Source organism: Pseudomonas sp. DW-iso17 (genome assembly GCF_058725345.1).
In genome coordinates this window covers 17748-69533 of sequence record NZ_JBZXEA010000041.1, presented here as the reverse complement: position 1 = coordinate 69533, position 51786 = coordinate 17748, and the positions used below count along the sequence as shown (strand labels likewise).

Annotated in this window: 52 protein-coding genes; 50 read left to right on the top strand and 2 right to left on the bottom strand. The window is 61.0% G+C overall.

Going from position 1 to position 51786, the window contains the following annotated elements:
* Window positions 1–307: 307 nt before the first annotated feature.
* The 34 genes from AC4PS6_RS21255 (at window position 308) to flhB (ending at window position 34385) form a co-directional block, all read left to right on the top strand.
* The gene (locus AC4PS6_RS21255) at window positions 308–1048 is read left to right on the top strand and encodes a flagellar basal body rod protein FlgF (RefSeq protein ID WP_003192988.1); all 741 of its coding nucleotides are present in this window, start codon (window positions 308–310) and stop codon (window positions 1046–1048) included.
* Window positions 1049–1110: 62 nt separating this feature from the next.
* Window positions 1111–1896 carry a flagellar basal-body rod protein FlgG gene (flgG, locus tag AC4PS6_RS21250; RefSeq protein WP_003192986.1) on the top strand — a complete coding sequence of 262 codons (786 nt, stop codon included), beginning with the start codon at window positions 1111–1113 and terminating at the stop codon, window positions 1894–1896.
* A 52-nt stretch (window positions 1897–1948) separates the two neighbouring features.
* Window positions 1949–2644, top strand: a complete 696-nt coding sequence (flgH, locus tag AC4PS6_RS21245) for a flagellar basal body L-ring protein FlgH (RefSeq protein WP_014719364.1) — start codon at window positions 1949–1951, stop codon at window positions 2642–2644.
* A gap of 6 nt (window positions 2645–2650) precedes the next feature.
* Complete coding sequence (locus AC4PS6_RS21240) at window positions 2651–3760, top strand: flagellar basal body P-ring protein FlgI (RefSeq protein WP_162236634.1); 1110 nt, start codon at window positions 2651–2653, stop codon at window positions 3758–3760.
* 4 nt (window positions 3761–3764) lie between these two features.
* Window positions 3765–5024: a flagellar assembly peptidoglycan hydrolase FlgJ gene (gene flgJ / locus AC4PS6_RS21235; protein WP_032902465.1), complete on the top strand. Its 1260-nt coding sequence runs from the start codon at window positions 3765–3767 to the stop codon at window positions 5022–5024.
* Between the two features lie 10 nt (window positions 5025–5034).
* On the top strand, window positions 5035–7080 hold the full coding sequence (gene flgK / locus AC4PS6_RS21230) for a flagellar hook-associated protein FlgK (protein ID WP_032904972.1): 2046 nt from the start codon (window positions 5035–5037) through the stop codon (window positions 7078–7080).
* 14 nt (window positions 7081–7094) lie between these two features.
* A complete protein-coding gene (locus AC4PS6_RS21225) occupies window positions 7095–8705 on the top strand; it encodes a flagellar hook-associated protein 3 (RefSeq protein ID WP_014719360.1) in 1611 nt (536 codons plus the stop codon).
* Window positions 8706–8981: 276 nt separating this feature from the next.
* Window positions 8982–9911, top strand: a complete 930-nt coding sequence (locus AC4PS6_RS21220) for a ketoacyl-ACP synthase III (protein WP_014719359.1) — start codon at window positions 8982–8984, stop codon at window positions 9909–9911.
* A gap of 264 nt (window positions 9912–10175) precedes the next feature.
* Window positions 10176–11879: a flagellin N-terminal helical domain-containing protein gene (locus AC4PS6_RS21215; protein WP_020302687.1), complete on the top strand. Its 1704-nt coding sequence runs from the start codon at window positions 10176–10178 to the stop codon at window positions 11877–11879.
* Window positions 11880–11955: 76 nt separating this feature from the next.
* Window positions 11956–12303, top strand: a complete 348-nt coding sequence (locus AC4PS6_RS21210) for a flagellar protein FlaG (RefSeq protein WP_014719357.1) — start codon at window positions 11956–11958, stop codon at window positions 12301–12303.
* Between the two features lie 82 nt (window positions 12304–12385).
* Window positions 12386–13753, top strand: coding sequence for a flagellar filament capping protein FliD (gene fliD / locus AC4PS6_RS21205; RefSeq protein WP_014719356.1), 1368 nt, complete (start codon window positions 12386–12388; stop codon window positions 13751–13753).
* A 128-nt stretch (window positions 13754–13881) separates the two neighbouring features.
* The gene (fliS, locus tag AC4PS6_RS21200; protein WP_020302689.1) at window positions 13882–14271 is read left to right on the top strand and encodes a flagellar export chaperone FliS; all 390 of its coding nucleotides are present in this window, start codon (window positions 13882–13884) and stop codon (window positions 14269–14271) included.
* A 25-nt stretch (window positions 14272–14296) separates the two neighbouring features.
* A complete protein-coding gene (fliT, locus tag AC4PS6_RS21195) occupies window positions 14297–14593 on the top strand; it encodes a flagellar protein FliT (protein ID WP_014719354.1) in 297 nt (98 codons plus the stop codon).
* A 169-nt stretch (window positions 14594–14762) separates the two neighbouring features.
* Window positions 14763–16235: a sigma-54 dependent transcriptional regulator gene (locus tag AC4PS6_RS21190; RefSeq protein ID WP_003192966.1), complete on the top strand. Its 1473-nt coding sequence runs from the start codon at window positions 14763–14765 to the stop codon at window positions 16233–16235.
* A 110-nt stretch (window positions 16236–16345) separates the two neighbouring features.
* A complete protein-coding gene (locus AC4PS6_RS21185; RefSeq protein WP_019818388.1) occupies window positions 16346–17557 on the top strand; it encodes a sensor histidine kinase in 1212 nt (403 codons plus the stop codon).
* Between the two features lie 7 nt (window positions 17558–17564).
* Window positions 17565–18941, top strand: coding sequence for a sigma-54-dependent response regulator transcription factor FleR (gene fleR, locus AC4PS6_RS21180; protein WP_282399266.1), 1377 nt, complete (start codon window positions 17565–17567; stop codon window positions 18939–18941).
* 131 nt (window positions 18942–19072) lie between these two features.
* Window positions 19073–19402: a flagellar hook-basal body complex protein FliE gene (gene fliE, locus AC4PS6_RS21175; protein WP_003192959.1), complete on the top strand. Its 330-nt coding sequence runs from the start codon at window positions 19073–19075 to the stop codon at window positions 19400–19402.
* 16 nt (window positions 19403–19418) lie between these two features.
* Window positions 19419–21194 (top strand): flagellar basal-body MS-ring/collar protein FliF, encoded by a 1776-nt coding sequence (gene fliF / locus AC4PS6_RS21170; protein ID WP_014719351.1) that lies wholly within the window; start codon window positions 19419–19421, stop codon window positions 21192–21194.
* The gene (fliG, locus tag AC4PS6_RS21165) at window positions 21187–22203 is read left to right on the top strand and encodes a flagellar motor switch protein FliG (RefSeq protein WP_003192957.1); all 1017 of its coding nucleotides are present in this window, start codon (window positions 21187–21189) and stop codon (window positions 22201–22203) included. The genes fliF and fliG overlap by 8 nt, the downstream gene beginning before the upstream one ends.
* Before the next feature lie 10 nt (window positions 22204–22213).
* Window positions 22214–22978, top strand: a complete 765-nt coding sequence (gene fliH / locus AC4PS6_RS21160) for a flagellar assembly protein FliH (RefSeq protein ID WP_014719350.1) — start codon at window positions 22214–22216, stop codon at window positions 22976–22978.
* Window positions 22968–24326 (top strand): flagellar protein export ATPase FliI, encoded by a 1359-nt coding sequence (gene fliI, locus AC4PS6_RS21155; protein ID WP_003192955.1) that lies wholly within the window; start codon window positions 22968–22970, stop codon window positions 24324–24326. Before fliH ends, fliI begins: the two co-directional genes overlap by 11 nt.
* Before the next feature lie 3 nt (window positions 24327–24329).
* Window positions 24330–24779: a flagellar export protein FliJ gene (fliJ, locus tag AC4PS6_RS21150; RefSeq protein ID WP_003192954.1), complete on the top strand. Its 450-nt coding sequence runs from the start codon at window positions 24330–24332 to the stop codon at window positions 24777–24779.
* Between the two features lie 183 nt (window positions 24780–24962).
* Window positions 24963–25268, top strand: coding sequence for an STAS domain-containing protein (locus tag AC4PS6_RS21145; protein WP_014719349.1), 306 nt, complete (start codon window positions 24963–24965; stop codon window positions 25266–25268).
* A complete protein-coding gene (locus tag AC4PS6_RS21140; protein ID WP_492180981.1) occupies window positions 25265–26983 on the top strand; it encodes a SpoIIE family protein phosphatase in 1719 nt (572 codons plus the stop codon). The genes AC4PS6_RS21145 and AC4PS6_RS21140 overlap by 4 nt, the downstream gene beginning before the upstream one ends.
* Window positions 26984–27013: 30 nt before the next feature.
* Window positions 27014–27361, top strand: coding sequence for an Hpt domain-containing protein (locus AC4PS6_RS21135; protein WP_014719347.1), 348 nt, complete (start codon window positions 27014–27016; stop codon window positions 27359–27361).
* Between the two features lie 84 nt (window positions 27362–27445).
* Window positions 27446–28750, top strand: a complete 1305-nt coding sequence (locus AC4PS6_RS21130; protein WP_492180980.1) for a flagellar hook-length control protein FliK — start codon at window positions 27446–27448, stop codon at window positions 28748–28750.
* Window positions 28751–29012: 262 nt separating this feature from the next.
* A complete protein-coding gene (gene fliL / locus AC4PS6_RS21125) occupies window positions 29013–29513 on the top strand; it encodes a flagellar basal body-associated protein FliL (RefSeq protein WP_019818373.1) in 501 nt (166 codons plus the stop codon).
* Between the two features lie 9 nt (window positions 29514–29522).
* Entirely contained in the window at window positions 29523–30491 is a 969-nt protein-coding gene (gene fliM / locus AC4PS6_RS21120; RefSeq protein ID WP_014719344.1) for a flagellar motor switch protein FliM, read from the top strand.
* Window positions 30492–30534: 43 nt separating this feature from the next.
* A complete protein-coding gene (fliN, locus tag AC4PS6_RS21115; protein ID WP_003192941.1) occupies window positions 30535–31002 on the top strand; it encodes a flagellar motor switch protein FliN in 468 nt (155 codons plus the stop codon).
* 1 nt (window position 31003) lies between these two features.
* Window positions 31004–31438, top strand: a complete 435-nt coding sequence (gene fliO / locus AC4PS6_RS21110; protein ID WP_019818369.1) for a flagellar biosynthetic protein FliO — start codon at window positions 31004–31006, stop codon at window positions 31436–31438.
* On the top strand, window positions 31438–32181 hold the full coding sequence (gene fliP, locus AC4PS6_RS21105; RefSeq protein WP_003192937.1) for a flagellar type III secretion system pore protein FliP: 744 nt from the start codon (window positions 31438–31440) through the stop codon (window positions 32179–32181). Before fliO ends, fliP begins: the two co-directional genes overlap by 1 nt.
* 4 nt (window positions 32182–32185) lie before the next feature.
* Entirely contained in the window at window positions 32186–32455 is a 270-nt protein-coding gene (gene fliQ, locus AC4PS6_RS21100; protein WP_003192936.1) for a flagellar biosynthesis protein FliQ, read from the top strand.
* Window positions 32456–32459: 4 nt separating this feature from the next.
* Window positions 32460–33245, top strand: coding sequence for a flagellar biosynthetic protein FliR (fliR, locus tag AC4PS6_RS21095; protein ID WP_005790062.1), 786 nt, complete (start codon window positions 32460–32462; stop codon window positions 33243–33245).
* Between the two features lie 3 nt (window positions 33246–33248).
* A complete protein-coding gene (flhB, locus tag AC4PS6_RS21090) occupies window positions 33249–34385 on the top strand; it encodes a flagellar biosynthesis protein FlhB (RefSeq protein WP_336826947.1) in 1137 nt (378 codons plus the stop codon).
* A gap of 33 nt (window positions 34386–34418) precedes the next feature.
* Here the strand turns inward: flhB and AC4PS6_RS21085 are convergent, their stop codons facing one another.
* Complete coding sequence (locus AC4PS6_RS21085; RefSeq protein ID WP_032902455.1) at window positions 34419–35531, bottom strand: hypothetical protein; 1113 nt, start codon at window positions 35529–35531, stop codon at window positions 34419–34421.
* Window positions 35532–35814: 283 nt separating this feature from the next.
* Between AC4PS6_RS21085 and AC4PS6_RS21080 the strand changes: the two genes are divergently transcribed.
* Window positions 35815–35991 (top strand): cold-shock protein, encoded by a 177-nt coding sequence (locus tag AC4PS6_RS21080; RefSeq protein WP_020302700.1) that lies wholly within the window; start codon window positions 35815–35817, stop codon window positions 35989–35991.
* Window positions 35992–36376: 385 nt separating this feature from the next.
* Window positions 36377–36580, top strand: coding sequence for a cold-shock protein (locus AC4PS6_RS21075; protein WP_020302702.1), 204 nt, complete (start codon window positions 36377–36379; stop codon window positions 36578–36580).
* A gap of 112 nt (window positions 36581–36692) precedes the next feature.
* Here the strand turns inward: AC4PS6_RS21075 and AC4PS6_RS21070 are convergent, their stop codons facing one another.
* Entirely contained in the window at window positions 36693–36947 is a 255-nt protein-coding gene (locus AC4PS6_RS21070; protein WP_020302703.1) for a DUF6124 family protein, read from the bottom strand.
* Window positions 36948–37348: 401 nt separating this feature from the next.
* Between AC4PS6_RS21070 and flhA the strand changes: the two genes are divergently transcribed.
* The 14 genes from flhA (at window position 37349) to AC4PS6_RS21000 (ending at window position 51630) form a co-directional block, all read left to right on the top strand.
* Window positions 37349–39463, top strand: a complete 2115-nt coding sequence (gene flhA / locus AC4PS6_RS21065; RefSeq protein WP_492181001.1) for a flagellar biosynthesis protein FlhA — start codon at window positions 37349–37351, stop codon at window positions 39461–39463.
* Between the two features lie 11 nt (window positions 39464–39474).
* Window positions 39475–40791, top strand: coding sequence for a flagellar biosynthesis GTPase FlhF (gene flhF, locus AC4PS6_RS21060; protein ID WP_019818351.1), 1317 nt, complete (start codon window positions 39475–39477; stop codon window positions 40789–40791).
* A 105-nt stretch (window positions 40792–40896) separates the two neighbouring features.
* Window positions 40897–41730, top strand: a complete 834-nt coding sequence (gene fleN, locus AC4PS6_RS21055) for a flagellar synthesis regulator FleN (RefSeq protein WP_003192912.1) — start codon at window positions 40897–40899, stop codon at window positions 41728–41730.
* Complete coding sequence (fliA, locus tag AC4PS6_RS21050) at window positions 41727–42467, top strand: RNA polymerase sigma factor FliA (RefSeq protein ID WP_003192909.1); 741 nt, start codon at window positions 41727–41729, stop codon at window positions 42465–42467. Before fleN ends, fliA begins: the two co-directional genes overlap by 4 nt.
* Window positions 42468–42634: 167 nt before the next feature.
* The gene (locus AC4PS6_RS21045; protein ID WP_003192908.1) at window positions 42635–43009 is read left to right on the top strand and encodes a chemotaxis response regulator CheY; all 375 of its coding nucleotides are present in this window, start codon (window positions 42635–42637) and stop codon (window positions 43007–43009) included.
* Between the two features lie 18 nt (window positions 43010–43027).
* Entirely contained in the window at window positions 43028–43816 is a 789-nt protein-coding gene (locus AC4PS6_RS21040) for a protein phosphatase CheZ (protein ID WP_003192906.1), read from the top strand.
* An 11-nt stretch (window positions 43817–43827) separates the two neighbouring features.
* A complete protein-coding gene (locus AC4PS6_RS21035) occupies window positions 43828–46032 on the top strand; it encodes a chemotaxis protein CheA (protein WP_014719334.1) in 2205 nt (734 codons plus the stop codon).
* Between the two features lie 48 nt (window positions 46033–46080).
* Window positions 46081–47211: a protein-glutamate methylesterase/protein-glutamine glutaminase gene (locus AC4PS6_RS21030; protein WP_003192904.1), complete on the top strand. Its 1131-nt coding sequence runs from the start codon at window positions 46081–46083 to the stop codon at window positions 47209–47211.
* Window positions 47211–47951, top strand: coding sequence for a flagellar motor protein (locus AC4PS6_RS21025; protein ID WP_003192902.1), 741 nt, complete (start codon window positions 47211–47213; stop codon window positions 47949–47951). Before AC4PS6_RS21030 ends, AC4PS6_RS21025 begins: the two co-directional genes overlap by 1 nt.
* A 205-nt stretch (window positions 47952–48156) precedes the next feature.
* A complete protein-coding gene (gene motD / locus AC4PS6_RS21020) occupies window positions 48157–49044 on the top strand; it encodes a flagellar motor protein MotD (RefSeq protein ID WP_014719333.1) in 888 nt (295 codons plus the stop codon).
* Between the two features lie 51 nt (window positions 49045–49095).
* On the top strand, window positions 49096–49884 hold the full coding sequence (locus AC4PS6_RS21015) for a ParA family protein (RefSeq protein ID WP_014719332.1): 789 nt from the start codon (window positions 49096–49098) through the stop codon (window positions 49882–49884).
* Window positions 49884–50675: a CheW domain-containing protein gene (locus AC4PS6_RS21010; protein ID WP_336826948.1), complete on the top strand. Its 792-nt coding sequence runs from the start codon at window positions 49884–49886 to the stop codon at window positions 50673–50675. The genes AC4PS6_RS21015 and AC4PS6_RS21010 overlap by 1 nt, the downstream gene beginning before the upstream one ends.
* A 79-nt stretch (window positions 50676–50754) precedes the next feature.
* Complete coding sequence (locus tag AC4PS6_RS21005; protein ID WP_003192896.1) at window positions 50755–51237, top strand: chemotaxis protein CheW; 483 nt, start codon at window positions 50755–50757, stop codon at window positions 51235–51237.
* Window positions 51238–51630 (top strand): DUF2802 domain-containing protein, encoded by a 393-nt coding sequence (locus tag AC4PS6_RS21000; RefSeq protein ID WP_014719330.1) that lies wholly within the window; start codon window positions 51238–51240, stop codon window positions 51628–51630. It begins immediately after the preceding gene.
* Window positions 51631–51786 lie beyond the last annotated feature (156 nt).

Sequence of the window (51786 nt, the reverse complement as noted above, 5' to 3'; positions counted from 1 at the left end):
TCCCCTGTGGGAGCGGGCTTGCCCGCGATGGCGGCGGGTCAGTCAATTAATCTGCAACTGAATCAGCACGATCGCAGGCAAGCCCGCTCCCCCTTTGATCTCTACCGGTTTGAAGGCCGGTGTTTGCCGCAGGCGGCAGTAGTCCGCCGTTTTTTCGACTGTTTCTCCCATCACCTCTTTCAGCTACCTCCACGAAACCCCCGCCCAGCCTGGACTTTCGCCTCTTTTGAAAAGTTGGTTCGCAAATTGCTTAAGCCTCCTCAGTACAGCGGTGGGCGGCAAGCGTCCGTCAGAAAGAGGATATAGCGTGGACAAGTACCTTTATGTGGCAATGACCGGCGCCAGCCAGAATGCACTGGCGCAGAAGGCCCATGCCAACAATCTGGCGAACATTTCCACCAACGGCTTTCAGCGCGACCTGGAACAGGCGCGTTCGATGCCGGTGTTCGGTGACAGCTTTCCGGCGCGGGCGTTTGCCATGACCGAACGTCCGGCTACCGACTTTTCACCGGGCGCGATGATCGAAACCGGCCGCGACCTCGACGTGGCCGTCAGCGGCGACGGCTGGATGGCGGTGCAAACCCCCGATGGCGGCGAAGCCTACGTGCGCAGCGCCAGCATGAACGTGGATGCCTTGGGCGTGCTGCGGGCCGGCAACGGTATGCCGATCATGGGCAACGGTGGCCCGATTGCCGTGCCGCCCCAGCAGAAAATCGAAGTGGGTTCGGACGGCACCATCAGCATCCGTGCCATGGGCGAAGGTCCGCGGGTGATGGCGGAAGTGGACCGTATCAAGATGGTCCAGCCTGACCTCAAGAACATGACCAAGGGCCTGGACGGCACCATCCACACCAAGGATGGCCAACCGGCCCAGGCCGACGCGAATGTGCGGCTGACCTCGGGTTTCCTGCAGGCGAGCAACGTCAATGCCGTGGAAGAAATGACCGCGGTGCTGGCGCTGGCCAAGCAGTTCGAGCTGCATATCAAGATGATGAACAGCGCTAAAGAAGACGACCAGGCCATGACGCGCGTCATGCAGATGAGCTGATCCAAGCCCATTAACTAATTTGCAACGCAGCGCCAACCATCCGGCGCACGAAGGAGAACAGCATGCTTCCGGCTCTATGGGTTGCCAAGACAGGCCTGTCCGCCCAGGACACCAACCTGACGACCATTTCCAACAACCTGGCAAACGTGTCGACCACGGGCTTCAAACGTGACCGCGCCGAGTTCCAGGACTTGCTCTATCAGATCAAGAAGCAACCGGGCGCCCAGTCGACCCAGGACAGCGAACTGCCGTCGGGCCTGCAACTGGGTACCGGTGTGCAGATCGTCGGCACCCAGAAAAACTTCAGCGCCGGTAACCTGCAGCAAACCGGCCAGCCCCTGGACATGGCGATCAATGGTCGCGGCTTTTTCCAGGTGCTGCAACCGGATGGCACCACTTCTTACACCCGTGACGGCACCTTCCACCTGGACTCTAACGGCCAGATCGTGACCGCCAACGGTTTCGCCCTGGAGCCTGCTGTCGTGGTGCCGCCCGACGCCAAGACCTTCACCGTCGGCAACGACGGCACCGTGTCCATCACCGTTGCTGGCAACCCGGCCTCCCAAGTGATCGGCAACCTGCAAACCGCCGACTTCATCAACCCGGCCGGCCTGCAGGCGATGGGCAACAACCTGTTCCTGGAAACCGCCTCCAGTGGCGCGCCGCAAATCGGCACCCCTGGCTTGAACGGCTTCGGTACCACGCTGCAAAGCACCCTGGAAACCTCCAACGTCAGTACCGTTGAGGAGATGGTCAACATGATCACCACCCAGCGCGCCTACGAGATGAACTCCAAGGTGATTTCCACCGCCGACCAGATGCTTTCGTTCGTTACGCAAAATCTGTAATCAGTCTATGGGGCGCCCTTGAGGGTGCCTGCAACACCGTGAGGTTAGGGTCATGAATCGCTATGTTTGTGTGTTGGCATTGAGTGGGATCGCCGTGCTTGCGGGCTGTGTCGCCCCCACGCCAAAGCCCAATGACCCGTACTACGCGCCGGTGTTGCCACGCACACCGCTGCCGGCGGCGGCCAACAATGGCTCGATCTACCAGGCTGGTTTCGAGCAGAACCTGTACAGCGACCGCAAGGCGTTCCGGGTCGGTGACATCATCACCATTACCCTGAATGAGAAGACCCAGGCCAGCAAGAACGCCAACTCGCAGATCGGCAAGAACAGCAAGACCAGCATCGGCCTGACCTCGCTGTTCGGCGGCGGCCTGAACACCAACAATCCGCTGGGCAGTGGTGACCTGAGCCTGGACGCCGGCTACAGCGGCGACCGTGCCACCAACGGCAAGAGCGCGGCAGGGCAGGGCAACAGCCTGACCGGTTCGATCACCGTGACCGTCGCCGACGTATTGCCCAACGGCATCATTGCCGTGCGTGGTGAAAAGTGGATGACCCTCAACACCGGCGACGAGTTGGTGCGCATCGCCGGCATGGTCCGCGCCGATGACATCTCCACCGACAACACCGTGCCGTCGACGCGCATTGCCGATGCACGCATTACCTACTCGGGCACCGGTTCGTTTGCCGATGCGAGCCAGCCGGGCTGGTTCGACCGCTTCTTCCTCAGCCCGCTGTTCCCTTTCTAGGTGGCCATTTTGAAGTTCAAACAGCTGATGGCGATGACGCTTTTGCTGGCCTTGAGCGCTGTGGCCCAGGCCGAGCGCCTGAAGGACATCGCCAGTATTTCCGGCGTGCGCTCCAACCAGTTGATCGGCTATGGCCTGGTCGTGGGGCTTAACGGCACGGGTGACCAGACCACCCAGACGCCGTTCACCCTGCAAACCTTCAACAACATGCTCTCGCAGTTCGGCATCAAAGTGCCGCCAGGCTCGGGCAACGTGCAGCTGAAGAACGTCGCAGCGGTGTCGATCAGCGCCGATCTGCCCGCGTTCGCCAAGCCGGGGCAGGTGGTGGATATCACCGTGTCGTCCATGGGTAACTCCAAGAGCCTGCGCGGCGGCACCTTGCTGATGACGCCGCTCAAAGGTATCGACGGCAACGTCTACGCCATTGCCCAGGGCAACCTGGTGGTCGGCGGTTTTGACGCCGAAGGCCGCGACGGCTCGAAGATCACCGTCAACGTGCCGTCGGCCGGGCGTATCCCCGGTGGCGCCACGGTTGAACGCACCGTGCCGAGTGGTTTCAACCAGGGCAACAGCCTGACCCTGAACCTCAACCGCTCCGACTTCACCACCGCCAAGCGCGTGGTCGACAAGATCAACGACATGCTCGGCCCTGGCGTGGCCCAGGCCATCGACGGCGGCTCGGTTCGCGTCACTGCGCCTCTGGACCCAAGCCAGCGTGTGGACTACCTGTCGATCCTGGAAAACCTTGAGGTGGACCCAGGCCAGGCCGTGGCTAAAGTCATCATCAACTCGCGCACCGGCACCATCGTGATCGGCCAGAACGTCAAGGTTTCGCCAGCGGCGGTGACCCACGGCAGCCTGACGGTGACCATCACCGAAGACCCGATCGTCAGCCAGCCTGGGCCGTTGTCCGGTGGCCAGACGGCCGTGGTCCCGCGCTCGCGCGTCAATGCCCAGCAAGAAGCCAAGCCGATGTTCAAGTTCGGCCCCGGCACCACCCTGGACGAGATTGTCCGTGCGGTGAACCAGGTGGGCGCTGCGCCCGGCGACTTGATGGCGATCCTCGAAGCTTTGAAGCAGGCCGGCGCGTTGCAAGCCGACCTGATCGTGATCTGAGGCCATGGCCATGGATATGCGCAAGAGCGGTATCAGCAGCACGGCGGACTCGGGGTCTTACTCCGACCTGAACCGGCTTAACCAGCTCAAGGTCGGTGCCGACAAAAACAGCGAAGGCAACCTGCGCAAAGTGGCGCAGGAATTCGAGTCGCTGTTTTTGAACGAGATGCTCAAGTCCATGCGTTCGGCCACCGAGGCCCTGGGCAAGGACAACCCGCTGAACACCCCGGCCGCCAAGCAGTACCAGGAAATGTACGACCAGCAATTGGCGGTGTCGATGTCCCGCGAAGGCGGTGGTATCGGCCTGGCCGATGTGCTGATGCGCCAGATGCAGAAGAACAAGCCGGTGGAGGCCCAGGCCGCCACCTTGCAAGGCCCGGCGGCGGATGCGCCGGTGAAGAAAGTCGATGTGCCGACCGAGATTGCCGCCGGTACCCAGGCCGAAGGCCCGTTGGGCCGCTCCAATGGCCAGCGGCCTTTGTGGGCGTATCGCGTGGCCGTGCCTGAGGGCGCCAGCACCCATGCCAACGACATGGAACTGATGAACCAGCGCCGTATCGCCTTGCCCAGCAAGCTGGCCGACCGCCTGCTGGCGGGTATCGTGCCGAACGCTCCGGTCGAAGCCAAAGCCGCGCCCCTGCGTAACAGCGCTGCCGACGACACGGTCATCAACAGCAGCGCGCGTAGCTTTGCCGTGCCGAGCGGGCGCATGCAGGTGTATGGCCGCGCCATTGCGCAGCCACCGCTGGCGCCGGCCAAGAAAGCCTTCAGCTCCCAGGATGAATTTGTCGCCACCATGTTGCCGATGGCCAAGGCCGCTGCCGCACGGATTGGTATCGACCCCAAGTACCTGGTGGCCCAGGCGGCACTGGAAACCGGTTGGGGCAAATCAGTCATGCGCGCCGAGGACGGCAGCAGCAGCCACAACCTGTTTGGCATCAAGGCCGGGCAGAGCTGGCAGGGCGGTCAGGCCCGGGCGATCACCAGCGAGTTTCGCGATGGGGCGATGGTCAAGGAAACGGCGCAATTCCGTTCCTACAGCTCCTACCAGGACAGCTTCCACGACCTCGTGACCCTGCTGCAAAGCCATGATCGCTATAAAGAAGTTGTGAAATCAGCCGACAACCCGGAACAGTTTGTACGCGAGTTGCAAAAAGCCGGTTATGCAACCGACCCGGATTACGCCAGCAAGATTTCGCAGATCGCAAAAAACATGAACAGTTACCAGAACTACGCTGCCGCTGGCGCAACCACACATTTATAAGGTCTGAACCATGAGTTTGCTCAGTATCGGGATGTCAGGGCTCAATGCCGCTCAAGGATCGTTGTCGGTCTTGAGTAATAACATCGCCAACGTGAATACCCCAGGGTACTCGCGTCAGCAGACCACGCAAAATACCAACGCATCAAACCCGTTCGGCGGCGTGTACATCGGCAGCGGCACCACCCTGGCCGATGTGCGCCGGGTGTACAACGAGTACCTGGACACCGCTTACCAGAACAGCACGGCGCTCAATAACGACGCCAAGGCGTACCTGGACCAGGTGGGGGCCGTCGACAAAGTGCTGTCGGACAAAACCACCGGTCTGTCCTCAGTGCTCAGTTCGTTCTTCGCCACCCTGCAAACCGCCGCGTCCAACCCCAGCGACCTGTCGGCCCGCCAATTGCTGGTGACCAACGCCCAGACCCTGAGCAGCCGTTTCAACTCGATCTCCACGCAGTTGACCCAGCAGAAAGAGACCATCAACAACCAACTGAGCAGCATGAGTGATCAGGTCAACCAATTGACCGCCTCGATTGCCTCGCTTAACCAGCAGATCTCCCAGGCCCAGGGCAGCTCCAATAGCGCCCCAGCCAACCTGCTGGACTCGCGTAACGAGGCAGTACGCTCGCTCAATGAGTTGATCGGTGTCACGGCCACCGAGAAAAACGGCCAGTTCAGCGTGACCACCGGCAGCGGCCAGTCCCTGGTAGAGGGCGGGATCTCCAACAAGATTTCCGCGGCACCAAGCAAAACCGATAACAGCCAGTACACCATCCAGTTGGACATGAACGGCACCAGCCTAGACCTGGGCTCGGTGATCAGCGGCGGCAGCATCGGTGGCCTGTTGCGCTATCGCAGCGATGCCTTGATGCCGGCCATCAATGAGCTGGGGCGTATCGCCATTGCCACCGCGGATACGCTCAACAGCCAGCTGGGCCAGGGCCTGGACCTCAATGGTGACTTTGGCGTTTCGCTGTTCAAAGACATCAACAGCGCGGCCGCCATTGCCTCGCGCAGCCAGGGTGCCTCGGGCAACAGCGCCGGCGCGGGCAACCTGAACGTGACGATCAAGGACAGCAGTCAGTTGTCCACGTTTGACTACACCGTGACCTTCAGCGACAAGACCGATCCTAACAAAATCACGGTGTTGCGCTCGGACGGCAAGGCCATGGGCACCTTTGACATGAGCGCTACACCGCCGCCGACCCTGGATGGTTTCACCCTGGCGCTGGACGGCAAGGGCACCATGGCGTTTGGCGACAGCTTCAAGGTCAGCCCCACCGCCACGGGCGCCAGCGGTATTGGCGTGGCGCTCACCGATGCGAACAAGCTGGCGTTTGCCGGCCCGTTGGCAGGTACCAGCAGCAAGACCAACAGTGGCACGGGCACCTTTACCCAGCCGGCTTTGACAGTGCCTTTGGATATCCATGGCGGCACTGACACTGCCCAGTTGCGCGCCGGTATTGAAAACTCGATGCCGGTGAAGATGGTGTTCGGCAAGCCTGCCGCCGACGGCACGCAGTCGTATACGATCAGCGACTCCAAGGGCAACCCGATTGGCACCGGCTCGATCATTCCGGGGCAGGGCAACAAGATCACCGTGGACGTGCCAATGCGCGACGCCAGCGGTGCCGCCATTCCCGGCAAGAGCTTCAAGTTCGACACCACTGTCAACGGCTCCCCGGCAGACGGCGACAGCACCACCTTTGCCTTCAACAGTGGTGGCAAGTCCGACGGCCGCAACGCCCAGGAACTGCTGAACCTGCAAACCAAGGCCACCGTCGGCATGGGCGAGGGCAACGCGGGCACCAGCCTGGTGGGTGCCAACAGCAAGCTGGTCTCGACCGTGGGTGCCAAGGCCAGCCAGGCCGGGGTCGACACCGCCGCCACCGGTGCGTTGCTCAGCGCCAACAAGGAAGCACGCAACTCGGTATCCGGGGTCAACCTGGATGATGAAGCGGGCGACATGATCAAGTTCCAGCAGTACTACACCGCGTCGTCGCAGATCATCAAGGCTGCGCAGGAAACCTTCACCACACTGATGAATGCTCTTTAAGGGAGGCTGGGACGATGCGTATTTCTACACAGCAGTATTTCGAGACCAGCTCTGCCAAGTACCAGAGCAACTATTCCAGCGTGGTCAAGGCCCAGGACCAGGCCAGCTCCGGCGTGCGCGTGCAAACCGCCGCAGATGATCCGGTGGCGGCGGCGCGGTTGTTGATGCTGCAGCAGCAGAAAGACATGCTGGCGCAGTTCAATGGCAACATCGACACCCTGAAAAACTCGCTGACCACCCAGGACGGCGTGCTGGAAAATATCAATATCGCGATTCAACGGGCCAGTGAGTTGGCGCTCAAGGCGGGTAACGTCGGCATCAGCGACGCTGACCGCAAGTCGACGGCCGCCGAGATTGGCGCCATTGAAGACCAGATCCTGGGCCTGCTCAATACCAAGGACGCCAGCGGCAATTACTTGTTCTCCGGCAGCAAGACCGATACGCCGCCCTACGCCCGCAACAATGACGGCACCTACAGTTACCAGGGCGATGACACGCCGTTGAGCCTGCAGATCGCAGAGAACCTGTCGGTTGCCATGGGCAATACCGCCAAGAGCATGCTTGAAAGCTCAGCGAATACGGGCCGTACGCAAACCGCGCCGATCCTCGTGCCGCCAGCGGTCGACGATGGCAAGGTCACCGTATCTGCCGGGCTGATCGCGGCCAACAGCAGCTATAACAGCAGCTTTTCCGATGGTCAGCCGTATAAGCTGACCTTCACCAGCAGCACCCAATACGTGGTCACGGACAATGCTGGCAAGGACATCACTTCGGAGATTCCAGGCAACGGCACTTTCGATGCCACCAAGGAAGGCGGCTCGACTATCAACCTGCGCGGGGTCAAGTTCGACATTGGCTTGAACCTGGGCAAAGACGCACTGGGCAAAGACATACTGCCAGGCGCGCCGTCGGACGCCATCGTCAAGGATCGCGAGTTCAGCCTGTCGGTCAAGCCGGACACCTTCAGCGTTTCGCGCACCCCGAGCAATCCGTCCACCGCGCAACTGAGCGGCGGCACGGTGAGCGATCCGGCGGCGTACGCCAGCACCTTTCCCAACTCGGGCGTGATCGTGAAGTTCGGTGCCGCCGGCGCCTATGACCTGTATGCCCAGCCGTATAGCGCAGACAGCAAGTCCATCGCCAGTGGCACCCTGGCGGCCGGCGCCACCACCATCACGGCGGCAGGGGTGACCTTTGATGTCACCACCGCACCGGCACCGGCAGCCGGCGACCAGTTTGCGATCAGTGCCACCAGCAACAAGAACGAGAACGTCCTCGACACCCTGAGCCATCTGCGCAAAATCCTGGAAACGCCGTCAGACGGCAACCCGGCGGCGCAGAAGGAGCTCAAGGATGTGGTGGCCAAGTCCATTGGCAACCTGACCAATGCCTACGGCCAGATCGACCAGGCGCGTGGCTCCCTGGGCGCGCGCCTCAATGGCCTGGACATTCAGTCCAAGGAAAACGTCAGCCTGGACCTGGCCAATACCACCACCATGAATGCCCTGGGCAATGTCGACTTCGCCGAAGCCGCCATCAACCTGAGCTTGCAACAAACCATGTTGCAGGCCTCGCAGTTGGCCTTCGTGAAAATCTCGCAGTTGAGCCTGTTCAACAAGATGTAAACGGCGTTCAGTCAAGCGGCCCGCTCTGGAAACAGGGCGGGCCGTTGTCGTTTCGGGGGCTTAATTGTTGAAACGTTTTGCATAAACCACGCAAAATTGAGTGACCTGTGAGTCATAAAGCGCATCTTCACTGTATCGTGTGAAAAGGATAAGTCGTCACAGGGCCTTCATCGGGCGGCTTTCAGCGGGATTTTTATGGGGTTATCCCCTTTATTGTCAGCACTTCCGGCATAGCCCGAGGGGTGTTCTCCAGCTATTTAGTATTGGGAAGCCACAATGATTGGCATAAAAAGCATCGCCAGTTACGTGCCGGCGGACGGGATCGATAACTACGCCCAGGGTGCCAAGTTCGCCAAGGATGAAGAGTTCATCATCGGCAAGATCGGCTCGGCGTTCCTGCCGCGCAAGGAAGCGGCACAGGAAACCTCGGATCTGTGTGTCGAGGCGGTCAACGCCTTGTTTGCCAACAACCCGCAATTGAAGCGCGAATCCATCGACGCGCTGATCGTCGTCACCCAGAACGGCGATGAAGAGGGCCTGCCTCACACCGCTGCTATCGTCCAGGACAAACTGGGCCTGCCCACTCACGTGGCCGCCTTCGACATCTCCCTGGGCTGCTCCGGCTACGTCTACGGTATCTACGCGATGAAGGGCTTCATGGAAGCCGCGGGCCTTAAAAACGGCCTGCTGATTACCGCAGACCCGTACTCCAAGATCGTCGACCCGGAAGACCGCAACACCACCATGCTGTTCGGTGATGCCGCCACCGCCACCTGGATGGGCGAAGACGCGCCGTGGTTGCTCGGCAAATCCAAGTTCGGCACCGACGGTTCCGGCGCGCCGCACCTGAAGGTCAGCGACGGCGTGTTCTTCATGAACGGCCGCCAGGTGTTCAACTTCGCTTTGCTCAAAGTGCCGGCGCACTTGCACGAGCTGCTCAAAGAGTCGGACCTTAAGGCCGATGACATCGATGCGTTCTGCATCCACCAGGGCAGCGCGGCCATCGTCGACGCCGTGGCGCGCCGTTTTGAAGAAGCGCCGGTGGACAAGTTCATCAAGGACATGGTCGAGACCGGCAACACCGTGTCGTCGAGCATCCCGCTGCTGCTGGAAAAGCACGTGATGGACGCCACCTGGAAGCGCGTGGCAATCAGCGGCTTTGGCGTGGGCCTGTCGTGGGGCTCGGCGATTCTCTATCGTCCGTGATGCATTAGCCGCTGCACAAAAAACGCCGATGATCGAATGATCATCGGCGTTTTTTTATTGGCGCCAGAAAAGCCAATGAAACCGGGCTTCTGCGCCTGCATAAGCCCTTGAAATACAAGGGCTGGCACAGGGCTACTAAAAAAAATCAAAAAAATCCTCAAGCAACCGGCTACCACGACGATAACTATTACGTAGGTTCTCTAGGCCACACCCGGCGGTCGCCAGGGCCGGAAGCCGCAGTATCCAAACCACGAGGATTTCGTCATGGCATTATCAGTAAACACCAACATCACCTCCCTGGGTGTCCAGAAGAACCTGAACAAAGCTTCCGACGCTCTGAGCCAGTCGATGAACCGTCTGTCCTCCGGCCTGAAAATCAACAGCGCCAAAGACGACGCTGCCGGCATGCAGATCGCTAACCGTCTGAACAACCAGGTCAAAGGTCTGAACGTTGCCATCGCCAACGCCAACAACGGCGTGTCGATTGCCCAGACCGCTGAAGGCGCGATGCAAGAATCCACCAACACCCTGCAGCGTCTGCGTGAACTCGCCCTGCAAGCGGCCAACGGTGATAAAAGCGACGCTGACCGTGTTTCCCTGCAGCAGGAATTCACCGCTAAAGTGGGCGAGCTGAACCGTATCGCCAGCACCACCACCTTCGGTGGTCGTAACCTGCTCGACGGCTCGTTCAGCAACGTAGCGTTCCAGATCGGCGCCAACGCCAACGAGACTATCTCGTTTGGTATGACCGATATCAGCTCGACTGCTCTGAAGGGTAACTACAAAGAAGCTGCGGTTAACGGTACTGCCATGACTGGTCTGGCTGCTACTGCTACTGGTTCGGTTGTGACTGACAAGGCTGTCACAACAGGTACTGCTGCTGCCACTGTACTGGCTGGCGAAGCCATCAACATCAACGGTACCGATATCACTCTCGGTTCTGGTGCTGCTGGTACCGCCGCTGCTACCTCTGCTGTAGCTGCCATCAACGCACAAACTGCAACTACTGGCGTAACCGCTAGTGCCGATGCCACCGGTAAAGTAAGCCTGGTTTCCGACAAGGCTATCGTTCTGGCAGCACCGACTGCTGGTACTGACGGCCTGGGCGCTCTTGGCCTGACGGCTGGTACCAAGGCAGTTTCGAGTGACATGACTGCAGCTGGTTCGATCTCTGTAAATGGTAACGCTGTAGCTTGGGCTGTTGGCGATACCAAGGCTTCCCTGCTGACCAAACTCGAAACCGCAGCTGGTGGCGCCGCCACTGGTGCATCCGCGACTTTCGGTACAGACGGTCGCTTCAAGGTGACTTCGGGTAACGGTGCCGACATCAAGCTGGCCAACACTTCCGCCGGTTCCCTGTCCCAACTGGGCCTGTCTGCTGGTACTACTCAAGCCAAATTGACTGCTGACACTTCGATCGACGTGAACGGCGTTGAAGTCAAGTTCAAGAAGGGCGACACCTCTGACGCGATCGTTGCTTCGATCAACAGCGCCAGCACCGGTGTTCAAGCCAGCAAAAACGCTGACGGTACCCTGAACCTGTTCGCCGACAAAGATATCACCATCAAGGACGGCAGCGCCGGTACTGGCTTGGCTGCATTGGGTCTGACCACTGTTGCTGCTGCCGGCACCAAAACCGCCGTCACCATGGAAACCAGCGTTTCCGACCTGAACATCCTGACTGCCGCTTCTTCGCAGCAGGCCATCCAGGCTCTGGACGACGCCATGCAGCAGATCGACAGCCAGCGTTCGCAGCTGGGTGCCGTACAAAACCGCTTCGCCAGCACCGTGGCCAACCTGCAGAGCATTTCGCAGAACTCCTCCGCTGCCAAAGGCCGCGTAGAAGACGCTGACTTCGCTTCTGAAGCCGCTGAGCTGACCAAGCAACAAACCCTGCAACAGGCTTCCACTGCGATCCTGTCCCAGGCCAACCAACTGCCATCGTCTGTTCTGAAGCTGCTTCAGTAATAGCGCTAGCGGTTAAATAACGGGAGGGTGCGTTTAACAACGTGCCCTTCCGTTTTTTCAGTTTGGAGGTGGTGACATGGACATGAGCATCAAGCTGACCTCGTCTTACCCCGCAGCCACGGCCCCGGCCAACCTTGGCGCAGTGGTGACCCAGGCCAAGCCTGTGGCCAGCAATGAGCCGATCAAAAGTGAAGAGCCGCAGCGCGTGGCGCTGGAAAAGGCTGTTACCGATATGCGTGAGTTTGTGCAGGCTTCACAGCGCAACCTGGATTTTTCCATCGATGACTCTACCGGCAAGGTAGTGGTCAAGGTGATCGCCACTGACAGTGGTGAAGTGATTCGACAGATTCCATCGGAGACCGCGCTGAAATTGGCGCAGAACCTGAGCGATGCCGGCAGCCTGTTGTTTGATAGCAAGGCTTGAGTTGGCACGAAACATGTTTCTGATTGCGGTCTAAGCGTTCAAGCGCCAAAAAACGGCCGCCGCAGGACAAGGAGAATGACAAATGGCTAGTTCAACGATTTCCGGGCCTGGTTCGGGCTACGACACCCAAGCAATCGTCAAGGCGCTGGTAGGTGCCGAGCAGGCGCCCAAGCAGGCTCAGATCACCAACGAGCAGAAGAAGGCCACCGTGCAGTTGTCTGCCGTGGGCTCGGTCAAGACGGCGTTGGAAGCCTACCAGGCGGCGATCACCAAGTTGAACAATGCCTCGGCCTTCAACGGGCTGGCGGCGACTTCTTCGGAAGAGAAAAACGCCAAGGTCACCCTGACCGACGGTGCGTCCAGCGGCAAATACCTGTTGAAGATCGCCAACCTTGCGACCGCCTCGAAAGTCACCACGGCGGTGAATGCGGACGGCGCGTCGGGCAAGGCCAACAGCACGGACGAAGACCAGACGCTGACCATCAACCAGTCGGGCAAAAGCTACGACGTGGTGATCCCAGGCGGCGCGACCTTGCAACAGGTGCGCGAGTCGATCAATACCCAGCTCTCGTCCCAAGGCATCAGTGCCAACGTACTGAGTGACTCTAATGGCGCGCGTCTGGTATTGACTTCGACCACCATGGGCGAGGGCACCGACATCACCCTCAGCGGTGATTCGCAGCTGGCTGTCGGCTACGACAAAGGCAAGGCGCCGACCAACGCCAAGTACTCCATTGATGGCATTGAAATGTCATCGAACAGCAACAAGATCACCTCGGCGATCAGCGGCGTGACCCTGGACCTGTTGGACACGGTAGACATCACCAAGCCGACCACCATCACCGTGGCCAGCAACACCGACACCTTGAAAACCTCGGTGCAGTCCTTCGTCAGCGCCTACAACACGCTGATGACGGCGATCAACACCCAAACCAAGGTCACTGCAACCGGTGATGCCTCCACCACCACCGCAGGTGCGTTGACCGGCGATGCGTCGATGCGTCAATTGGTGAACAGCCTGCGTTCCGAATTGGTCAACGGCTCCGGCGCGGGCACCATGACCAGCCTGGCGCAGATGGGCATCACCACCGACCAGAAAACCGGCCTGCTGAGCCTGGATGACAAAACCTGGGACAAGGCCGTGGTCAAGGGCGCTGGCGACATTGCCAAGCTGTTCACCGGCGACACGGGCTTGATCACCCGCATGAACAAGGCGACCAACAGCTACGTCGGCACTACCGGCACCCTGGCGACACGTGCCACCGATCTCAACAACAAGTTGACCGACTTGACCAAAGAGACCGACGACCTGACGCGGCGCATGGATGCCTTGCAGAAGTCCCTGACCGCCAAGTACACGGCGATGGACACCATGATCGCGCAGATCAACGCCAGCAGCTCCAGCATCCTGACCACCCTCAACTCGCTGAACAATCCTAAGTCGAACTGATGAGCGGTGCGCGCCAGGGCCCTGTCCAGGGGCCCTCGCGCAGGGTGCTGGATTAAAGTTTTTATCGCCGTGGTCGAAAAACTGGTTAAGCAAACCTATTCGATTGTCGCCAGTAACGAGGTAGCAACATGAACCCGATGAGAGCCCTTCGCCAGTACCAGAAGGTCAATGCCCACGCTCAGGTCTCCGAAGCCAGCCCGCACCGCCTGGTGCAGATGCTGATGGAAGGTGGCCTGGATCGCATGGCCCAGGCCAAGGGTGCGTTGAGCCGCGGGGACATCGCGCAAAAGGGCCTGATGCTGGGCAAGGCGATCGAAATCATTTCGGGCCTGCGCGATGGCCTGGAGCCTGAGAAAGCCGAAGATCCGGCCGCGATCCAGCGTCTGGATGCCCTGTACAACTACATGGGCAATCGCTTGGTCGAGGCCAATCGCGTCAACGACGCCGAGATGATCGACGAAGTCGCCCGCCTGCTGATCACCGTCAAGACCGGCTGGGATGCCATCGCTCCACAATAAGGCCGATTGCCTTGAGGTACACATCATGAGCCACGCACTGCAACGCATCGACGAAACCCGCGAAGCCCTTCTCGGCGCGCTGGCTGAGCGCAATTGGGAAGCCGTGGGCGAGTTGGACCTGGGTTGCCGCGCGGTGATTGATGAGGTGCTCAGTGAGGCACCGGTAGACGAGGGCGCATTGCGCGAGAAGCTGGAAAGTTTGTTGGTGGTGTACCAGCAGTTGCTGGAGGTGACGACCGGCGAACGCCAGGCGATTTTCGAAGAGATGTCGCAGATCAACCAAGCGAAAAATGCGTCAAAGGTTTACCATCTGTTCGGTTGAACGGGCGCAGTTAATCCGAACGGCGCGTCATATATTTGACTGTGCCAGCATTTTTGACTTAACTAGTGCTGTTTTCAGATTTCAGACGTCTAGAAGGTAAGAAATCTTACAGACGTCTAGATTGCCCTCATTCCGGGGCAGGAAGTTTTACTAGGGAAGTTGCTATTGCATGTGGCGTGAAACCAAAATTCTGCTGATCGATGACGATAGCGTCCGCCGCCGCGATTTAGCGGTGATTTTAAATTTTCTTGGTGAAGAAAATTTACCCTGCGGCAGCCACGATTGGCAGCAGGCGGTCAGCTCGTTGTCGTCGAGCCGTGAAGTCATTTGCGTATTGATCGGGACGGTAAACGCTCCTGGCGCAGTTCTGGGCCTGTTAAAGACACTGTCTACCTGGGATGAGTTCCTTCCGGTGTTGCTAATGGGCGATATTTCTTCCGTGGACCTGCCGGAAGACCAGCGCCGCCGTGTGTTGTCCAACCTGGAAATGCCGCCCAGCTACAGCAAATTGCTCGATTCCCTGCACCGCGCCCAGGTCTATCGCGAGATGTACGACCAGGCCCGCGAGCGCGGCCGTCACCGTGAGCCCAATCTGTTTCGCAGCCTCGTCGGCACCAGCCGTGCCATCCAGCACGTGCGCCAGATGATGCAGCAAGTGGCCGACACCGACGCCAGCGTGCTGATCCTCGGCGAGTCGGGCACCGGCAAGGAAGTGGTCGCGCGCAACCTGCACTATCACTCCAAGCGTCGCGACGGGCCCTTTGTGCCGGTCAACTGCGGGGCGATCCCGGCAGAGCTGCTGGAAAGCGAATTGTTCGGCCACGAGAAGGGCGCCTTTACCGGGGCGATCACTAGCCGTGCCGGGCGTTTTGAGCTGGCCAATGGCGGCACTCTGTTCCTCGACGAAATCGGCGACATGCCGTTGCCGATGCAGGTCAAGCTGCTGCGCGTATTGCAGGAGCGCACCTTCGAGCGCGTGGGCAGCAACAAGACCCAGAGCGTGGACGTGCGCATCATTGCCGCCACCCACAAGAACCTCGAAAGCATGATCGAGGTCGGCAGCTTCCGCGAAGACCTGTACTACCGCCTCAACGTATTCCCTATCGAGATGGCCCCGCTGCGCGAGCGCGTGGAAGACATCCCGCTGTTGATGAACGAACTGATCTCGCGCATGGAGCACGAAAAGCGCGGCTCCATTCGCTTCAACTCTGCGGCAATCATGTCCCTGTGCCGCCACGGCTGGCCGGGCAACGTGCGCGAGCTGGCCAACCTGGTGGAGCGCATGGCGATCATGCACCCGTACGGGGTGATCGGCGTGGTCGAACTGCCGAAGAAATTCCGCTACGTCGACGACGAAGACGAACAGATGGACAGCCTGCGCAGCGATATGGAAGAGCGCGTGGCGATCAACGGCCATACTCCGGACTTCGGCGCCACCGCGATGTTGCCGCCCGAAGGCCTGGACCTTAAGGACTACCTCGGCAATCTCGAACAAGGGTTGATCCAGCAGGCCCTGGACGATGCCCATGGCATCGTGGCCCGCGCCGCCGAGCGCCTGCGTATCCGTCGCACCACCCTGGTGGAGAAGATGCGCAAGTACGGTATGAGCCGCAAAGAAGGTGATGAACAGGCGGATGATTGACGCCTGTTTTTCAACTATTTGATTTATAGGTAGATTTTTTTCGGCACGGGTATTGCTACAGCCCTCGCAACGTTCCGTTTAACTGACGGTCAGCCAAGCGAGAGAGCATCATGCCCCACGCCGCCCAACTATCTTCGGCCCCTGCCATCCAGGGGCTGGTTTCGCCTGTAGAACCGCCGACCCGCCAGGGCCTGGAGCACGCGTTCTCGCAGTTCAATCAGATGTCGAGCCAGCTGACCGACTCCTACAGCCTGCTTGAGGCCCGGGTTTCCGAGCTTAAAGGCGAACTGGCGGTGGTCAGCGCCCAGCGCATGCAAGAGCTGGCCGAGAAAGAGCGCCTGGCCAACCGCCTGCAAAACCTGCTGGACCTGTTGCCCGGTGGCGTAATCGTCATCGATGACCAGGGCCGCGTGCGCGAAGCCAACCCGGCAGCCTGTGATCTGCTCGGCCTGCCGCTGGAAGGCGAGCTGTGGCGTGAAGTCATCACCCGCTGTTTCGCCCCCCGCGAAGACGACGGCCACGAAGTCTCCCTCAAGGACGGGCGTCGGCTGTCCATCGCGACCCGTTCCCTGGACGCCGAGCCGGGCCAGCTTGTGCTGCTCAATGACCTGACAGAAACCCGGCACCTGCAAGATCAACTGGCGCGCCATGAGCGGCTGTCGTCCCTGGGGCGAATGGTCGCTTCCTTGGCCCATCAGATTCGTACGCCGTTGTCGGCGGCATTGATCTACGCCAGCCATTTGACTGACGAGCAATTACCGGCGGCCACCCACCAACGCTTTGCCGGGCGCCTCAAGGAGCGCCTGCATGAGTTGGAGCACCAAGTGCGCGACATGCTGGTGTTTGCCCGTGGCGAACTGCCGCTGACCGATCGCGTTACACCTGCCGGCTTGATGCAGTCCCTGCAAGCGGCAGCGGCCATCCATGTGCAGGAGGCCAACCTGCGCTGGCAGTGCGACAGCCATCAGGGCGAATTGCTGTGCAACCGCGACACCCTGGTGGGCGCGCTGCTCAACCTGATCGAAAACGCCACCCAGGCCAGTGGCCCCGGGGCGCGCCTGAAAGTGCACCTGTACACCCGCGGGCAAACCCTGCGCCTGTGCGTCAGCGACAGCGGCAGCGGTATCGCCCCGCAGGTGCTGCAACGTCTGGGCGAGCCGTTTTTTACCACCAAGACCAACGGCACTGGCCTGGGCCTGACTGTGGTCAAGGCAGTGGCCCGCGCCCATCAGGGACAATTGCAGCTGCGTTCCCGCCTGGGGCGTGGCACCTGTGCATTGATGACCTTGCCGCTGTTTTCCAGCGCGGCAAGCGCGGAGTAAGAGGATGATGGCTATCAAGGTTTTATTGGTGGAAGACGATCGCGCCCTGCGTGAAGCATTGGCTGACACGCTGCTGCTGGCGGGCCATGACTACCGTGCGGTCGGCTCTGCCGAGGAAGCCTTGGAGGCGGTCGAACAGGAGGCCTTCAGTCTGGTGATCAGCGACGTCAACATGCCCGGCATGGACGGCCACCAGTTGCTCGGCCTGCTGCGCGTGCGCCAGCCGCAACTGCCGGTGCTGCTGATGACCGCCCATGGCGCGGTGGAGCGGGCGGTGGATGCTATGCGTCAGGGCGCGGCGGATTACCTGGTCAAACCGTTCGAGCCCAAGGCGCTGATCGAGCTGGTGGCCCGACATGCTCTGGGCGTAGCGTCGGCGGGCGAGGGCGATGGCCCGATTGCCTTTGAGCCGGCCAGCGCGCAATTGCTGGAACTGGCCGCGCGGGTGGCGCGCAGTGATTCCACTGTGTTGATTTCCGGTGAATCCGGTACCGGTAAAGAAGTGCTGGCGCGCTACATCCACCAGCAGTCCAGCCGCGCCCAGCAACCGTTCATTGCGATCAACTGCGCGGCGATCCCCGACAACATGCTCGAAGCGACCTTGTTTGGTCATGAAAAGGGCTCGTTCACCGGCGCCATCGCGGCCCAGGCCGGCAAGTTCGAACAGGCCGACGGCGGCACCATCCTGCTCGACGAAATTTCGGAAATGCCCCTTGGCCTGCAAGCCAAGTTGCTGCGCGTATTGCAGGAACGTGAGGTGGAGCGCGTGGGCGCGCGCAAGCCGATCCAGCTGGATATTCGCGTGGTTGCCACCACCAACCGCGACCTGGCGGGCGAAGTGGCGGCGGGGCGCTTCCGTGAGGACCTGTTCTACCGGTTGTCGGTGTTCCCGCTGGCCTGGCGCCCATTGCGTGAGCGCCCGGCGGATATCATCCCCTTGGCCGAGCGCCTGCTGAACAACCATGTCAAAAAAATGAAGCATGCCCAGGCGCGGTTGTCGCCCGAGGCCCAGGCGTGCCTGGTCAATTATCCATGGCCGGGCAACGTGCGCGAGTTGGATAATGCCATCCAGCGTGCGCTGATTTTGCAGCAGGGCGGCTTGATCCAGCCGCAGGATTTCTGCCTGGCCATGGGCACTGGCGCTGCGCCGTTGCCGAGCCTGGCTCCGGCTCCAGTGGTCGCCGAGGCGGAATCGGCAGGCGCCCTGGGTGATGACCTGCGCCGCCGTGAATTTCAGATGATCATCGACACCCTGCGCGCCGAGCGCGGCCGTCGCAAAGAAGCGGCCGAGCGCCTGGGCATCAGCCCGCGCACCTTGCGCTACAAGCTGGCGCAGATGCGCGACGCCGGTATGGATGTGGAGGCGTATCTTTTCGCCACATGACCGGTAACAAGTTTGACAAGCTTTGTCGCCTTTTCTTACGAGTTGTCACAGAGCTGGCACCCTTGTTGCTACCACCCCTAGTAACCGCTGCGTAGTGTCAAAAAATTGCGGGTCGTCGGAGAGAGAAGGTCATGAGCCAGGGTATTGAGTTCAATCGGTTGATGTTGGATATGCGCGCCATGCAAATGGACGCCATGGCTCAACCGAAATCCGTCGCGCCAGCGCCGGAATTGGGCCAAAGCAATTTTGCCGACATGCTCGGTCAGGCAATCAATAAAGTCAGTGATACCCAGCAGGCGTCCAGCCAGTTGGCGACGGCTTTCGAGATCGGTAAAAGCGGCGTGGACCTCACCGATGTGATGGTCGCCTCGCAAAAGGCCAGTGTGTCCTTCCAGGCCTTGACCCAAGTGCGTAACAAGCTGGTTCAGGCGTATCAAGACATCATGCAGATGCCGGTTTAAGGACGAGATTTAAGTCATGGCTGAAGCAGTCTCCGACAACCTCCCCGCCAAGGCCGACGGCAAACCGCCGTTGTTTGGCCTGTCGTTCCTGGAAAACCTCTCGGAAATGACCATGCTGCGTCAGGTGGGCCTGATGGTGGGCCTGGCAGCCAGCGTGGCGATTGGTTTTGCCGTGGTGCTGTGGTCGCAGCAACCCGATTACCGCCCCCTGTACGGCAGCCTGTCGGGCATGGATTCCAAGCAGATCATGGAAACCCTCGCCGCCGCCGACATCGCCTACACCGTGGAGCCCAACTCAGGTGCCTTGCTGGTCAAGGCTGACGACGTCGCCCGCGCACGCATGAAATTGGCCGCCGCTGGTGTGGCGCCGTCCGACAGCAACATCGGCTTCGAGATCCTCGACAAAGACCAGGGCCTGGGCACCAGCCAGTTCATGGAAGCCACCCGTTATCGCCGTGGCCTGGAAGGCGAACTGGCGCGCACCATTTCCAGCCTCAATAACGTCAAGGCCGCCCGTGTGCACCTGGCGATTCCGAAAAGCTCGGTGTTCGTGCGTGACGAACGCAAGCCCAGCGCCTCGGTCTTGGTCGAGCTGTTTGCTGGCCGCTCCCTGGAGCCTGGCCAGGTACTGGCGATCGTCAACCTGGTGGCAACCAGCGTTCCCGAATTGAGCAAGTCGCAAATCACCGTGGTGGACCAGAAGGGCAACCTGCTGTCCGACATGGCCGAAAACTCCGCGCTGACCCAGGCCGGCAAGCAGTTCGACTACAGTCGCCGCATGGAAAGCATGCTCACCCAGCGCGTGCACAACATCCTGCAACCGGTACTGGGCAACGACCGCTACAAGGCTGAAGTCTCCGCCGATGTGGATTTCAGCGCCGTCGAGTCCACCTCCGAGCAGTTCAACCCGGACCAGCCAGCGTTGCGCAGCGAGCAGTCCACCAGCGAACAACGCACCGCCAGCAATGGCCCCCAAGGTGTGCCGGGCGCCCTGAGCAACCAGCCACCCGCGCCGGCCTCGGCACCGCAGACCACCGGTGGCGCTGCTGCCACGGCGGGCGCGATCCAGCCTGGCCAGCCATTGCTGGACGCCAACGGCCAGCAGATCATGGACCCGGCCACCGGCCAGCCGATGCTTGCGCCATACCCTGCGGACAAGCGTAACCAGTCCACCAAGAACTTCGAACTGGACCGTTCCATCAGCCACACCAAGCAGCAACAGGGCAAGATCAATCGTCTGTCGGTGTCGGTGGTGGTCGATGACCAGGTCAAGGTCAACCCGGCAGACGGCGCGGTGACCCGTGCGCCGTGGACGGCTGACGAACTGGCCCGTTTCACCCGCCTGGTGCAGGACGCCGTTGGCTTCGACGCCAGCCGTGGCGACAGCGTCAGCGTGATCAACATGCCGTTCTCCGCCGAGCGCGGTGAAGTGATCGCTGACCCTGCGTTCTACACCCAGCCGTGGTTCTGGGACATCGTCAAGCAAGTGCTGGGCGTGTTGTTCATCCTGGTGCTGGTGTTTGGTGTACTGCGCCCGGTGCTCAACAACATCACCGGTGGCGGCAAGAAGCAACTGGCACTGGCCGGTGGCGACGTCGAGTTGGGTGGCATGGGCGGCCTGGACGGCGAACTGGCCAACGACCGCGTCAGCCTTGGCGGCCCGCAAAGCATCCTGTTGCCAAGCCCGAGCGAAGGCTATGACGCTCAGTTGAACGCAATCAAGAGTCTGGTGGCAGAAGACCCGGGCCGTGTGGCTCAGGTCGTGAAAGAGTGGATTAACGCTGATGAATGATCGAGCCGCTGTGGCCAAGCTGTCCCGGGTCGACAAAGCCGCTGTGTTGCTGCTGTCCCTGGGTGAAACCGACGCTGCCCAAGTGCTGCGCCACATGGGCCCCAAAGAGGTCCAGCGTGTCGGCGTGGCCATGGCGCAGATGCGCAATGTGCACCGCGAGCAAGTCGAGCAGGTGATGAGCGAGTTCGTCGAGATCGTCGGCGACCAGACCAGCCTGGGCGTCGGCTCCGACAGCTACATTCGCAAGATGCTCACCTCGGCCCTGGGCGAAGACAAGGCCAACGGCCTGATCGACCGCATCCTGCTGGGTGGCAACACCAGCGGCCTCGACAGCCTCAAGTGGATGGAACCGCGGGCAGTGGCCGACGTGATCCGCTATGAGCACCCGCAGATCCAGGCGATCGTGGTGGCCTATCTGGACCCGGACCAGGCCGGTGAAGTGCTCGGCCACTTCGACCATAAAGTGCGCCTGGACATCATCCTGCGTGTGTCATCGTTGAACACCGTGCAGCCGGCGGCGCTCAAAGAACTCAACACCATTCTGGAGAAGCAGTTCTCCGGCAATTCCAACGCCTCGCGCACCACCCTGGGTGGCATCAAGCGCGCAGCCGACATCATGAACTTCCTCGACAGCTCGGTCGAAGGCCAGTTGATGGACTCGATCCGCGAGATCGACGACACCCTGTCCGGCCAGATCGAAGACCTGATGTTCGTGTTCAACAACCTGGCCGATGTCGACGACCGTGGCATCCAGGCGCTGCTGCGCGAAGTTTCCTCGGACGTGCTGGTGCTGGCGCTCAAGGGCTCGGACGAAAACGTCAAAGAAAAGATCTTCAAGAACATGTCCAAGCGCGCCTCGGAGCTGTTGCGCGACGACCTGGAAGCCAAGGGCCCGGTGCGCGTCAGCGACGTGGAAACCGCCCAGAAGGAAATCCTCACCATTGCCCGCCGTATGGCCGAAGCCGGAGAAATCGTTCTCGGCGGGAAGGGCGGCGAAGAAATGATCTAAGGCGCCTTGCATGTCGAATAAAGATGAGGCGCCCAGCGATCTGATTCGCGCGCGGGATGTCGGTGGTTTCGACATCTGGTCGCTGCCCAGTTTCGACCCCCATGTGCCGGAGCCTGAGCCTGAACCGGTTGAAGAACCTCCGGCAGAGATGGAAGAAGTGCCACTGGATGAAGTCCAGCCACTGACCCTCGAAGAGCTGGAAACCATTCGTCAGGAGGCCTACAACGAAGGCTTCGCGGCGGGGGAAAAAGACGGTTTTCGCAGCACCACCCTCAAGGTTCGCCAGGAGGCCGAAGCGGCGCTGGCCACCAAGTTGGGTAGCCTGGAGCGCCTGATGGGCAACCTGTTCGACCCTATCGCCGAACAGGACTCGCAGCTGGAAAAATCCATGGTCGGCCTGGTGCAGCACATTGCGCGCCAGGTGATCCAGCGCGAACTGGTGCTCGATTCCAGCCAGATCGAAGGCGTGATGCGCGAAGCCCTCAAGCTGCTGCCCCTGGGCGTCGGCAATGTGCGGCTGTACATCAACCCCCAGGATTTCGAACAGGTCAAAGCCCTGCGCGAGCGCCATGAAGAAACCTGGCGCATCGTCGAAGACGCTTCGTTGCAGCCCGGTGGTTGCCGTGTCGAAACCGAGCACAGCCGCATCGATGCAACGGTGGAAACCCGCATCAGCCAGATCATGGCCAAGTTGTTCGATCAACTGCATGAACAAGCCCTGCACCCCGCGGAGCCGGACCTGAGCGTTGACCTGGACGCCACCGATGCGCCTTGATCGCACCAGCTTCGCCAAGCGCCTGGGCAGCTACGCCGAGGCCACCGAGTTGCCCGGCCAGCCGATCCTCGAAGGGCGCCTGTTGCGCATGGTCGGCCTGACCCTCGAAGCCGAGGGCCTGCGCGCCGCCATGGGCAGCCGCTGCCTGGTGATCAACGACGACAGCTACCACCCGGTGCAGGTCGAAGCCGAGGTGATGGGCTTTTCGGGCAGCAAGATTTTTCTGATGCCGGTCGGCAGCCTCGCCGGCATTGCCCCCGGCGCCCGCGTGGTGCCGCTGGCCGACACTGGCCGCCTGCCCATGGGCATGAGCATGCTGGGCCGCGTACTCGACGGGGCCGGCCGTGCGCTGGACGGCAAGGGCGGCATGAAGGCCGAAGACTGGGTGCCGATGGACGGCCCCACCATCAACCCGCTCAAGCGCAACCCCATCAGCGTGCCACTGGACGTGGGTATTCGCAGCATCAACGGTTTATTGACGGTCGGTCGCGGCCAGCGCCTGGGCCTGTTCGCCGGTACTGGCGTGGGTAAGTCGGTGTTGCTGGGCATGATGACGCGCTTTACCGAGGCCGACATCATCGTGGTGGGGCTGATCGGCGAGCGGGGCCGCGAAGTGAAGGAGTTCATCGAGCACAGCCTCGGTGAAGAAGGGCTCAAGCGTTCCGTTGTCGTCGCTTCTCCGGCAGACGATGCACCGCTGATGCGCCTGCGTGCGGCGATGTACTGCACGCGCATCGCCGAATATTTTCGCGACAAGGGCAAGAACGTCCTGTTGCTGATGGACTCGCTCACGCGTTTCGCCCAGGCCCAGCGCGAAATCGCCCTGGCCATCGGTGAACCGCCCGCGACCAAGGGTTACCCGCCATCGGTGTTCGCCAAGCTGCCCAAGCTGGTGGAGCGTGCCGGTAATGCCGAAGCCGGCGGTGGCTCGATCACCGCGTTCTACACCGTGTTGTCCGAAGGCGACGACCAACAGGACCCGATTGCCGACTCGGCGCGAGGTGTGCTCGACGGCCACATCGTGCTGTCGCGCCGCCTGGCCGAAGAAGGGCACTATCCGGCCATCGACATCGAAGCGTCCATCAGCCGGGTGATGCCGGCGGTGGTCACGCCGGAGCATATGGCCCGTGCCCAGCAGTTCAAACAGTTGTGGTCGCGTTACCAGCAAAGTCGCGACCTGATCAGCGTCGGCGCCTATGTGGCCGGTGGTGACCGCGACACCGACCTGGCCATCGCCTTGCAGCCGCAACTGGTGACCTACCTGCGCCAGGGTCTCAACGACAAGATCACCATGGGCGAGAGCCAGTCGCACTTGCAGTCCATCTTCGCCCCGGCGCCGGGCGGCTAAGCCATGGCCAACAGCCGCGCCGCCCGCCTGGCTCCGGTGGTGGACATGGCCGAAAAGGCCGAGAAAGCCGCCGTGCAGCGCCTGGGCTACTTCCAGGGCCAGGTGCGCCTGGCCCAAAGCAAGCTCGGCGACCTGGAGCGCTTTCGGGGCGAGTACCAGCAACAGTGGATCGAGCGCGGTAGCCAGGGTGTATCCGGCCAGTGGCTGATGGGGTACCAGGGCTTTCTCAATCAGCTTGAAACCGCCGTTGGTCAGCAACGCCAGAGCCTGGCCTGGCACGAGGCCAACCTCGACAAAGCGCGCGAGGCCTGGCAACAGGCGTTTGCCCGGGTCGAGGGGCTGCGCAAACTGGTGCAGCGCTACATCGACGAAGCGCGAGCCATCGAAGACAAGCGCGAGCAAAAGCTGCTCGATGAATTGTCCCAACGCCTTCCCCGCCCAGAACAGTTCTAACCGGCACCACAAATCCAGTGTGGGAGCTGGCTTGCCTGCGAACGCGGTGGTTCAGTTAAAGATTCAGTGGCTGACACGCCGCCATCGCAGGCAAGCCAGCTCCCACAGTTGATTCACTGTGTTGCTCAGATGCGGTTCAGCTGCTACACCTTGTGTCTAGTGCAACGACAAGGAAGCAGTCACATGACAGTCGAGTCAGAAGTATCCCTGGACGGGAAGAAGTTGACGATCGCAATCAAGGGTCGGTTCGATTTCGGCAGCCACCAGGCGTTTCGGGAAGCCTACGAGCGTTTCTACAAGGTGCCCGAGACCTATATCGTCGACCTCAAGGATGCCACCTACATGGACAGTTCAGCCCTTGGCATGCTGCTGTTGCTACGGGATCATGCTGGAGGTGATGACGCCGAAGTTCGCGTGACGAACAGCAACTCCGACGTGCGCAAGATCCTCGCCATCTCCAACTTCGACAAACTGTTCGATATCAATTGAGCGCCCTGGCCCCTGTCCTGGAGGCGCTGACCATCCTGATCGCCGAAGACAGCGCCGCCGACCGCCTGTTGCTGGCGAGCATCATCCGCCGTCAGGGCCACCAGGTGCTGACTGTCAGCAACGGCGCAGAAGCGATTGAGGTGTTTGCCCGTGAGCGCCCGCAACTGGTGTTGATGGACGCGCTGATGCCGGTGATGGACGGCTTCGAAGCCGCACGGCAGATCAAGCAACTGGCGGGGGAGGCGCTGGTGCCGATCATCTTCCTCACGTCGCTGCGCGAAAGCGAAGCTCTGGCCCAGTGCCTGGACGCGGGCGGCGATGACTTTCTGCCCAAGCCTTATAACCCCTTGATCCTGGCAGCGAAGATCAACGCCATGGACCGCCTGCGCCGCCTGCAGGCCACGGTTTTGCAACAGCGTGACCTGATCGCCAGGCACCACGAACACCTGATGCATGAGCAGCGGGCGGCCAAGGCGGTGTTCGACAAGGTCGCCCATTCCGGTTGCATCAACGCCGCGCCGAATATCCGCTATCTGCAATCGCCTTATGCGTTGTTCAACGGCGACTTGTTGCTGGCGGCTTACACGCCATCGGGTGACATGCATGTGATGCTGGGTGATTTCACCGGCCATGGCTTGCCGGCCGCCATCGGCGCCATGCCCCTGGCCGAAGTGTTCTACGGCATGACCGCCAAGGGCTACGGCCTCACGCAGACCCTGCGGGAAATGAACGCCAAGCTCAAGCGCATCCTGCCGGTGGACATGTTCTGCTGCGCCACCTTGCTGTGCCTGAGCGCCCAGCGGCGGGCGGTGGAGGTGTGGAACGGCGGCATGCCCGAAGGCTATGTGCATGAAGTCGCCACGGGCAGGCGCACGCCATTGATGTCGCGGCACCTGCCCCTGGGGGTGTTGTCGGCAGAGGCGTTCGATGACAGCACCGAGGTCTGGCCCATGGCGTTGGGCGAGCGGGTGTTTTTGCTTTCCGACGGCGTGCTCGACACCGCTGACGCCAACGATCAACTGTTCGGCGCCGAGCGCTTGCAGCAGGTGTTCGCCGCCAACCGCGAGCCCGACCGCCTGTTCGAGGACATCGAGCAGGCCCTGGCGGCCTTTCGCGGCCAGGCGCGCGATGACGTCAGCATGGTCGAGATCACGTTGCAGGCGGGCCAACCCTTGCGGGCGTCCGAACCGATGTATGCCGACAGCGGCCGGTCGTGCCCGCTGGATTGGTCGGTGAGTTTCGAATTCCGCGCCCAGACGCTCAGGACCTACAACCCGTTGCCGTACCTGCTGCAACTGCTGTTGGAGATCCATGGCCTGCGCGCGCAGAGCGGGGCGCTTTACAGTGTGATGGCCGAGTTGTATTCCAACGCGCTGGAGCATGGCGTGCTGGGCCTGGACTCACGGCTCAAGCGCGATGCCCAGGGGTTTGCGCAGTATTATCGCCAGCGCCATGAGCGCCTGGCGCAGTTGGACAGCGGTTACGTGCGCGTGCATGTGCAGGTGGTACCCACCGACAAGGGCGGCAAACTGACCTTACGCCTCGAAGACAGCGGGCAGGGTTTTGATGTGGAGCAAGAGCTGGCGCGCCCCGTGGACATCGACCGTCTGTCTGGTCGGGGCCTGAGCCTGGTGCGTCAACTGAGCAGCGCTGTAGGCTGGTCCGATGGCGGGCGCACTGTCTGCGTGGAGTTTTGTTGGGCGGCTCTGGCATAATCCGCCGATTCTTGATCAAGGAGCGAGCAAGTGGCTGAGATTCATATGGACCCCGAGGTGTTGTCGGGTTTGCAGGAAGTCATGGAAAGCGAATACCCCACGCTGCTGGACACCTTTCTGCATGACTCTGAAGAGCGCGTGCAAGCGCTGCGCAAGGCGCGGGACGACGCCAAGACGTTGGGGCGCATCGCACACAGCTTCAAGGGCAGCAGTGGCAACTTGGGGGCGCTGCGCTTGGCAACGTTGTGTGAGCGGTTGGAGACCGAGTCCTTCAAGTCTGCTTCCGACTTGGGGGCGTTGGTGGATCAGATTGATCGTGAGTTTGCGCTGGTTCGGCCGCTTTATGAGCATGAGCGGGAGCGGTTTTCTGGGGTTTGATATTTTATCGGCCTGACTTGGCCCGACTCTTGCTCTACCTCCATAGACTGCATCCCCGACCCCATGCAGTGGAGACCCTAACTTATGCCAGTCGTCCCCAATTCGCTTCTTCAGGCTGCCACTGCGGCCAAGCCTCAAGCGCCGGCCGCCACGCCTGCGGTAGCGCCTGCGGCCCCGCGGGACAAGGGCGCTGGCTTCGCTCAAGTGTTTGCCAAGCAAGCTGCCAAGCCGCAGGCCAAGAGCGACGACGCGCCAGCCAAACCCGTGCGCGACAAGGCTTCTGATCCCAGCGCCAAACCGGCCGCCGGCGACGATAAACCTGCCGCCAGCGCGCCAGCGGTTGCCGATAGCGGCAATCCCTTGCCTGCCAAGCCGGCCAAGAGCGACGACCACGCTGACAGTGAAGGCGAGCTACCTGCCGACCCGTCCCTGGCGCAGCAACCGGTGGCCGACCCGGCGCTGGTCGCCGCCGTGACGCCCGTGGCGGCCCCTGTGTCCGTACAAGCGCCTGCCGTTACGGCCGAAGATGACCAGGCCCAGCCGCTCATTGCCGTGACCGAGGAGCCCAAGCAGCCGGCCTTCGACCCTGAGGCCGACCCGCTGGATTCGATGCCGGCCGTGCGCCTGGCGATGGAGCAGGGCGGTCACGTCTCGGCCAGCAGCCAGGCGCCGCAGAAAGCCGCGCCCGCCCCCCAGGACCAGCCGACCGCCGCGCAGAGCTTTGCCGCCGGCCTGGCCAACATGGTCGACCAGCAAGCCACCAAGGACAGCACCGACCAGGGGGGCGACAAGGCCTTCGGCGCGCTGATCGATGACGGCCTCAAGGACCTCAAGAACGCCAGCAGCGACACCCGCGTGGACGACTTCGCCAACCGCCTCGCCGCGCTGACCCAGGCCGCCACGCCCAAAACCGCCAACGCCTTGCCGCCGGTTGCCAACGCGCCGCTTGCCATGCATCAGAGCGGCTGGACCGAAGAGGTGGTCAACCGCGTGATGTACCTGTCCAGCGCCAACCTCAAGTCGGCCGAGATCCAGTTGCAGCCCGCTGAACTGGGGCGCCTGGATATCAAGGTCAATATGACGGCGGACCAGCAAGCCCAAGTCAACTTCATGAGCGGCCATGCGGTGGTGCGTGAAGCCCTGGAAAGCCAGTCCGGCCGTTTGCGCGAGATGTTTGCCCAGCAGGGCATGGGGCAGGTGGATGTGAACGTGTCCGACCAGTCGCGGGGCCAGGACCAGCAGCAACAGCAGAGCCAGGCGCGAGGCGTCAGTGGCAGCGGCAGGCGTGCTGACAGCGGCGACGCCGGTGGCCCTGTGGACGTGGCCGAAGTGGCAGCGCCCGTGAGCCAGAGCGTGATCGGCTCCAGCGCCGTCGACTACTACGCCTGACTTCCTGCTCAAACCCGGTCAGTGTGGGAGCTGGCTGATCGTTCCTACGCTCTGCGTGGGAATGCCACCCCGGACGCTCCGCGTCCCGAAGTCGGCGATGTTTTCGACCGTTGCGCACGGTGACGCGTAGCGTCACAGGATGCATTCCCACGCAGAGCGTGGGAACGATCATCTTCCTGCGCCTGCCAGACAACTCTGGCATAACACTTGCTCTTGCCTTGCCATAGATCTACGAATCCCCGAATAGTGACGGATTATTGGCATGGCGAAGAGCGACGACGCAGCAACTCCCCCCGCAGGCAAAGGCAAGCTCAAGCTGATCCTGTTGATTGTGCTGGGCCTGCTCCTGGCGATCGGTGCCTCGGTGGGCGGCACCTGGTACATCATGCACAGCAGTGCGAGTAAACCGGCGCCCACCGCCGAAACTGCCACGAACGTCAAGCAACCGGCAATCTTCGAGCAGATGCTTCCGGCCTTTGTCGCCAACTACAACCAGAATGGTCGTCAACGCTACCTGCAGGTGAGCATCACCTTGCTGGCGCGCAACCAGGCGGACCTCGATGCCCTCAAGGTGCATATGCCGGTGATCCGCAACAACCTGGTGATGCTGTTCTCCGGGCAGAGCTTCGACAGCCTGGCCACGCCAGTCGGCCAGGAAATGCTGCGCCAGAAGGTCACTGCCAGCGTGCAGGAAGTGGCCCAGAAAGAACTCGGCAAAGTTGTGGTCGAGCAGGCGCTCTTCACTAACTTCGTATTGCAGTAGGATCACGACATGGCCGTGCAAGACCTGCTGTCCCAGGATGAAATCGATGCGCTGTTGCATGGCGTGGACGATGGTCTGGTACAGACCGAAATGGCTGCCGAACCCGGCAGCGTCAAAAGTTATGACCTGACCAGCCAGGATCGCATCGTGCGGGGACGCATGCCGACCCTGGAGATGATCAACGAACGCTTTGCCCGCTACACCCGCATCAGCATGTTCAACATGCTGCGCCGCTCGGCGGACGTGGCCGTGGGCGGTGTGCAGGTGATGAAGTTCGGTGAATACGTACACTCGCTGTACGTGCCCACCAGCCTCAACCTGGTCAAGATCAAGCCGTTGCGCGGCACTGCGCTGTTCATCCTCGACGCCAAGCTGGTGTTCAAGCTGGTGGACAACTTCTTCGGCGGCGACGGCCGTCACGCCAAGATCGAAGGGCGTGAATTCACCCCCACCGAACTGCGCGTGGTACGCATGGTGCTGGAGCAGGCCTTCATCGACTTGAAGGAAGCCTGGCAGGCGATCATGGAAGTCAACTTCGAGTACATCAACTCGGAAGTGAACCCGGCCATGGCCAACATCGTCGGGCCGAGCGAGGCCATTGTGGTGTCGACCTTCCACATCGAACTCGATGGCGGTGGCGGCGACCTGCACGTGACCATGCCGTACTCGATGATCGAGCCGGTGCGCGAAATGCTCGACGCCGGCTTCCAGTCCGACCTCGACGACCAGGACGAACGCTGGGTCAAGGCCCTGCGCGAAGACCTGCTGGACGTCGACGTGCCGTTGAGCGCCACCGTGGCCCGCCGTCAGTTGCGCCTGCGCGATATTTTGCACATGGCGCCTGGGGACATCATCCCCGTCGACTTGCCGGAAGAGTTGATCATGCGCGCCAACGGCGTGCCGTCATTCAAGGTCAAGCTCGGTTCCCACAAGGGCAACCTGGCGCTGCAAGTGGTTGAGCCGATCAACCGCCGCTGATTCAACCCCAATTCATGATTGTTTGCTGCGCCGAGGACATGTAATGGCTACCGAACACGAAAACACTTCCGCCGAAGACCAGGCCCTGGCTGACGAGTGGGCTGCGGCCCTGGAAGAAACCGGCGATGTTGGCCAGGACGACATCGACGCGCTGCTGGCCGCCGACGCCGCCACCGCGCCGGCCGGCAACCGCCTGGCCATGGAAGAATTCGGCAGCGTGCCGAAGAACAACGACCCGGTGAGCCTCGATGGCCCGAACCTGGATGTGATCCTCGACATCCCGGTGTCGATTTCCATGGAAGTGGGCAGCACCGAAATCAACATCCGCAACCTGTTGCAGCTCAACCAGGGCTCGGTGATCGAGCTGGACCGCCTGGCCGGCGAGCCGTTGGACGTGCTGGTCAACGGCACCCTGATTGCCCATGGCGAGGTGGTGGTGGTCAACGAGAAGTTCGGCATCCGCCTGACCGACGTGATCAGCCCGAGTGAACGCATCAAGAAGTTGCGCTGAGATGAAGTACTCGATGGCGGGACTGTTGCTGGCGCTGCCATTGAGCGCCCTGGCGGCGGAGCCGGTGGCGCAGGTGGCTGCGGCGCCAGCGGTCGGCAGTGTCAGTGGGCAGTTGACGCAACTGGTGCTGGGCCTGTTGCTGGTGATTGGCCTGATCTTCGTGCTGGCCTGGTTGATGCGCCGCGTGCAGCGCATCGGCCCGGGCAACGGCCAAGTGATCGAGCTGGTGGGCTCGCGCGCCCTCGGCCCGCGTGATCGGCTGGTGCTGGTGCAGGTGGGCGAGGAGCAGATCCTGCTCGGCATCACCCCCGGCCGCATCACCCCGCTGCATGTACTCAAGACCCCGGTGGACGCGGTCAAGACCGAAGCCGCCACGCCAGAATTCGCCCAGCGCCTGATGGAGTTGCTGGGCAAGGATCAGAAGGATAAGAAGTAATGCGCGTTTTGTTGACGCTCATGCTGTTGCTGGCCGCACCGATGGCCCTGGGCGCCGACCCGTTGTCGATCCCGGCGATCACCCTGGGCACCAACGCGGCGGGCGCGCAGGAATATTCGGTCAGCCTGCAGATCCTGCTGATCATGACGGCGCTGAGTTTTATCCCGGCGTTCGTCATGCTGATGACCAGCTTTACGCGGATCATCATCGTCTTCTCGATCCTGCGCCAGGCCCTGGGCCTGCAGCAGACGCCATCGAACCAGATCCTCACCGGCATGGCGCTGTTTTTGACGCTGTTCATCATGGCGCCGGTGTTCGACAAGGTGAACCAGCAAGCCCTGCAACCTTATCTGGCGGAAAAGCTCACAGCCCAGGATGCCATCGACAAGGCTCAGGGCCCGATCAAGGACTTCATGCTGTCGCAAACCCGCTCCAGCGACCTTGAGCTGTTCATGCGCCTGTCCAAGCGCACCGACATCGCTACCCCGGATCAGGCACCGCTGACCATCCTGGTACCGGCGTTCGTCACCTCCGAACTGAAGACCGCGTTCCAGATTGGCTTCATGATCTTCATCCCGTTCCTGATCATCGACCTGGTGGTGGCGAGCGTGTTGATGGCCATGGGTATGATGATGCTGTCACCGTTGATCATCTCGCTGCCGTTCAAGATCATGCTGTTTGTGCTGGTGGACGGCTGGGCGCTGATTATCGGCACCCTGGCCGGCAGTTTCGGAGGGGTATAGCGCTATGACGCCAGAAGTCGCCGTTGACCTGTTCCGTGAAGCGCTGTGGCTGACCACCCTGATGGTCGCCGTGCTGGTGGTGCCCAGTCTGTTGGTGGGCCTGCTGGTGGCGATGTTCCAGGCGGCCACCCAGATCAACGAACAAACCCTGAGCTTTCTGCCGCGCCTGCTGGTGATGCTGGTGACCCTGATCGTCGCCGGCCCGTGGCTGGTGCAAACCTTCATGGAATACATCCTGCAGTTGTACGGCAGTATTCCGCAGTTGATCGGCTGAGCCGATGCAATCCTTGCTGGCCTTGACCGACACCCAGATCAGTACCTGGGTGGCCTCGTTCATCCTGCCGCTGTTTCGCGTCACGGCGATGTTGATGGCCATGCCGGTGTTCGGCACCACGTTGGTACCGCGTCGTGTGCGCCTGTATTTCGCTGTGGCGATCACCGTGGTGATCGTGCCGGGCCTGCCGCCGATGCCGCCGGTGAACGCACTGGACCTTAGCGCCTTGTTGCTGATTGCCGAACAGATTCTGATCGGTGCCATGCTGGGGTTTTCCCTGACCCTGTTTTTCCAGGCCTTTGTGGTGGCCGGGCAAATCATCTCGATCCAGATGGGTATGGGCTTCGCTTCAATGGTGGACCCCACCAACGGCGTGTCGGCGGCGGTGATCGGGCAGTTTCTGACCATGCTGGTGACCTTGCTATTCCTGGCCATGAACGGTCACCTGGTGGCGTTCGAGGTGCTGACCGAGAGTTTCACCACCTTGCCGGTGGGCGCAGGCTTGGTGGTCAACCACTTCTGGGAACTGGTGGGGCGCCTCGGTTGGGTGCTGGGCGCGGCGCTGTTGCTGGTGTTGCCGGCGATCACGGCGCTGCTGGTGGTCAATATCGCGTTCGGCGTGATGACCCGCGCGGCGCCGCAACTGAACATCTTCTCGATTGGTTTCCCGCTGACCCTGGTGTTGGGTATGGGGATTTTCTGGGTCGGCCTGGCTGACATTCTCAATCAGTATCAACCGCTGGCCACCGACGCCTTGCAGTTCTTACGTGATCTGGCGCGGGCGCGCTGAGCCATGGCCGAGAGCGAGAGTGGTCAGGACAAAACAGAAGACCCCACGGAGAAACGTAAAAAGGACTCCCGGGAAAAGGGCGAGATCGCACGCTCCAAAGAGCTCAACACTTTCGCCACCATGATCGCCGGTGCCGGGGCCTTGTTGATCTACGGGGGAGGCCTGGCGCTGGACCTGCTGGAGATGATGAAGCACAACTTCAGCTTGCCCCGCGAAGTGCTGCTCAACCCCGACGCCATGGCCCAGTACCTGCTGCACTCAGGCAAAATCGCCCTGTTGGCGGTGCAACCGATCTTGATCACTTTGCTGCTGGCCGCGCTGATCGGCCCGGTCGCCCTCGGCGGCTGGTTGTTTGCCGCGGGCAGCATGGCGCCCAAGTTCAGCCGCATGAACCCGGGGGCGGGGCTCAAGCGCATGTTCTCTGCCAAGGCCCTGATTGAATTGCTCAAGGCCTTGGCCAAGTTTTTCCTGATTCTGTTCGTGGCGTTGGCGGTGTTGTCATCCGACATCGACGACTTGCTGCGCATTGCCCATGAACCGCTGGAATCGGCGATCATCCACAGCGTGCAGGTGGTGGGCTGGAGCGCACTGTGGATGGCCCTCGGGCTGATCCTGATCGCCGCCGTGGATGCGCCGATCCAACTGTGGGAAAGCCACAAGAAACTGCTGATGACCAAGCAGGAAGTGCGCGACGAGCACAAGGACCAGGAAGGCCGCCCCGAGGTCAAGCAACGCATCCGCCAACTGCAGCGGGAAATGTCCCAGCGCAAGATGATGGCCGCGGTGCCCGACGCCGATGTGATCATCACCAACCCGACCCACTACGCCGTGGCCCTCAAGTACGACCCGGAGAAGGGCGGCGCGCCGATGCTGCTGGCCAAGGGCAGTGACTTCACCGCGTTGAAAATCCGCGAAATCGCCGTGGCCAACGACATTCTGTTGCTGGAATCGCCGGCGTTGGCGCGCTCGATTTTTTATTCCACCGACCTCGACCAAGAAATCCCGGCCGGCTTGTACCTGGCCGTTGCACAGGTACTGGCCTACGTTTACCAAATCCGCCAATACCGCGCCGGCAAGGGCAAGCGGCCTGATCCGCTCAAGGATTTGCCGATTCCGCCGGATTTGCGTCGGGATTCCTGAGGCTCAATGCGCCGCGGCTGTGGTAAACCGTAGTTATTTAAGTCGCTCGGGAGTATCGCTTTGGGGTGCTTCGACTTTCGATAATTGCAGCACGTACACCTGCTCTACAAGTGTAGGGTCTGGTTTACCGCCACGGGTTCCAAATAGCTCTTGCCGGCCATCCACTACCAAAAAATTGTGGCCTGGAGCGCTGGCAACCCCGATTTCACCCGGAGTTTCCAGCTCCTTCAACTTCGCGTTACTATCGCGGCCGGGTTTAATGTGATCCTTTAACCCAAGGAGTTCATACCCTTCCCAGGGAGAAGCTCCATCGTTAAGGCTTTTCACGCCATTAGCGTAGCTCTGTCCAACACGATCATAGCTATTTACCAGTTGTGCTCGCTTGGCAGCCACTGCGAACATAAAGTTAGCGTCGGTGAGCATCACCGGATCATCGCCTTTATACCCTGAATTGCGGGCTGCCAACTGTAACTCGCCTTTTGACAGGTACAGTTTGAAACCGTCGCGCATGGTCACGAAATAACCCTGAGCGACTTCCTTTACCGCTTCAAAGACATCCTTTTGACCAAACAGCGCCATCCCTGCCTTGATCCAGGAAGTAATTACACAGTTATCTTCATAACCTTGGCTGAAACCACTATAGATATTTTCTGGCTTTTTTCCGGGTTCAGACCCACCAGGATGATAGTGATAGAAGCTGTCCGCCTTCATCAGGGGCTTGTCACTGATGACCTCGCCCGCGGGGTAAAGGCTCATGTCGACGTTTTGGGAATTGCTGCCACCATCACCTGGAATCCCGCGCGGGTCAGATGTCCAGCCTCCTCTTACCAAATTAAGATCGTCCTGCAGGCGTTTGAATCGTTCAGGTGACAGGGCTGATTCAAAACGCTGTAGATAGGCTTTCAGATCTTTTTGCGGCATCACCTTGAGTTTTTCGATCAACTTATCGAACGCTGCGGGTGAATCCACTTCATTGCCTAAAATCTCGAATAGCGTTTTTTTCAGATCTGGTACCAGTTTAGTTTCGCCCGTCGACGGGGCTGGCGCCCAAACGTACTCAGCTTTAGGGGGCCCTGATTCAACCGTTTCAGCCTCTGAGGAGGCAAAGCGAAAAAAGGTGTTTAATGCGTTTAAATTTAAGTCCATGGTTTCGCCGCTATTTTTTAATCGCTTATCCACCCTAGGGAAGGGTGATTTTAAAGAGCTGATCGCTCAGCGAGTTGAGTGACAAAAAATGTCGTACCGGTTCCACAAAATCTTTATCCCTAGGCCCGATAGCGTTTTCGCAGGCGTCGAAGTACCTATCATGATGACTTCATCAGGATTCAAACCCGGTCTTACCTGTCAACTTTGACAGTAGCCATTACGCCGCCTTCACTGTTTGATACAGCGATGAGGCGCGCAGCCATGCGCGGCTCGGGAGGCGGTGATGGATAGGGGTACGGTCAGGTGGTTCGATGCGGTCAAAGGCATCGGCTTTATTGTGCGGGATCGCGATGGCAACGAGGTTGCCGTCCAATCGATGAATGTCACATGTGCTGAAATCCCGCAAGCGCCTGCCAAGCAGCGCAAACCGCGCAAACGCAAAAAATCAGCGGATGCATGATCCGCAACGTTGCCATGCCTATCACCCATTGAAAGCCCGCGTCTACCTGTCAACTCTGACAGTAGCCAACGGGCGCTGCCCGCTGTTTTATTACCCACCATGCACTGCGCGTATGTAGTAACGAGATGCAGGGAGAGCGGTTGTGAAGGTGGCTACGGGTACGGTCAGGTATTACGTCTGGCTCAGAGGCGATTGGTTGATCAAGCCCGATGGCGGGGGAGAGGATGTGTTTATCAATGGCAGAGACTGGCGTTGCACCGCGCTGTGGTTTGGCAAGCGCATGGAGTTCCAAATGGTCCATCGACCCGAGGGTATTTATGCGTTGCCTATCAAACGGTGCAACCCAGGTGAACCGGGTCTCAAGTGAAGTGTAGGGAGAATGGCAATGGCAACTGGCACGGTGAAGTGGTTTAACGCGGAGAAGGGATTTGGTTTTATTACCCAAGATGATGAAGGGCCCGATGTGTTTGCCCATTACTCGGCAATTGCGACGGCTGGGTACAAAAGCCTGGAGGAGAATCAAAAAGTAGAGTTTGACATCACACAAGGTCCAAAAGGCCCACAGGCTTACAATATACGGCCAGTTTAAAAACTGAATCACAGGTGGGAGCTGGCTTGCCTGCGATGGCTGACTCACAGCCAATATCCCAGTGGCTGACACACCGCAATCGCAGGCAAGCCAGCTCCCACCCTTGCCCGTATTATCCGCTGCTTGCTTTGCCCGCCATTGTGGCGCCAACGTGCAGGCGATCAGCCAGTAACTGCGCGAGTTCGATCAACTGCGCAACGCCGAGCAATTCCTCTCGTTTCGAACCTTCCAGGTCAAAGGCCAAGTCGCAGCTCAGCGCATTGGCCGAAGCAAGTGTTTCACTGAGGTTGACCAGCAGGTCTTCGCTGCTGATGCCGTCGGCTACGGTAAACAGCCGGGTGGGGGAATTTGAGGCGTGTTTGATCACTGTGAAGCTCCTTTTAGAAAGGGAGAGGGTGCTTTTGCTCCTAGGTAATCCGGGCCGCGACGCCCGTCCGCTGCGTTTGCAGCGGTGTACGGAGACTAGAGAGCGAGTTTCCTAGGGGCAACCCCAAATCCTTATCGGAAATTTCCTCGATATCCAAGGTGCACACAAATCCAAATGTGGGAGCTGGCTGGCCTGCGATAGCTGATTTACAGCCAATATCTCAGTGGCTGACACACCGCAATCGCAGGCAAGCCAGCTCCCACACTTGAATCGGCTAGCACTCGAGAATCATCCCAAAACCAAAGTTGGAAGGCTTCTTGCAACCCCGCCTCCAAGTCGCCCTCCAGCGTCAAAACTTTGCTTCAAGGACCCGAGGAATACCGGTGGTAGATCGCTCTCAAATGCTCAACACGGCCCGTGGCACCCTGACTGACCTGTCGCGGGGCAATCTGGGTGTGCCGTTGTTGTTGCTGGTGATGCTGGCAATGATGATGTTGCCGATGCCGCCCTTCCTGCTCGACGTGTTCTTTACCTTCAACATTGCCCTGTCTGTCGTGGTCTTGCTGGTGTGCGTGTACGCCTTGCGGCCGCTGGATTTCGCGGTGTTCCCGACGATTCTGCTGGTGGCGACCCTGCTACGTCTGGCATTGAACGTCGCCTCCACGCGGGTGGTGATGCTCCACGGCCAGGACGGCCATGCCGCTGCCGGTAAGGTGATCCAGGCCTTCGGTGAGGTGGTGATCGGCGGTAACTACGTGGTCGGTATCGTGGTGTTCGCGATCCTGATGATCATCAACTTTGTGGTGGTGACCAAGGGCGCCGGGCGGATTTCCGAGGTGAGCGCGCGGTTTACCCTCGACGCCATGCCCGGCAAGCAGATGGCCATCGACGCCGACCTCAACGCCGGCTTGATCGACCAGAACCAAGCCAAGTCGCGCCGGGCCGAAGTTGCTCAGGAAGCCGAGTTCTACGGCTCCATGGACGGCGCCAGCAAATTTGTGCGCGGTGACGCCATCGCTGGCCTGTTGATTCTGTTTATCAACCTGATCGGCGGCATGGCGGTCGGTATCTTCCAGCACGGCATGACCTTCGGCGATGCCGGCAAGGTGTACGCCTTGCTGACCATTGGTGACGGTTTAGTGGCGCAATTGCCATCACTGTTGTTATCCACAGCGGCGGCCATCATGGTTACCCGTGCTTCGGGCTCCGAAGACATGGGCAAGCAGATCAGCCGGCAGATGTTCGCTTCGCCCAAGGCCCTGGCCGTGGCGGCGGGCATTATGGCGATCATGGGTATCGTGCCGGGCATGCCGCACTTCTCGTTCCTGAGCATGGCGGCCCTGGCGGGTGGCGCGGCGTACCTGTTCTGGAAGAAGCAGAACCAGGTCAAGGTCCAGGCCGAGCAGGAGATTGCCCGTCAACAGGATCTGCTGCCATCCCCGGCCCGTGCCCAGGAAACCAAGGAACTGGGCTGGGACGACGTCACGCCCATCGACATGATCGGCCTGGAAGTCGGCTACCGCCTGATCCCGCTGGTCGACCGCAACCAGGGTGGGCAACTGCTGGCGCGAATCAAGGGCGTGCGCAAGAAGCTGTCGCAGGACTTGGGCTTCCTGATGCCCACTGTGCATATCCGTGACAACCTCGACCTGGCCCCCAGCGCCTATCGCCTGACCCTGATGGGGGTGATCCTGGCCGAAGCCGAGATCTACCCGGACCGCGAACTGGCGATCAACCCAGGCCAAGTGTTCGGTACGCTCAACGGCATCACCGCCAAAGATCCGGCTTTCGGCCTGGAAGCGGTGTGGATCGAAGTCAGCCAGCGCAGCCAGGCGCAGTCCCTCGGTTACACCGTGGTGGATGCCAGCACCGTGGTCGCCACGCACCTCAACCAGATTCTCTACAAGCACTCCCACGAGCTGATCGGCCACGAGGAAGTCCAGCAATTGATGGGCTTGCTGGCCAAATCGTCGCCAAAACTGGCCGAAGAGCTGGTGCCTGGCGTGCTGTCGTTGTCGCAGTTGCTCAAGGTGTTGCAAGCGCTGTTGGCCGAACAGGTGCCTGTGCGCGACATTCGCAGCATTGCCGAGGCCATCGCCAACAATGCCGCCAAGAGTCAAGATACTGCCGCTCTGGTGGCGGCGGTGCGTGTCGGCGTGTCCCGCGCAATCGTGCAAAGCATTGTAGGGACTGAGTCCGAGCTGTCTGTGATCACCTTGGAGCCCAGGTTGGAACAAATATTGCTCAATAGTATTCAGAAGGCAGGGCAAGGCCAGGAAGAGGGCGTTTTACTGGAGCCAAGCATGGCTGAAAAGCTGCAGCGTTCGTTGATCGACGCCGCACAGCGCCAGGAAATGCAGGGCAACCCGGTGATCCTGCTGGTGGCCGGCCCGGTTCGCGCGATGTTGTCGCGGTTTGGACGCCTGGCTGTACCGAATTTGCACGTGTTGGCTTACCAGGAAATTCCTGACAATAAGCAAGTGACTATCGTCGCGACAGTTGGGCCCAATGGCTGAGGTAGTGGGTTATGCAAGTTAAGCGTTTTTTCGCCGCCGATATGCGTCAGGCCATGAAGTTGGTCCGCGATGAGCTGGGCGCCGATGCCGCGATTATCGGTAACCGTCGGATTGCCGGCGGTGTCGAGCTGACGGCTGCCCTGGATTACACGCCCCAGGCGCTGGCCCCGCGCGTGCCGAACATGGAACTCGAAGACGAGCTGCGCAAGACCGCCTCGCGCATTGTGTCGGCCCAGGCTGAACTGAGCATGCGCGGTGACAGCGATGCCAGCACCAATCGCCAATTATTCGCCGGCCTGCCGCTGACCGCCGCCGAGCCGCTGGTTGAGCCCACCTTTGTCGAACCGCCGCGTCCTGCAGCGCCTGCCCCGGCCGCCGCAGTTGACCAGCGTGTGATCGACTCGATGCGCTTTGAACTCAATGGCCTGCGTGAATTGCTCGAAGTGCAGCTGGGCTCATTGGCCTGGACTCAGTTGCAAGGCAGCAAGCCCCAGCAAGCCAACCTGTGGCGCCGCTTGCAACGCATCGGCTTGTCCGGCCCGTTGTCCCGCGACCTGCTGGCCTTGACCGCCGAAGTCGAAGAACCTCGTCAGGCCTGGCGCATGTTGCTGGCGCATCTGGCGCGCATGATCGCCACGCCGGAAATCGAACCCCTGGAAGAGGGCGGTGTGATCGCCATGGTCGGCCCCGCCGGCATGGGCAAGACCACCACCCTGGCCAAGCTGGCCGCCCGTTATGTGCTTAAGTACGGCGCACAGAATATCGCGTTGGTGAGCATGGACAGCTACCGCATCGGCGCCCAGGAGCAGCTCAAGACCCTGGGCCGCATTCTCAACGTGCCGGTGACCCATGTCGACCCGGGCCAGTCCCTGGCCAATGCCCTCGAGCCGTTGCTGCGCAAGCGCGTGGTGCTGATCGATACCGCCGGCCTGCAAGCCAGTGATCCAGCGCTGCGCATGCAGCTCGAAAGCCTGGCCGGGCGTGGCATCAAGTCGAAAAATTACCTGGTGCTTGCAACCACCAGCCAGAAACAGGTTCTTACCGCTGCCTATCACAGCTACAAGCGTTGCGGCCTGGCCGGCTGCATCCTCACCAAACTCGACGAAACCGCGAGCCTGGGCGAGGTATTGAGCCTGGCCATCAGCCATGAATTACCGGTTGCCTACCTCACCGACGGGCCGCGGATCCCGGATGATCTGCATCTGCCGCGCCGTCATCAGTTGGTCAGCCGTGCCGTGAGTGTGCAAATGCAAGACGAGCCTAGCGAGGAAGCGATGGCCGATATGTTCGCCGACCTTTACCACCACCCGGCTAAACGGGTGGGTTGAGGCAGGATGAACACCGTGAAATGTACCTACATCGATGGTCTGCAAGCGATTCACGCGGCCAAGCCATGTAGCCTGCGTCTAAGCAAGACAAGGTAAAGAAATAAAATGGGCAGCATGCATCCCGTACAGGTGATCGCGGTGACCGGCGGCAAAGGTGGCGTCGGGAAAACTAACGTGTCAGTGAATTTGTCCCTGGCCCTGGCAGAGCTTGGCCGTCGCGTCATGCTGCTGGATGCTGACCTGGGCTTGGCGAACGTGGACGTTCTCCTGGGGCTGACACCCAAACATACCCTGGCCGATGTGATCGAGGGCCGCTGCGAGCTGCGCGATGTGCTGCTCCAGGGCCCTGGTGGCATTCGCATCGTGCCGGCGGCCTCGGGCACCCAGAGCATGGTGCACCTGAGCCCCGCGCAGCATGCCGGGCTGATCCAGGCGTTCAGCGACATCGGCGACAACCTCGACGTGCTGGTGATCGACACCGCCGCCGGGATCGGCGAGTCGGTGGTCAGCTTTGTGCGCGCAGCGCAGGAAGTGCTGTTGGTGGTGTGCGACGAGCCCACCTCGATCACCGATGCCTACGCGCTGATCAAACTGCTTAACCGTGACTACGGCATGAATCGCTTCCGCGTGCTGGCCAACATGGCCCAGAGCCCGCAGGAAGGGCGCAACCTGTTCGCCAAGTTGACCAAGGTCACGGACCGCTTCCTCGATGTGGCTTTACAATACGTCGGCGCAGTTCCCTATGACGAGTGTGTGCGCAAGGCCGTGCAAAAGCAGCGTGCGGTCTATGAAGCGTTCCCTCGTTCGAAATGCGCACTGGCGTTCAAGGCCATTGCCCAGAAGGTCGATACCTGGCCGTTGCCCGCCAACCCGCGGGGGCATCTGGAGTTTTTCGTCGAGCGTTTGGTGCATCAGACGAGCGCAGGACCGGTGCTATGACATCCAGCGGCTACAACCTTTACAAAAAGTCGGCACGTGACAGCCAGGGCGAATTGATCGAGCGCTATGCGCCGTTGGTCAAGCGCATTGCCTATCACCTGTTGGCGCGCCTGCCCGCGAGTGTGCAGGTTGAAGACTTGATCCAGGCCGGCATGATCGGCCTGCTTGAAGTCTCGACCAAATACGACGCCAGCAAGGGTGCCAGTTTCGAAACGTATGCGGGTATCCGTATTCGTGGCGCGATGCTCGACGAGGTGCGTAAAGGCGATTGGGCGCCGCGTTCGGTACACCGCAATACGCGTATGGTCAGTGATGCAATTCGAGCAATTGAAGCAAAAACCGGTCGTGACGCTAAAGATCATGAAGTTGCGGCCGAACTCCAATTGAGTCTCGACGATTATTACGGGATTTTGAACGATACCTTGGGCAGCCGCCTGTTCAGTTTTGACGACCTTTTACAGGACGGCGAACACGAAGGGCTGCACGAGGACGGCGCGAGCGCGCATACGGAGCCGTCACGCGACCTGGAAGATGAACGTTTCCAGGGCGCGTTGGCCGATGCAATCGCCAACTTGCCGGAGCGTGAGCGGCTGGTGCTGGCGCTGTACTACGACGAAGAGCTGAACCTCAAGGAAATCGGTGAGGTCCTGGGGGTCAGCGAATCGCGTGTCAGCCAGTTGCATAGCCAGTGCGCAGCCCGCTTGCGGGGGCGATTGGCCGAGTGGCGCGCGCGCTGACAGGCAGTGTGGGGGCACTGCAGACGCTGCCGTGAGATCGCAAGGTTTCGCGGCTGTGTGCCGTGGTGCCCTGGGCAGTCCTTTTTGTGTAACGCCTGTTGATTGAAATGGCGCGTCCAGGTGCTGGGCGCGTTTAAGACTGCTTGGAGGTCGAATTGGACAAGAACATGAAAATCCTCATCGTTGATGACTTCTCAACGATGCGGCGGATCATTAAAAACCTGTTGCGTGACCTTGGGTTCACCAACACGGTCGAGGCGGATGACGGCCTGACGGCCATTCCGATCCTCAACAGCGGGAGCATCGACTTTCTGGTAACCGACTGGAACATGCCGGGCATGACCGGTATCGACCTGCTGCGCCATGTGCGCGCCGATGAAAAACTGCGCAGCTTGCCTGTGCTGATGGTGACCGCCGAAGCCAAGCGCGAACAGATCATCGAAGCCGCCCAAGCCGGGGTCAACGGTTATGTGGTCAAACCATTCACGGCACTGGCCTTGAAAGAGAAGATCGAGAAAATCTTCGAACGCATCCACGGCTAATGCCATCGCGGGGGAGCTATGGAGCATAACGAAACGTCACAGGGCGACTTTGAGTCGACCCTGAAAAAACATGCTCACCAGTTGGTCGACAGCCTGGAAAAAGGCCAGTTCGCCGATGCGGTGCAGTTGATCCATGAGCTTAACCAGACCCGTGACCGCGGCCTGTACCAGGAAGTGGGCAAGCTCACACGCGAGCTGCACAGCGCAATCGTCAATTTCCAGATTGACCCGCGCATGCCCCAGGCCGAAGAAATTTCCCAGATTACCGACGCCACCGAGCGCCTGTCCTATGTGGTCAGGCTGACTGAGGCGGCGGCCAACCGCACCATGGACCTGGTGGAAAACGCCACGCCCCTGGTCAACGGCATGGCCACCGAAGCCCAGGCCTTGAGCCAGGACTGGGGCCGCTTCATGCGCCGCGAAGTGGGCGCTGAAGAGTTTCGTGAACTGGCGCGTCGCGTCGACGGGTTCCTGTCGCGCAGCGAACAGGAAAACCGCACGGTGGCCAGCAACCTCAACGACATCCTGCTGGCCCAGGATTACCAGGACCTCACCGGCCAGGTAATCAAGCGCGTGACCCAGTTGGTTACCGAAGTGGAAAGCAACTTGCTCAAATTGGTGCTGATGGCCGGCCAGGTCGATCGTTTTGCCGGCATCGAACATGACCGTGAAGCGATCCTCTCTGAAAAAGATCCACAAAAACATCTCGCCAAGGGTGAAGGTCCGCAGATTCATGCCGATAAACGTGAAGACGTTGTGTCAGGTCAGGATGACGTAGATGACCTGTTATCCAGTTTAGGCTTCTAAGGAGCACCCACATGAGCTTCGGCGCCGATGAAGAAATCCTTCAGGATTTCCTTGTAGAGGCCGGCGAAATTCTAGAGCAACTGTCCGAACAACTGGTCGAGCTGGAAAGCCGACCGGATGATGCGAACCTGCTCAATGCAATTTTTCGCGGTTTTCACACTGTAAAAGGGGGCGCCGGCTTCCTCCAGCTCCATGAGCTGGTGGAGTGCTGTCACATCGCCGAGAACGTTTTCGACATCCTGCGCAAGGGTGAGCGTCACGTCGACTCGGAACTGATGGACGTGATTCTCGAAGCACTGGATGCGGTCAACGGCATGTTCAGCCAAGTGCGTGAACGTGCACCGATCACTGCCGCCACGCCGGAACTGCTGGCCGCCCTGGCGCGCCTGGCCGAACCTGCCGATACCGCGGCTGCGCCGGTGGTCGAGGCCGCACCGGAGCCGGTGGCGCAAGCCGAGCCGGACGTGACCGACAGCGAGTTCGAACAACTGCTCAACTCCCTCAGCGCGGTCAAGGCCGAAGCTGAAGTGCCGGTGCAGCCTGCCGCGACGCCGAGCAGTGAAGACATTACGGACGCCGAGTTCGAGTCGTTGCTCGACCAGTTGCACGGCAAAGGCCAGTTCGCGGCGGATGCCGTGGCACCTCCTGCGGCGACGCCAGAAGCACCCGCTGCCAACACCAGCACTGACATTACCGACGACGAATTCGAGGCACTGCTCGACCAACTGCATGGCAAAGGCACCTTTGTGGCCGAAGCCCTGCCCGAGGTTGCAGCGACTGCCGCCGCCGCTGCGCCAGCGGCCAGTACCGCACCGGCCGGTGACGGGTTGATCTCGGATCACGAATTCGAAGCCTTGCTCGACGAGCTGCACGGCAAAGGCAAGTTCAGCGAAGTTGCCCCGGCCGCGGCCGCGCAGGTTGCAGCACCAGCCACTGCGGCACCGGTTGCTGCCAAACCTGCGCCGGCAGCCAAGCCAGCACCTGCCGCCGCCCCGGCCCCTGCGCGTGCAGCGGCCCCAGCGGCAGCGGAAAAACCTGCCAGCGAAGCCGAAACCACCGTGCGTGTGGATACCGCGCGCCTGGACGACATCATGAACATGGTGGGCGAACTGGTGCTGGTGCGTAACCGCCTGGTGCGCCTGGGCCTGAACAGCGGCGACGAAGCCATGCAGAAGGCCGTGTCGAACCTCGACGTGGTCACCGCCGACCTGCAAACCGCGGTGATGAAAACGCGGATGCAGCCGATCAAGAAAGTCTTCGGCCGTTTCCCGCGCCTGGTTCGTGACCTGGCGCGCCAGCTCAAGAAAGAAATCAACCTGGAACTGGTGGGCGAAGAAACCGACCTCGACAAAAACCTCGTCGAGGCTCTGGCTGACCCGCTGGTCCACTTGGTGCGCAACGCGGTCGACCACGGCGTAGAAACTCCGGAAGAACGCGAAGCTGCGGGCAAGTCCCGCAACGGCAAAGTGATTTTGGCGGCGGAGCAAGAGGGCGACCACATCCTGCTGTCGATCACCGATGACGGCAAAGGCATGGACCCGACCATCTTGCGCAATATCGCGGTCAAGCGCGGCGTGATGGACAAGGACGCCGCCGACCGCCTGACCGACACCGAGTGCTACAACCTGATCTTTGCCCCGGGCTTTTCGACCAAAACCGAGATCTCCGACGTGTCCGGGCGTGGCGTGGGCATGGACGTGGTGAAGACCAAGATCAGCCAGCTCAACGGCTCGATCAATATCTACTCGACCAAGGGCCAGGGCTCCAAGATCGTCATCAAGGTGCCGTTGACCCTGGCGATCATGCCGACCCTGATGGTGATGCTGGGCAACCAGGCGTTCGCCTTCCCGCTGGTCAACGTCAACGAGATCTTCCACCTCGACCTGTCGCGCACTAACGTGGTGGACGGCCAGGAAGTGGTGATCGTGCGTGACAAGGCGTTGCCGCTGTTCTACCTCAAGCGTTGGCTGGTGGCCTCGGCCGCCCATGAAGAACAACGCGAAGGTCATGTGGTGATTCTGTCCGTGGGTACCCAGCGCATCGGCTTTGTGGTCGACCAACTGGTGGGCCAGGAAGAAGTGGTGATCAAGCCTTTGGGCAAGATGCTGCAGGGAACCCCAGGCATGTCGGGCGCAACCATTACCGGTGACGGTCGCATCGCACTGATTCTCGATGTTCCGAGCATGCTCAAGCGTTACGCCGCACGGCGTATTTGATTCTGGTGGGGCAGGGCGGTCATGCCCGCCCCGCCTAACGGAGTGTTTATGGCAGTCAAGGTCCTGGTGGTGGACGATTCGGGTTTCTTCCGCCGCCGCGTCTCGGAAATTCTTTCCGCTGATCCAACGATCCAGGTGGTCGGCACGGCCACCAACGGCAAAGAGGCGATCGATCAAGCCATTGCCTTGAAGCCGGACGTGATCACCATGGACTACGAGATGCCGATGATGGATGGCATCACGGCCGTGCGCCACATCATGCAACGCTGCCCTACACCGGTATTGATGTTTTCCTCGCTGACTCACGAAGGCGCGCGGGTGACCCTCGACGCTTTGGATGCCGGCGCGGTGGACTTTTTGCCGAAGAATTTCGAAGACATCTCGCGCAACCCCGACAAGGTCAAGCAGATGCTGTGCGAGAAGGTGCACAGCATTTCCCGCAGTAACCGTCGCAGCCTGTTCAGCACACCTGCGCCAGCCCCTACGCCTGCGCCCGCCGCAGCGGCGCCCAGTTCGTCGTTTGCGCGCCCGGCCCCGGCGCCCGTGGCCCGGCCTGCGGTCGCGCCGGTGCGTGCCGCCGCAGCGCCGAGTGCGCATTCGCCGGCACCCAAGCGCAAGGCTTACAAGCTGGTCGCCATCGGCACCTCCACCGGCGGCCCGGTGGCCTTGCAGCGGGTATTGACCCAACTGCCGGCCAACTTCCCGGCGCCGATTGTGCTGGTGCAGCACATGCCGGCGGCATTCACCAAGGCGTTCGCCGAGCGCTTGGACAAGCTGTGCCGTATCACCGTCAAGGAAGCCGAGGATGGCGACATTCTGCGTCCTGGCCTGGCACTGCTGGCGCCGGGCGGCAAGCAGATGATGGTGGATGGGCGTGGCGCGATCAAAATCCTGCCGGGCGATGAGCGCCTGAACTACAAGCCGTGTGTGGATATCACCTTCGGTTCGGCGGCCAAGTCCTATGGCGACAAAGTTCTGGCGGTGGTGCTCACCGGCATGGGCGCCGATGGCCGTGAAGGTGCGCGCCTGCTCAAGCAGGGCGGCAGCGCCATCTGGGCCCAGGATGAAGCCAGTTGCGTGATCTATGGCATGCCCATGGCCATCGTCAAGGCTGACCTGGCCGATGCGGTCTACAGCCTGGACGACATCGGCAAGCACCTGGTGGAGGCCTGCCTCTGATGGATGTGTTGAGCCTGATCGGCATCACCATGGCGTTTGTCGCCATCATTGGTGGCAACTACCTGGAAGGCGGCCACCTCGGCGCCTTGGCCAACGGCCCGGCAGCGCTGATCGTGATCGGTGGCACCGTGGGCGCGGCGTTGTTGCAGTCGCCCCTGAGCTCATTCAAGCGTGCCATGCAGATTCTGGTGTGGATCATTTTTCCGCCACGGGTCGACCTGGCAGGCGGCATCGACCGCGTGGTCAATTGGAGCCTCACCGCCCGCAAGGAAGGCCTGCTGGGCCTGGAAGGCGTGGCCGATGCCGAGCCTGACAGCTACGCGCGCAAAGGCCTGCAACTGTTGGTCGATGGCGCCGAACCGGAAGCGATCCGCAGCATCCTCGAAGTGGACTTCTACACTCAGGAAAGCCGTGACATCAACGCGGCCAAAGTCTTTGAAAGCATGGGCGGCTACGCGCCGACCATTGGCATCATCGGCGCGGTGATGGGCCTGATCCACGTGATGGGCAACCTGGCCGACCCTTCGCAACTGGGCAGCGGCATTGCCGTGGCGTTTGTCGCGACCATCTACGGCGTGGCCAGTGCCAACCTGGTGTTGCTGCCGGTGGCCAGCAAGCTCAAGTCGATTGCCATGCGCCAGTCGCGTTATCGCGAAATGTTGCTCGAAGGCATCCTGTCGATTGCCGAGGGCGAGAACCCGCGCTCCATCGAATTGAAGCTTCAGGGCTTCATGGATTGATGGGTATGCGCATTGACCTGTGGCCAGTGAGCTTTATGTGGCGAGCGAGCTTGCTCGCGCTGGGCTGCGAAGCAGCCCCAAAACCAGGCACAGCAATTTGTCTGAACAAATGCGTTGCCTGGATGGGGGCCGCTTCGCGCCCCAGCGCGAGCAAGCTCGCTCGCCACAGTAAAGCGGCCAATAGCGGTCAGGGAGGTATTTGCCTGTGAGCCGTCGCCGTCGCGAGCCTGAAGAACACGTCAACCACGAACGCTGGTTGGTGTCCTACGCGGACTTCATCACCTTGCTGTTCGCGTTTTTTGTGGTGATGTACTCGATCTCGTCGATCAACGAAGGCAAGTACAAGATCATTTCCCAGGCGCTGGTGGGCGTGTTCAACGATGCCGAGCGGTCGCTCAAGCCGATCCCTATCGGCGAAGAGCGGCCCAAGACCGTGACCCCGGCCAAGCCCCTGGTCAATGACAGTGATGAAACCGCTGCTGGCATCCAAGGCACCAGCGACCCGCTCAAGAGCATCGCCGACGATATCAGTGCCGCCTTTGGCGACCTGATCAGCTCCAACCAGATGACCGTGCGCGGCAATGAGTTGTGGGTGGAGATCGAGCTGAACTCCAGCCTGTTGTTCGCCAGTGCCGATGCATTGCCCAGTGACCAGGCGTTCACCATCATCGACAAGGTCGCGGCGATCCTCAAACCGTTTGAAAACCCGATCCACGTGGAAGGCTTCACCGACAATTTCCCCATCAGCACTGCGCAGTACCCGACCAACTGGGAGCTGTCCTCGGCTCGCGCGTCGAGCATCGTGCGCATGTTGGCGATGCAGGGTGTGAACCCCCAGCGCCTGGCGTCGGTGGGCTATGGTGAATTCCAGCCGGTGGCCAATAACGCCACGGTCGAAGGCCGTGCCCGTAACCGCCGGGTGGTGCTGGTGGTCTCGCGCAACCTGGATGTGCGTCGCAGCCTGACCGGAACCGGCACCGCCAATGCCACCCCGGATGCGGCGTTGAAGCGTGCTGGCACACAAACTGCACCGCCCGTTGTCAAACCGCCGGTCCGACCGAGTAACGTCAATTCTCCGTCGCTGGCTCAATAACCGTATGCAATGTCTCGGTCGCGCCTGTGCCCGCCGGGAGGAACCAACCGAATGAGAGTCTGGGCAGTTGCCAATCAAAAGGGTGGAGTCGGCAAGACCACCACTTCCATCGCCTTGGCCGGTTTGCTGGCCGAAGCGGGCAAGCGTGTGGTCGTGGTCGACCTGGACCCCCACGGTTCCATGACCAGCTATTTCGGCTACGACCCGGATGCGCTGGAACATAGCTGCTATGACCTGTTTTTGCACAAGGGCAGCGTGCCGGCGGATCTGCCTGGGCAACTGCTGTTGCCCACCAGCAACGAAAGTATTTCCCTGCTGCCGTCGAGCACCGCCCTGGCCACGCTGGAGCGCCAGTCGCCAGGCCAGAGCGGCCTGGGCCTGGTGATCGCCAAGACCCTGGCGCAGCTGTGGCAGGACTTCGATTACGCGATCATTGACAGCCCGCCGTTGCTCGGCGTGCTGATGGTCAACGCGTTGGCGGCCAGCCAGCAATTGGTGATCCCGGTGCAGACCGAGCACCTGGCGGTCAAGGGCCTGGAGCGTATGGTCAGCACCCTGGCGATGATCAACCGTTCGCGCAAGCAGGCGCTGCCGTTCAGCATCGTGCCGACCTTGTTCGACCGTCGCACCCAGGCGTCCCTCGGCACCTTGCGCGTATTGCGCGATGCCTACCCGGACACCATCTGGAACGGTTACATCCCGGTGGACACGCGCCTGCGTGACGCCAGCCGTGCCGGGCTCACACCGTCGCAGTTCGACGGCAAGAGCCGTGGCGTGCTGGCCTACCGTGCGTTGCTCAAGCACCTGCTGTCGCAACAACTTGTGGCGCAGGTGGCGTGATGAACCGTCCTGTCGAATTCAAGACCCGCCCGCAACTGGCACTGGAATCCTACCTGGATGCCTTGCTGCAGGATGCGACGGCCGAGGAACTGCCAGAACCGATTCTGGTACTTGAGCCTGCTGTCGAACCCGAAAGCCCGCTGGATGAATTCCAGCAGGCGGTGATGGAAGAGCAGGCACGGGATGCGCAGGGGGTGGAGGCGCCCGTGGTGGTGCCGAGCGCCCCGGCAGTGGTGGCGCCGCCGGTGGTCGAACCGCTGGTGGACGTGCACCTGCCGTCCAGCATCACGCCGCCACCGGTGACGGGCGACGGTCGCCCCTCATGGGCGGCCGAGCCGTTCGAGTGCCTGCTGTTCGACGTCGCCGGGTTGACCCTGGCGGTGCCGCTGGTGTGCCTGGGCTCGATCTATTCCCTGGAAGGCCAGGAGCTGACGCCGCTGTTCGGGCAGCCGGAGTGGTTCCTCGGCATCCTGCCCAGCCAGGCCGGCAACCTCAAGGTGCTGGATACGGCGCGCTGGGTGATGCCCGACCGCTACCGCGATGATTTTCGCCAGGGCCTGCAATACGTGATCTCCGTGCAGGGCTACGAGTGGGGGCTGGCAGTGCATCAAGTCAGCCGCTCGTTGCGCCTGGACCCCAATGAAATCAAATGGCGCAGCCACCGTGGCCAGCGGCCGTGGTTGGCGGGCACTGTGATCGAACACATGTGCGCGTTGCTGGATGTCGCCGAACTGGCCGAGTTGATCGCCAGCGGTGCGGTGAAGGCGATGCCACAGAACAAACGCAGTTGATTGAACAATAAGGGCCGTGCGGTTGCGCGGCCTACGTGCACACACGCCGTCGATAGCGGCATTTGAAGGGGTCAGATGAATGAACAAGTCAGCGTCCGCACAAGGTTTGGATGATCCGATCCTGCAATGGGTGACCTTCAAGCTGGACAACGAAACCTACGGCATTAACGTGATGCGCGTGCAGGAAGTGCTGCGCTACACCGAGATCGCCCCGGTTCCAGGCGCGCCAAGCTACGTGCTGGGCATCATCAACCTGCGCGGCAACGTGGTGACGGTGATCGACACCCGCCAGCGTTTCGGCCTGGACACGGTTGAAGTCAGCGACAACACCCGTATCGTGATCATCGAGGCCGACAAGCAAGTGGTCGGCATCCTGGTCGACAGCGTGGCCGAGGTGGTTTACCTGCGCCAATCGGAAGTGGAAACCGCACCGAACGTCGGTAACGAAGAGTCGGCCAAGTTCATCCAGGGCGTGTGCAACAAGAACGGCGAACTGCTGATTCTGGTTGAGCTGGACAAGATGATGAGCGAAGAAGAGTGGTCGGAACTGGAGAGCATCTGATTGTTCCTTGAGGCAGCGGTGATTGTCCTGGCCCTGTTGTGGGCCGGGACCTTGGCGTTTGTGCTGCGCTATGTGCGCCAGCAGCGGGAGTTGGCCTTGCAACAGGCCGAGCGCGATGCGGTGCGTGACCGGCGCATTCTGGAACTGGTCAAGCGCGTTGATCATTACCAGCAAAGTGCGGTGCGGGTGGGGGATGAGGTGCATGAACTGCGTGCGATTCTTGCGCCGTTGCCGGACAGGTTGGTGCAGTTGGAGCAGCGTGATCCGTCGAACCTGTCGTTTGCCCAGGCGGCCAAGCTGGTCGGCATGGGCGCGACGGTGGATGAGTTGACCCAGTCGTGCGGGCTGACCCAGGCCGAGGCGCAGTTGATGAGTAAGTTGCACAAGGGCTGATTCTCGACGCGGCTTGGCCGCCGCAGCGATCAACTGTGGGAGCTGGCTTGCCTGCGATGACGGCCTACCAGCCGACACCTCTCTACCTGACACCCCCGATCCAACTGTGGGAGCTGGCTTGCCTGCGATGACGGCCTACCAGCCGACACCTCTCTA

Bases quoted from the DNA above. Each gene is read 5' to 3' on its own strand.
- flgG (WP_003192986.1), top strand. From the start codon at position 1,111: ATGCTTCCGGCTCTATGGGTTGCCAAGACAGGCCTGTCCGCCCAGGAC.
- flgH (WP_014719364.1), top strand. From the start codon at position 1,949: ATGAATCGCTATGTTTGTGTGTTGGCATTGAGTGGGATCGCCGTGCTT.
- flgJ (WP_032902465.1), top strand. From the start codon at position 3,765: ATGGCCATGGATATGCGCAAGAGCGGTATCAGCAGCACGGCGGACTCG.
- flgK (WP_032904972.1), top strand. From the start codon at position 5,035: ATGAGTTTGCTCAGTATCGGGATGTCAGGGCTCAATGCCGCTCAAGGA.
- AC4PS6_RS21225 (WP_014719360.1), top strand. From the start codon at position 7,095: ATGCGTATTTCTACACAGCAGTATTTCGAGACCAGCTCTGCCAAGTAC.
- AC4PS6_RS21220 (WP_014719359.1), top strand. From the start codon at position 8,982: ATGATTGGCATAAAAAGCATCGCCAGTTACGTGCCGGCGGACGGGATC.
- AC4PS6_RS21215 (WP_020302687.1), top strand. From the start codon at position 10,176: ATGGCATTATCAGTAAACACCAACATCACCTCCCTGGGTGTCCAGAAG.
- AC4PS6_RS21210 (WP_014719357.1), top strand. From the start codon at position 11,956: ATGGACATGAGCATCAAGCTGACCTCGTCTTACCCCGCAGCCACGGCC.
- fliD (WP_014719356.1), top strand. From the start codon at position 12,386: ATGGCTAGTTCAACGATTTCCGGGCCTGGTTCGGGCTACGACACCCAA.
- fliS (WP_020302689.1), top strand. From the start codon at position 13,882: ATGAACCCGATGAGAGCCCTTCGCCAGTACCAGAAGGTCAATGCCCAC.
- fliT (WP_014719354.1), top strand. From the start codon at position 14,297: ATGAGCCACGCACTGCAACGCATCGACGAAACCCGCGAAGCCCTTCTC.
- AC4PS6_RS21190 (WP_003192966.1), top strand. From the start codon at position 14,763: ATGTGGCGTGAAACCAAAATTCTGCTGATCGATGACGATAGCGTCCGC.
- AC4PS6_RS21185 (WP_019818388.1), top strand. From the start codon at position 16,346: ATGCCCCACGCCGCCCAACTATCTTCGGCCCCTGCCATCCAGGGGCTG.
- fleR (WP_282399266.1), top strand. From the start codon at position 17,565: ATGGCTATCAAGGTTTTATTGGTGGAAGACGATCGCGCCCTGCGTGAA.
- fliE (WP_003192959.1), top strand. From the start codon at position 19,073: ATGAGCCAGGGTATTGAGTTCAATCGGTTGATGTTGGATATGCGCGCC.
- fliF (WP_014719351.1), top strand. From the start codon at position 19,419: ATGGCTGAAGCAGTCTCCGACAACCTCCCCGCCAAGGCCGACGGCAAA.
- fliG (WP_003192957.1), top strand. From the start codon at position 21,187: ATGAATGATCGAGCCGCTGTGGCCAAGCTGTCCCGGGTCGACAAAGCC.
- fliH (WP_014719350.1), top strand. From the start codon at position 22,214: ATGTCGAATAAAGATGAGGCGCCCAGCGATCTGATTCGCGCGCGGGAT.
- fliI (WP_003192955.1), top strand. From the start codon at position 22,968: ATGCGCCTTGATCGCACCAGCTTCGCCAAGCGCCTGGGCAGCTACGCC.
- fliJ (WP_003192954.1), top strand. From the start codon at position 24,330: ATGGCCAACAGCCGCGCCGCCCGCCTGGCTCCGGTGGTGGACATGGCC.
- AC4PS6_RS21145 (WP_014719349.1), top strand. From the start codon at position 24,963: ATGACAGTCGAGTCAGAAGTATCCCTGGACGGGAAGAAGTTGACGATC.
- AC4PS6_RS21130 (WP_492180980.1), top strand. From the start codon at position 27,446: ATGCCAGTCGTCCCCAATTCGCTTCTTCAGGCTGCCACTGCGGCCAAG.
- fliL (WP_019818373.1), top strand. From the start codon at position 29,013: ATGGCGAAGAGCGACGACGCAGCAACTCCCCCCGCAGGCAAAGGCAAG.
- fliM (WP_014719344.1), top strand. From the start codon at position 29,523: ATGGCCGTGCAAGACCTGCTGTCCCAGGATGAAATCGATGCGCTGTTG.
- fliN (WP_003192941.1), top strand. From the start codon at position 30,535: ATGGCTACCGAACACGAAAACACTTCCGCCGAAGACCAGGCCCTGGCT.
- fliO (WP_019818369.1), top strand. From the start codon at position 31,004: ATGAAGTACTCGATGGCGGGACTGTTGCTGGCGCTGCCATTGAGCGCC.
- fliP (WP_003192937.1), top strand. From the start codon at position 31,438: ATGCGCGTTTTGTTGACGCTCATGCTGTTGCTGGCCGCACCGATGGCC.
- fliQ (WP_003192936.1), top strand. From the start codon at position 32,186: ATGACGCCAGAAGTCGCCGTTGACCTGTTCCGTGAAGCGCTGTGGCTG.
- fliR (WP_005790062.1), top strand. From the start codon at position 32,460: ATGCAATCCTTGCTGGCCTTGACCGACACCCAGATCAGTACCTGGGTG.
- flhB (WP_336826947.1), top strand. From the start codon at position 33,249: ATGGCCGAGAGCGAGAGTGGTCAGGACAAAACAGAAGACCCCACGGAG.
- AC4PS6_RS21085 (WP_032902455.1), bottom strand. From the start codon at position 35,531: ATGGACTTAAATTTAAACGCATTAAACACCTTTTTTCGCTTTGCCTCC.
- AC4PS6_RS21080 (WP_020302700.1), top strand. From the start codon at position 35,815: ATGGATAGGGGTACGGTCAGGTGGTTCGATGCGGTCAAAGGCATCGGC.
- AC4PS6_RS21075 (WP_020302702.1), top strand. From the start codon at position 36,377: ATGGCAACTGGCACGGTGAAGTGGTTTAACGCGGAGAAGGGATTTGGT.
- flhA (WP_492181001.1), top strand. From the start codon at position 37,349: ATGCTCAACACGGCCCGTGGCACCCTGACTGACCTGTCGCGGGGCAAT.
- flhF (WP_019818351.1), top strand. From the start codon at position 39,475: ATGCAAGTTAAGCGTTTTTTCGCCGCCGATATGCGTCAGGCCATGAAG.
- fleN (WP_003192912.1), top strand. From the start codon at position 40,897: ATGGGCAGCATGCATCCCGTACAGGTGATCGCGGTGACCGGCGGCAAA.
- fliA (WP_003192909.1), top strand. From the start codon at position 41,727: ATGACATCCAGCGGCTACAACCTTTACAAAAAGTCGGCACGTGACAGC.
- AC4PS6_RS21045 (WP_003192908.1), top strand. From the start codon at position 42,635: ATGAAAATCCTCATCGTTGATGACTTCTCAACGATGCGGCGGATCATT.
- AC4PS6_RS21040 (WP_003192906.1), top strand. From the start codon at position 43,028: ATGGAGCATAACGAAACGTCACAGGGCGACTTTGAGTCGACCCTGAAA.
- AC4PS6_RS21035 (WP_014719334.1), top strand. From the start codon at position 43,828: ATGAGCTTCGGCGCCGATGAAGAAATCCTTCAGGATTTCCTTGTAGAG.
- AC4PS6_RS21030 (WP_003192904.1), top strand. From the start codon at position 46,081: ATGGCAGTCAAGGTCCTGGTGGTGGACGATTCGGGTTTCTTCCGCCGC.
- AC4PS6_RS21025 (WP_003192902.1), top strand. From the start codon at position 47,211: ATGGATGTGTTGAGCCTGATCGGCATCACCATGGCGTTTGTCGCCATC.
- AC4PS6_RS21015 (WP_014719332.1), top strand. From the start codon at position 49,096: ATGAGAGTCTGGGCAGTTGCCAATCAAAAGGGTGGAGTCGGCAAGACC.
- AC4PS6_RS21010 (WP_336826948.1), top strand. From the start codon at position 49,884: ATGAACCGTCCTGTCGAATTCAAGACCCGCCCGCAACTGGCACTGGAA.
- AC4PS6_RS21005 (WP_003192896.1), top strand. From the start codon at position 50,755: ATGAACAAGTCAGCGTCCGCACAAGGTTTGGATGATCCGATCCTGCAA.